General features: G+C 54.1%; 45 protein-coding genes and 1 pseudogene (1 of these 46 running past the window's edge). 16 read left to right on the top strand and 30 right to left on the bottom strand.

The features are described 5' to 3' along the window. The 3 genes and pseudogenes from ABY42_RS18620 to ABY42_RS18610 all read right to left on the bottom strand — a co-directional run. Positions 1-223: the 5' end (the start) of a tyrosine-type recombinase/integrase gene (locus ABY42_RS18620; protein ID WP_050460489.1), read on the bottom strand. 977 nt of this gene lie to the left of the window's left edge; 223 of the gene's 1200 nt are visible here — the first part of the coding sequence; the start codon lies at positions 221-223; its stop codon lies beyond the left edge, outside the window. A 490-nt stretch (positions 224-713) separates the two neighbouring features. Further along, positions 714-1820, bottom strand: a pseudogene (locus tag ABY42_RS18615) (transposase); the annotation flags it as partial. A gap of 120 nt (positions 1821-1940) precedes the next feature. Beyond that, the gene (locus tag ABY42_RS18610; protein ID WP_050460461.1) at positions 1941-3290 is read right to left on the bottom strand and encodes a lactate racemase domain-containing protein; all 1350 of its coding nucleotides are present in this window, start codon (positions 3288-3290) and stop codon (positions 1941-1943) included. 867 nt (positions 3291-4157) lie between these two features. Here ABY42_RS18610 and ABY42_RS18605 point away from each other — a divergent pair. The 4 genes from ABY42_RS18605 to ABY42_RS18590 all read left to right on the top strand — a co-directional run bounded on the left by ABY42_RS18605 (position 4158) and on the right by ABY42_RS18590 (position 9811). Continuing rightward, positions 4158-4589, top strand: coding sequence for an LUD domain-containing protein (locus ABY42_RS18605; protein WP_331458237.1), 432 nt, complete (start codon positions 4158-4160; stop codon positions 4587-4589). Positions 4590-4591: 2 nt separating this feature from the next. Further along, positions 4592-6769, top strand: a complete 2178-nt coding sequence (locus ABY42_RS18600; RefSeq protein WP_050460459.1) for an LUD domain-containing protein — start codon at positions 4592-4594, stop codon at positions 6767-6769. A 309-nt stretch (positions 6770-7078) separates the two neighbouring features. Then, a complete protein-coding gene (xacF, locus tag ABY42_RS18595) occupies positions 7079-8527 on the top strand; it encodes a 2,5-dioxovalerate dehydrogenase (RefSeq protein WP_050460458.1) in 1449 nt (482 codons plus the stop codon). Positions 8528-8617: 90 nt separating this feature from the next. Beyond that, a complete protein-coding gene (locus ABY42_RS18590) occupies positions 8618-9811 on the top strand; it encodes a mandelate racemase/muconate lactonizing enzyme family protein (protein ID WP_082220743.1) in 1194 nt (397 codons plus the stop codon). Here the strand turns inward: ABY42_RS18590 and ABY42_RS19235 are convergent. The 4 genes from ABY42_RS19235 to ABY42_RS18580 form a co-directional block, all read right to left on the bottom strand. After that, complete coding sequence (locus ABY42_RS19235) at positions 9790-10494, bottom strand: carbohydrate-binding family 9-like protein (RefSeq protein WP_082220742.1); 705 nt, start codon at positions 10492-10494, stop codon at positions 9790-9792. The genes ABY42_RS18590 and ABY42_RS19235 overlap by 22 nt on opposite strands. A 236-nt stretch (positions 10495-10730) precedes the next feature. Next, positions 10731-13964 carry a LamG-like jellyroll fold domain-containing protein gene (locus ABY42_RS18585; protein ID WP_197092954.1) on the bottom strand — a complete coding sequence of 1078 codons (3234 nt, stop codon included), beginning with the start codon at positions 13962-13964 and terminating at the stop codon, positions 10731-10733. Between the two features lie 220 nt (positions 13965-14184). After that, positions 14185-15081, bottom strand: a complete 897-nt coding sequence (locus tag ABY42_RS19230; protein ID WP_082220740.1) for an SMP-30/gluconolactonase/LRE family protein — start codon at positions 15079-15081, stop codon at positions 14185-14187. Beyond that, positions 15078-16013, bottom strand: a complete 936-nt coding sequence (locus tag ABY42_RS18580; protein ID WP_050460455.1) for a dihydrodipicolinate synthase family protein — start codon at positions 16011-16013, stop codon at positions 15078-15080. The genes ABY42_RS19230 and ABY42_RS18580 overlap by 4 nt, the downstream gene beginning before the upstream one ends. A 116-nt stretch (positions 16014-16129) precedes the next feature. Here ABY42_RS18580 and ABY42_RS18575 point away from each other — a divergent pair, with 116 nt between their 5' ends. Then, the gene (locus ABY42_RS18575; RefSeq protein ID WP_050460454.1) at positions 16130-16984 is read left to right on the top strand and encodes an NAD-dependent epimerase/dehydratase family protein; all 855 of its coding nucleotides are present in this window, start codon (positions 16130-16132) and stop codon (positions 16982-16984) included. A gap of 11 nt (positions 16985-16995) precedes the next feature. On the opposite strand, the gene ABY42_RS18570 is transcribed toward ABY42_RS18575, so the two are convergent. From ABY42_RS18570 to ABY42_RS18530, 9 genes are all read right to left on the bottom strand, one after another. After that, positions 16996-17850 carry a carbohydrate ABC transporter permease gene (locus tag ABY42_RS18570; RefSeq protein ID WP_197092953.1) on the bottom strand — a complete coding sequence of 285 codons (855 nt, stop codon included), beginning with the start codon at positions 17848-17850 and terminating at the stop codon, positions 16996-16998. A gap of 68 nt (positions 17851-17918) precedes the next feature. Continuing rightward, on the bottom strand, positions 17919-18842 hold the full coding sequence (locus ABY42_RS18565; RefSeq protein ID WP_050460452.1) for a carbohydrate ABC transporter permease: 924 nt from the start codon (positions 18840-18842) through the stop codon (positions 17919-17921). A gap of 142 nt (positions 18843-18984) precedes the next feature. Further along, the gene (locus tag ABY42_RS18560; protein WP_050460451.1) at positions 18985-20202 is read right to left on the bottom strand and encodes an extracellular solute-binding protein; all 1218 of its coding nucleotides are present in this window, start codon (positions 20200-20202) and stop codon (positions 18985-18987) included. 283 nt (positions 20203-20485) lie between these two features. After that, positions 20486-21310 carry an amidohydrolase family protein gene (locus ABY42_RS18555; protein WP_050460450.1) on the bottom strand — a complete coding sequence of 275 codons (825 nt, stop codon included), beginning with the start codon at positions 21308-21310 and terminating at the stop codon, positions 20486-20488. Between the two features lie 59 nt (positions 21311-21369). Beyond that, the gene (locus ABY42_RS18550; RefSeq protein WP_050460449.1) at positions 21370-22539 is read right to left on the bottom strand and encodes an ABC transporter ATP-binding protein; all 1170 of its coding nucleotides are present in this window, start codon (positions 22537-22539) and stop codon (positions 21370-21372) included. Positions 22540-22605: 66 nt separating this feature from the next. Continuing rightward, positions 22606-23829: an enolase C-terminal domain-like protein gene (locus ABY42_RS18545; RefSeq protein ID WP_050460448.1), complete on the bottom strand. Its 1224-nt coding sequence runs from the start codon at positions 23827-23829 to the stop codon at positions 22606-22608. Positions 23830-23900: 71 nt separating this feature from the next. Then, a complete protein-coding gene (locus ABY42_RS18540; RefSeq protein WP_050460447.1) occupies positions 23901-24974 on the bottom strand; it encodes a mandelate racemase/muconate lactonizing enzyme family protein in 1074 nt (357 codons plus the stop codon). Between the two features lie 267 nt (positions 24975-25241). Further along, on the bottom strand, positions 25242-26048 hold the full coding sequence (locus ABY42_RS18535; protein ID WP_050460446.1) for an SDR family NAD(P)-dependent oxidoreductase: 807 nt from the start codon (positions 26046-26048) through the stop codon (positions 25242-25244). 71 nt (positions 26049-26119) lie between these two features. After that, the gene (locus tag ABY42_RS18530) at positions 26120-27214 is read right to left on the bottom strand and encodes a Gfo/Idh/MocA family protein (RefSeq protein WP_050460445.1); all 1095 of its coding nucleotides are present in this window, start codon (positions 27212-27214) and stop codon (positions 26120-26122) included. A 140-nt stretch (positions 27215-27354) separates the two neighbouring features. Between ABY42_RS18530 and ABY42_RS18525 the strand changes: the two genes are divergently transcribed. The 4 genes from ABY42_RS18525 (at position 27355) to ABY42_RS18515 (ending at position 32332) form a co-directional block, all read left to right on the top strand. Then, a complete protein-coding gene (locus ABY42_RS18525) occupies positions 27355-28203 on the top strand; it encodes a fumarylacetoacetate hydrolase family protein (RefSeq protein ID WP_050460444.1) in 849 nt (282 codons plus the stop codon). A gap of 53 nt (positions 28204-28256) precedes the next feature. Then, complete coding sequence (locus ABY42_RS19225) at positions 28257-29027, top strand: IclR family transcriptional regulator (protein WP_082220739.1); 771 nt, start codon at positions 28257-28259, stop codon at positions 29025-29027. A gap of 642 nt (positions 29028-29669) precedes the next feature. Continuing rightward, the gene (gene rdfA, locus ABY42_RS19220; protein ID WP_082220738.1) at positions 29670-30296 is read left to right on the top strand and encodes a rod-determining factor RdfA; all 627 of its coding nucleotides are present in this window, start codon (positions 29670-29672) and stop codon (positions 30294-30296) included. 80 nt (positions 30297-30376) lie between these two features. Continuing rightward, positions 30377-32332, top strand: a complete 1956-nt coding sequence (locus ABY42_RS18515) for an archaea-specific SMC-related protein (RefSeq protein ID WP_050460442.1) — start codon at positions 30377-30379, stop codon at positions 32330-32332. A gap of 651 nt (positions 32333-32983) precedes the next feature. Here ABY42_RS18515 and ABY42_RS18510 read toward each other — a convergent pair. From ABY42_RS18510 to ABY42_RS18490, 8 genes are all read right to left on the bottom strand, one after another. After that, positions 32984-34366, bottom strand: coding sequence for an ATP-binding protein (locus tag ABY42_RS18510; protein WP_050460441.1), 1383 nt, complete (start codon positions 34364-34366; stop codon positions 32984-32986). Positions 34367-34890: 524 nt separating this feature from the next. After that, entirely contained in the window at positions 34891-35325 is a 435-nt protein-coding gene (locus tag ABY42_RS20015; RefSeq protein ID WP_082220737.1) for a hypothetical protein, read from the bottom strand. Positions 35326-35333: 8 nt separating this feature from the next. Further along, positions 35334-35867 (bottom strand): DUF7342 family protein, encoded by a 534-nt coding sequence (locus tag ABY42_RS18505; RefSeq protein WP_050460440.1) that lies wholly within the window; start codon positions 35865-35867, stop codon positions 35334-35336. A gap of 277 nt (positions 35868-36144) precedes the next feature. After that, entirely contained in the window at positions 36145-37128 is a 984-nt protein-coding gene (locus ABY42_RS19570) for an LAGLIDADG family homing endonuclease (RefSeq protein WP_156224465.1), read from the bottom strand. 340 nt (positions 37129-37468) lie between these two features. Next, positions 37469-40903 (bottom strand): UvrD-helicase domain-containing protein, encoded by a 3435-nt coding sequence (locus ABY42_RS19210; protein ID WP_197092952.1) that lies wholly within the window; start codon positions 40901-40903, stop codon positions 37469-37471. Then, positions 40896-42572, bottom strand: a complete 1677-nt coding sequence (locus ABY42_RS19930; RefSeq protein ID WP_197092951.1) for a PD-(D/E)XK nuclease family protein — start codon at positions 42570-42572, stop codon at positions 40896-40898. The genes ABY42_RS19210 and ABY42_RS19930 overlap by 8 nt, the downstream gene beginning before the upstream one ends. A gap of 465 nt (positions 42573-43037) precedes the next feature. Continuing rightward, positions 43038-43547, bottom strand: coding sequence for a metal-dependent hydrolase (locus ABY42_RS19205; RefSeq protein ID WP_082220735.1), 510 nt, complete (start codon positions 43545-43547; stop codon positions 43038-43040). Then, complete coding sequence (locus ABY42_RS18490; protein ID WP_050460437.1) at positions 43540-43983, bottom strand: hypothetical protein; 444 nt, start codon at positions 43981-43983, stop codon at positions 43540-43542. The genes ABY42_RS19205 and ABY42_RS18490 overlap by 8 nt, the downstream gene beginning before the upstream one ends. A gap of 374 nt (positions 43984-44357) precedes the next feature. On the opposite strand from ABY42_RS18490, the gene ABY42_RS18485 reads away from it, so the two are divergent. The 3 genes from ABY42_RS18485 to ABY42_RS18475 are packed head-to-tail and all read left to right on the top strand — an operon-like array spanning position 44358 to position 46906. Further along, on the top strand, positions 44358-45260 hold the full coding sequence (locus ABY42_RS18485) for an alpha/beta hydrolase (RefSeq protein ID WP_050460436.1): 903 nt from the start codon (positions 44358-44360) through the stop codon (positions 45258-45260). Continuing rightward, positions 45257-46072, top strand: a complete 816-nt coding sequence (locus tag ABY42_RS18480; RefSeq protein WP_231608430.1) for an SDR family NAD(P)-dependent oxidoreductase — start codon at positions 45257-45259, stop codon at positions 46070-46072. Before ABY42_RS18485 ends, ABY42_RS18480 begins: the two co-directional genes overlap by 4 nt. Positions 46073-46117: 45 nt before the next feature. Then, positions 46118-46906: an SDR family NAD(P)-dependent oxidoreductase gene (locus tag ABY42_RS18475; RefSeq protein ID WP_050460434.1), complete on the top strand. Its 789-nt coding sequence runs from the start codon at positions 46118-46120 to the stop codon at positions 46904-46906. A gap of 183 nt (positions 46907-47089) precedes the next feature. Here the strand turns inward: ABY42_RS18475 and ABY42_RS19200 are convergent, their stop codons facing one another. Then, on the bottom strand, positions 47090-47470 hold the full coding sequence (locus ABY42_RS19200; protein WP_082220733.1) for an HVO_A0114 family putative DNA-binding protein: 381 nt from the start codon (positions 47468-47470) through the stop codon (positions 47090-47092). Between the two features lie 477 nt (positions 47471-47947). Between ABY42_RS19200 and ABY42_RS19565 the strand changes: the two genes are divergently transcribed. Further along, complete coding sequence (locus tag ABY42_RS19565) at positions 47948-48370, top strand: hypothetical protein (RefSeq protein WP_156224461.1); 423 nt, start codon at positions 47948-47950, stop codon at positions 48368-48370. Positions 48371-48443: 73 nt separating this feature from the next. Here the strand turns inward: ABY42_RS19565 and ABY42_RS19560 are convergent, their stop codons facing one another. Next, positions 48444-48890 carry a hypothetical protein gene (locus ABY42_RS19560; protein ID WP_156224459.1) on the bottom strand — a complete coding sequence of 149 codons (447 nt, stop codon included), beginning with the start codon at positions 48888-48890 and terminating at the stop codon, positions 48444-48446. Positions 48891-49011: 121 nt separating this feature from the next. On the opposite strand from ABY42_RS19560, the gene ABY42_RS18465 reads away from it, so the two are divergent. The 3 genes from ABY42_RS18465 to ABY42_RS19195 all read left to right on the top strand — a co-directional run bounded on the left by ABY42_RS18465 (position 49012) and on the right by ABY42_RS19195 (position 52159). Next, complete coding sequence (locus tag ABY42_RS18465) at positions 49012-49842, top strand: hypothetical protein (RefSeq protein ID WP_050460432.1); 831 nt, start codon at positions 49012-49014, stop codon at positions 49840-49842. 48 nt (positions 49843-49890) lie between these two features. Next, positions 49891-50916 (top strand): hypothetical protein, encoded by a 1026-nt coding sequence (locus ABY42_RS18460; RefSeq protein WP_050460431.1) that lies wholly within the window; start codon positions 49891-49893, stop codon positions 50914-50916. 565 nt (positions 50917-51481) lie between these two features. After that, a complete protein-coding gene (locus ABY42_RS19195) occupies positions 51482-52159 on the top strand; it encodes an IS6 family transposase (RefSeq protein WP_082220750.1) in 678 nt (225 codons plus the stop codon). A gap of 2120 nt (positions 52160-54279) precedes the next feature. Here ABY42_RS19195 and ABY42_RS19555 read toward each other — a convergent pair. The 4 genes from ABY42_RS19555 to ABY42_RS18445 form a co-directional block, all read right to left on the bottom strand. Next, positions 54280-54417, bottom strand: a complete 138-nt coding sequence (locus ABY42_RS19555; RefSeq protein WP_156224457.1) for a hypothetical protein — start codon at positions 54415-54417, stop codon at positions 54280-54282. Then, entirely contained in the window at positions 54414-54788 is a 375-nt protein-coding gene (locus ABY42_RS18450) for a DUF7718 family protein (RefSeq protein ID WP_050460429.1), read from the bottom strand. The genes ABY42_RS19555 and ABY42_RS18450 overlap by 4 nt, the downstream gene beginning before the upstream one ends. Before the next feature lie 22 nt (positions 54789-54810). Continuing rightward, a complete protein-coding gene (locus tag ABY42_RS19550) occupies positions 54811-55014 on the bottom strand; it encodes a hypothetical protein (protein ID WP_156224456.1) in 204 nt (67 codons plus the stop codon). 702 nt (positions 55015-55716) lie between these two features. Then, positions 55717-56115 carry a hypothetical protein gene (locus tag ABY42_RS18445; protein ID WP_050460428.1) on the bottom strand — a complete coding sequence of 133 codons (399 nt, stop codon included), beginning with the start codon at positions 56113-56115 and terminating at the stop codon, positions 55717-55719. Positions 56116-57671 lie beyond the last annotated feature (1556 nt).

The following is a 57671-nucleotide window of genomic DNA, read 5'->3' as shown; positions in this document are numbered from 1 at the left end:
ACTTCCACCCGTCCGACTCCTCGTCTTCGAGTCCGACGACGTCAACGAAGAACTGCTTGGGCGTGAGGTCGTGATGCTCGCGTAGCGCATACGCAATGCCACTGTACCCGTGCTCGGTGAGCCAATCATAGGTTGGGACGTCGCGGTCCTCGTCGAACCCATCGCGATATCGTTTCGGTGCGATGTCTTGCCAGTAGACGTCGACGAGTTCGTCGAGGCTCATCTGTGACCACTTGTAGCGCTTTTCTCTCGGTCCCTCGTCTGAAGTCGTCTCTTCGACGTCCAAACCCTGGGAGTCAGCCTCCGAATTCACGCGTGCTCACCGGAGAGTAACCCGCTCGCTGCGTGTTGGGGTGATTCTGAATGTGAGATTTTCATTACTCACTGACTTTCTCATAGCGAGTTAATACTTTGGCTGATGCGGGAGTGCGTCATACACAACGCCAATTAGTAAAATTAGGGCGTGATTTCACGAGTGAGTGGTAAATTCCATATCGCTATACAAAATAAGTGGGAATTCGGAGCACACAGTTTCGGAAGATGGACTATTTTAGCGTTGGTTTGCCACTGAGATTGTCTAGATTACAGTGAAGTAAGCTAGAAAACATATCCAAACCAGTTATTCCTCTGTGATTGTCAGAAACCATCCGAAAAATTCAGCCCAGAAATAGCGTCACCACTCACGAAAGGCGAACCGGATGGTGTCCACTCAATTAGTCAGGTGGAACCAGCGCCGAAGAAACCAGCTCGACACACTCGCCTGCGGTTATCACAGGCGCGTAGTCCATCTCACCGTCAGCACCAACTTTCAACAGAAAGTCAGTGAGCCGCCAGATATTGTACAAGAGGACTGCAAACACGAAGTAGAACAGGCGGACTCTGTAGTCCTTCGACGAGGTCTTCGCCAAGAAGTCGTTCTTGATACTCTTGTACTCGTTTTCAATCTGCCAGCGACGGCTGTAGCGCCGACAGAACGCTTCAGCATCTTCCGGCTGGACACGAGCATTCGTTGCGAAGACAGTCGTTCCACCCGACTTCGTCGACGGGACGTACAGAAACTGCATCGCGTGCGAACCCTGTTCAACATGGACAGACGCTGACTCGACGGCGACATCTTGGTTGTCCTGCTCCATCTGCTCAATCGCCTCCCGCTCTGAGCTGGAGATCCGCTTGGGAATCAGGTAGCCCACGTTAAGATTCGAGAGCGTCTGAAACACTCTCATCGAGTCGAATTCGCGGTCGCACAGCACCATCTCGATAGGAACGTGTTCCTTTGCTTGACGAACTAATCGCCGGACCACACGATGAATTCGATTCGGCGGGTTATCGTCCCACGCTGAACTTTCACGAACTGTTTCGACAGCCAAAACGAGAGGAACATTCTGGCCGACAATCGAGAGAGTAGCGAATTTGAACGCACGCCCGTCACCGTCTTTCGTCCCGCTGACCATCGGCATTCCTTCAACATCACCGAAGTAGGGCACTGTGGTAATGTCGAGTGCGACAGTCACTGGCCGCCGAAACGAGACTTCAGATTCGATTACTGAGAGGAGACGGTCAGTAGCGATATTGAACCCTTCAAGGAATGATTCTCTATCGAATTGTTTGACCGCTCGAAGGTGCGTATCACCGTGCGGGCCGTATTCTTTCCCACGTCGGTACTGAAAGCGTGCTGCGCCTTGTGCGGTTCCACAGCCGACCATCCCCATGAACGTCTGTAACTCGAAAAACCGAGAGTCATCATACGACGAGTTCTCTGCCCTACCAGAGTCGAATGGTGTGAAGCAGTGTTCACGAGCAAGGCGAGTCGTACGGAAGATCTCTTTCTCGTCGAACGTGACTCCCTGTTCTTCTCTATTTTGAGACTTCTCTGAGTCACGTTCTTCGGAATCGGTGACTTCGTGCTTAGGACGTACTTTCAGAAAACTGTCCGCAATCAGTCATTCATATGGATACTCGTCGGAAAATTGACCATCATCGAAGCTGATCGGCACTGCTTCGGTCACCACTTGCAAGTCATCTCTCTTTCTAGCTTCTTCGATTAGGGCTGGCGATACATAGAGTCGATGGAGATGCATGGTGTCTGGCGCACGGAGTACCCGGACGGTTTCGGTTTCGACTACTCCGATGGTTGAAAGTGCGGCGACAACCCCCGCACGGTCCGTCTCGACCACGGGGGGAAGCTTTACTCCCCGGATCGTGCTCGCAGTAAGTGCATTGATCAGCGTCGTCTGTGTATCGAGTTCCGCAACGATGTCTACATGAATGATGTCTGCCGAGCCAATCCCCATCGCATTGCCGTGAGTTGCCTCAGACAGACTACGTGTGAAGATGCGTTTGATGTTCGGTTTCTCAGGGGCGGGTTCGTTGATTGAGAACGGACGACGGCCGATGACGTTCGTATCCATTCCCTGTCCACTGACTTCTTTTCCCTGTTTATCGAACACCACGAGGTCCAGTTCTTCGAATGGGAGTTTTGGCATTATGTCGTACGCCTGTTCTAAGAGTTCCTTTTCACGGTCTAGGAAGCCACTTGGGGGAACACCCTCAATCAGTGCAGTCTCGTCGTGCTGATCTTCGACGATAGCTATACCGCCGACGATCGGAAGCGACTCAATCAGTTGGTTAGTGATCTCCGGAATCATGTTCCGGAACGACCAGTCAACGGCCCACTTGTGAGCAATTTGTGCACCTCGCTGTTTGCCCATCCCGATAACAAGCATCTTCGAGAGGCCACTCTCAACCGTACCATCGAAATCGGTATGAGGCTTAACGCGGTTGATTGGAATAATCGCATCAGCAGCGACTGCATTCGAATCGGCGACGACGGGGACATCACGGTCTGGTGTGCGGCCGACTTCGACCACATCCATGCTGGACCGGATTTCACAGCCGATTACCTGTTCGTTCACCCCCAATTCGCTCAGCATTCCTCTTTGCCCCTCGCTTGTCGCACCACCGTGACTTCCCATTGCGGGGAACACGAATGGTTCATAGCCGGCGTCGTCAAGCGTCGTCACTACATTGGTGACGATCGCTGGTAAATTTGCGATTCCGCGGCTCCCAACACCGAGCGCAACTTCTCCCCCGGCGGGGATGTCCTCCAGCGGAAGTTGTAGCACTGCTGCCGACACCCTTTCACTGATCTCTTCAGCTGGAATCGCGTTCGTCTCCCACACCTGTTCGATGAGTCCAAACTCTGGTAGAGGTGGGTCATCACACGCTTCGATGATAGTATCTTCTCCTACCGAGAGGTGACTTGCCGCAAGAATCGAGTTTTCCGGTCTCATACCGTCATAATACCCATAATCTAGTATAAATATATTTGTCAAAATGCGAACTCCAATCGTCCATAGAAGATAGTTTAGAGACACGCTTGCTTGTAGAGATATCCCAAAGCGACCGAGGACGCGCATGTCGGTACTTCGAAGATATCCAACGAGGCCTGGACGAAATAGAAATTTGAGTACATTGTTGCCATGAAACAGTAATGCCATTTTCCTCAAGCTCTACTAAGAATATATTTGTATCTACGATAACTGCCCGCGCAGTACGACGAATATGAGTCGTGAGAAGTGTGGCACGGAAGGATGCAAGGGATAAGTGTCCTGGGGGCTGGTACCCAAGAGTAGCTGATATAATCTCCGCACTGGTTGGTGAAACCCAGTGGGAGCTTCCGTGAGCTGCCTTCTAACTAACACATTGCTGTCCCAACGTCATGCGTGGGACAAAATACCATTTAGCACACTCCATAATAAAACTACTGTCAGTGCAGCAGACAGTGTCCAGTAATCTTCAGACAGATATTCTGATTACTAATAACAGACGTACTGCTCTCGACAAATGTTGATTACGGTACCACGTTTGTAATCAATAGATAGTGTCGCGTTATTATTGATTGGCCCACCTCATGGCACGGCTCTGTTGATTCTACGGTGACTATCCTTATTATACAAACTCCTCAAAGCGGCCTATGCAGATAGTGCCAAGGAACCCTGATTTCTTTCGGTTTGCGTTGCTTCAAGCCCAAACTAGTTGATGTTCTAGTGCACAGTTTACAACTACCGATGAGCGATAGTTTGTCGTCATTTGAGACATCACTCGAATCTGTTGATGTGCAGGTGACTTATACCACCCCAGAATCGTTTCATGAGCAGTTGGCAACAGTCATCAGAAGCCCCGCGGTGGGAGTCCCCTTCGACGATGAGTTCGACAACCCGTCACTCTCGCTCGATAGGACTGTAATCGATGTCGACCCGACTCCGGTCGCACTACGAAACGCGGCAACGGGCGTAACACCTGCACGATTGGGGATTGCTGACTATGGCTCTGTGGCCTTATATATGACCGGACACGGAAGCGAGCTTGTGAGCCTGCTCGTTGAGCATCACGTCGCTGTCGTCCGGGCCGATGACATCGCGCCGAGTCTGGGCAGCGCAATGGAGACTCTTCAAACAGAACTTGACAAGACTCGTGGAAGCGCGATAGTGGCGACCGGTCCGAGTGCAACTGCAGACATGGGTGAACTGGTTCAGGGTGCCCATGGTCCTCGGAAAGTTGACGTTATCGTGGTCGAAGAGGAAGTATGACGATGGAAAAGGCAGACGAGATTCGAGAGTTGATGCGCACAGAGGGTGAGGCGGTCGCCGAGAACACACGGGCGTTCAACGACGGCCGCTACGCGTCAGTGTCCGCTCTTGACGAGTACGAAGAGCTAAAAAATTCGGCACGGTCAATAAAGGAGGACGCGATCCAGTGTCTCCCCGAGTTATTGGACCAATTGGCAGAGACCGTCGAGGAAAACGGTGGGAAGGTGTACGTCGCCGATGACGCGGCCGACGCGAACGACTACATCAGGTCAGTCGTCGCCGACAGGGACGCCAAACGCGTCGTCAAGAGCAAGTCGATGACGAGCGAAGAAATCGATGTCAACGAGGGATTGAAAATCGACGGTGTGGACGTTGTCGAAACGGACTTGGGAGAGTGGGTCTTGCAACTTGCTGACGAGGCTCCGTCACACATTGTAGCACCAGCGCTCCACAAATCCCGAGAAGCGATCGCCGAATTGTTCAACGAAACGTTCGACCCAGACGAACCGCTGGAGACGGCCGAGGAGTTGACTTACTTTGCCCGCGAGAAACTCGGTGAGCAAATCATCGAGGCTGAAGTCGGGCTCACGGGAGCTAACTTCATCACAGCCGACACGGGGACGCTCGCTTTGGTAACCAGCGAGGGGAATGCTCGAAAGAGTGTGGCAGCAACAGACACCCACATCGCCGTCGCCGGTGTCGAGAAAATCGTCCCGACTATCGCCGACCTCCGCCCCTTTATCGAGCTCATTGGCCGGTCAGGGACTGGTCAAGCGATAACTTCCTACGTCTCACTGTTGACTCCGCCGGTTGAGACGCCAGTCGTAAACTTCGACGACGAGACGCGGCCACTCTCGGAGTTCGACAGCGACCGTGAGTTCCACCTCGTGCTCATAGACAATGGCAGACTGGCGATGCGAGAAGACGACCAGCTACGTGAGACACTCTACTGTATTCGATGTTCCGCCTGCTCGAACTCGTGTGCGAACTTCCAGAGCGTCGGGGGCCACGCCTTTGGCGGAGAAACGTACTCTGGTGGCATTGCGACTGGTTGGGAGGCAGGCATCGAGGGGGTAGACGTCGCTGGAGCGTTCAACGACCTCTGTACTGGCTGTAGTCGATGTGTGAATGCCTGTCCCGTTGGCATCGACATCCCATGGATAAACACAGTCGTCCGCGACCGAGTCAATCGAAAAAATTCCACTCCAGCTGACTGGCTCGTGGACGGATTAACGCCCGATGCGGAAGACGGTGGTCCACCACTTCAAAAGCGCTTTTTCGGCAACTTCGAGACAGTCGCGAGGCTCGCTAGCGCGACTGCCCCCGTTTCTAACTGGCTGGCCAACGTGAACCTCTCCAAGCGACTCATGGAGCGAGCCCTCGCTATCGACCCCCGCCGGGAGTTACCCGAATTCAAGCGAGAGACACTCGTCAAGTGGTTCGCAGACCGCGATTCGACGGTTACGGACCCCGACCGGCGGGCTGTTCTCTATTCGGACCTCTACACGAATCACGTCCAGGTCGAACGCGGGAAAGCGGCCGTAAAAGTTCTCGAATCTCTCGGTGTCGATGTGGTCGTTCCTCACGTCTCGTCGAGTGGTCGCGCTCCGTACTCCCAGGGGATGGTTAGGACTGCGACAGATCATGCTGAACGAGTAATTGAAACACTCGAGCCCTACATCGCCGATGGTCGTGATATCGTTGTCATCGAACCGAGTGACCTTGCGATGTTCCGACGTGAGTACGAACGTCTCGTTGATGACGACTCCTCGATGCTGGCGAACAACAGTTTCGAAATTCTGGAGTACGTCTTTGGTCTGTTGGAAAACGAGGCCGAATCCAAATCTCTCAAAACAGCCAGTGGTGAAGCGGTTGCTTACCACAGCCACTGCCAACAACGCACGCTTGGATTAGAGGCGCACACCGTCGCTGTACTGGAGCGCTGTGGGTACGATGTAAATACGTCTGACGTAGAGTGCTGTGGAATGGCAGGTAGTTTCGGGTACAAATCAGATTACTACGAACTTAGCATGGACGTTGGTGAACACCTTCAATCTCAGTTTCAGACGGAGGAAACTGCACACCGTCTGGTCGCGGCCAGTGGAACGTCCTGTCTCGAACAAATAGATGCGCTTCTCCGCCGGAAGCCACGGCATCCGATAGAGTTGTTGTCCGAGTAGGTCTCTCCACCGGTCGTGGCTTCCGGTTACCTGCTCTTGGTCATCGTACGGGCTATCAGCAAGAGACGAACAGTACGTGGTCCTATTACAGTTCTAGTCTTGTAACGATAAGCACACGGTTCATTTATTAAGAACAACAGTTTTAATATAAAACAATTTCTCAGGCACAGGAGATCACCATTTCGTCTCACTAGTCAAATACGAATCTGATTAGTTTTCTCGAGAACGGATCTTTTGTTCACACTGAGTAGAAAAACTGCTTGACGACAACCAAAGATTAGTAAAATAGGGAACCGTTGACTCAGTCAGATGTCGTTAGAACATCGCAACTACATCGGTGGCGACTGGAAAGAATCGAGTTCAGGGACAACATTCGAGGTCGTAAACCCTGCTAATACCAGTGAACTCGTCGGGTGCTATCAAGCATCCACGTCGGATGATACCGAGGAAGCAATCGCTGCAGCAGTGGCGCAGAACTCTTGGGAGAGCACTTCGCCGGTCCAGCGAGGTGAATTCCTCAGTACAGTTGCGAGGAAACTCGACGAGCGCAAGCAATCCGCCACGAAAACACTCGTGCGCGAAGAAGGAAAAACCAGAGCAGAAGCGAGTGGAGAGGTTCAGCGGGCGATAGATATCTTCGAATACTATGCACAGAAAACTCGAGACCTCGGGGGGACAGTGAAGGCTCCGAGTGGGGGGCGGTCGAAACTCTACACGAAACGAGAACCATTGGGTACGGTCGGACTGATTACACCGTGGAATTACCCGATTGCGATTCCCGCATGGAAAATTGCCCCTGCGCTAGCAACAGGGAACACGTTCGTGCTGAAGCCTGCATCTGCTGCACCGGGTCCGGCGCGAATTCTTTTCGAATGTCTGGACGAGGCGGAAGTGCCTGACGGAGTCGCAAACATGGTTACGGGGGCCGGGAGTTCTGTGGGTACTCCGTTGACGACGAATAGCGATATCGACGCTGTTTCGTTCACGGGAAGCACCGCAGTTGGTACCGCCGTCGCACAATCTGCTGCGGAGGACCTCACACGGGTCCAGTGCGAGATGGGAGGGAAGAACCCGACAGTTGTGATGCCAAGTGCGGACCCGAAGGAAGCCGCTGAAATCCTCGGAGCTGGTGCATTCGGTACGACGGGCCAATCGTGCACGGCAGCATCGCGTGCAATAGTACACGAGGATGTGTATGACGAATTCGTCGATGCTATAGTCGAATATGCAGCAGGAATCGAAATCGGACCGGGATTGGAAAATCCCGACATGGGGCCACACGTAAACAGAGACGAACTCCACTCCACGCTAGAATACGTCGACATCGGAATCGAAGAAGGAGCTATCCTCGAGACTGGCGGGCAAGAACTCACCGAAGGGGTTCACGCTGACGGCCTCTATATCAAACCGGCGGTGTTCTCGGGTGTCGACAACGAGATGCGCATCGCGCAAGAAGAGATATTCGGACCGGTGCTGGCAGTAATCGAGGCTGAAGACTTCGAGCACGCTCTTGGACTCGCGAACGATGTCGAATACGGTCTCTCGGCCAGTATCGTAACCCAAGACTACACCGAAGCGAACGAATTCGTTGACAGAATCGAAGCCGGTGTTGCGAAAGTCAACGAAAAGACGACTGGCTTGGAGCTACACGTCCCGTTCGGTGGCTACAAGAACTCCTCGACGAACACGTATCGTGAGCAAGGCGACGCCGGAATCGACTTCTTCACGTCGGTGAAAACTGTTTACGAGAACTACTGACCCGGACACTCAGGGCGTCGCCTCTTCGTACTCTCTTTCGTTCTTCATTTTCACCATAACATAGAAGCAGTTCCACATGGATAATGCGCTATGGAAGTCACAGATGTAGAGACGACACTAGTGAGAGCACGCGGAACCATCGATAGCGACAATCGGTCGTCAGCAGTGGACGGCTGGCACTACTGCTTCGTAGAGATACACACTGACGAGGGAATCACCGGTGTCGGAGAAGCGACCGCTCCGGGAATGGAGCGAGCGACCGAGATGGCGGTCCACGACCTATCACGACATCTCCTCGGGCGGGACCCGAGAGGTATCGAAGCACACTGGGAGCGATTATACAACGGATACTCGTGGAATTGGGGGCCTGTCTCGATGACAGCGCTCTCGGGTATCGAAATGGCCCTCTGGGACATACTCGGAAAGTACCACGATGTTCGTGTCTGCGACCTACTCGGGGGGCCAAGTGACGAGCGCATTCCGGTGTACATCAACGGAGGATGGGACTACGAGGCCCCCCCGGAGAACTTCGTCGAGAAAGTCGAGGCGCGATTGGACCGAGGGTATACGGTGATGAAGTTCGATCCCTTCTACGATGACGGCGAACGAGCGTGGCCGACGCGTAATCAGCGCGAAAAGGCAGTGGCCCGCGTCGAAGCGGTTAGAGACGCGGTTGGGAAGAAGGTCGAATTAGGTATCGAGAGCCACGGCATACTGGCACCACAGGCCGCAGTCGACTGTGCCGAGCTCATCGAACCTTTCGACCCACTGTTCATCGAGGAGCCCGTTCCACCGGAGAATCACGACGCGATGCGCCGCATACGGAACCGAGTGAACATCCCTGTTGCGACCGGTGAACGGCTACTGACGACCCGTGACTACCGAGACTTCTTCCAACACCCGACGCCGGCAGACATCGTCCAGCCAGACGTCAATAACTGCGGGGGTATCCTTCAATTGAAAAAGATCGCTGCGATGGCTCACGCCGAGTACATCCCAGTCGCACCACACAACTCCCGCGGTCCAGTTGCGACGGCGGCGGCGGCTCATGCGGCGACGACGATTCCGAACTTCTTCATTCTCGAATATATTCCCGACCAACCAGCTTGGCGACAGGAGTTGTTGGTAGACGAGGAGACAGTCGAAGACGGGTTCTATCACCTCCCCGAGGGGCCCGGACTTGGCATCGAGTTGGACCACGACGTTTTCGAATCGTATCCATATCAGAAGTCAAGCCGGGCGAAGACGAGTTACAACAACGGCTACCGTGACGTTTGGAACTGAAAGTGACCGAAGTGCTCGGGTGAGTGGTACTCAGGCTCAGGAAGCTGAATCCGGCTCCACGTCCCCTTCAGCTCATCCGGAACCCCGCTTCGATACAGGTTCCCACGCCATGATGTAGACGGACCGCTGAATACCTCTCGTTCGGTAAACGCAGAGAGAGTCTCGAAGGGTAATCTCGCGGCCACCCACCACTCCTGGTCGCTGGGGGAAGGCTCCTTCGTTGGCCCGTCGACAGAGGTCACTACCTCTATCTCTGCGGCGAGTTCGTCTCCAATCAGCTTGCGACCGAGGCTCTGTTCTCGCCACCCCGGTCGCTGCCATCCGAGTTTGAACACCCCACAGCAGTTGACTTCGAAATTAAGATATCGCATGTCGCGGGTGGGTGTCGGAGCAGCGAATAACTCGATAGAGCTATCCCGAAAGGTCGGACCATTTCGCTCGGTTACACTCGCGCTGATGGTGTCGTCTTCGACCTGAGCTTGGAGCCACAGTGCACTCCTATCGTGACAGAGTCGGCACGTCGTCTCAGGACCGTCTTCGTCATCGCCCCACTGGAACCGGTCGAGTCGGATGACGTTCGCATCGGCCCATGCGGTTCCCTCCACCTGCCCTATCAGTGGGGGTTCTTTCTCCGTGTGGTTGACCACATAGGTTCGCTTACTCATCGTGCTGCCCACTGCCATCTCCGAGCAACGACCCCCTGTCGAAGTCGACGGTGTTCGAGTCGGTAGGCCATCGACATTGGGAGACAACCTGAATAGTTCGGTTCTCGGAACTACTTCGTCTTTGATGAACCATCGGTTCAAGTGTTTCAGGAGATGGTAAAATAGTTACCGTCGAAATCCCGTAATTGGACCATCCGAATCTGTTGAAACCCCAACTTTCTTCGACAATATCGCGGCTTTGAGGCGGGGAGAAGTCAGCCGAAATATACCACCTCGATATCTTCGGACGAGAGTTCGCGGTCGAAGAACCTCACATCGTCGACCTCGCCGTCGTTGTCGAGAACGTTGAAGCCGTCCCAAGTGACCGACCCGCTACTCATCGAAGACGCTGAAGCGAGCTCGGTCCCGTTCTTGTAGAACGTTGCCGAGCCATCGTTCCACGTGAATGCGAAGTGTTGCCATGTGTCCGTCTCGACCGTACCCGACCCGATATCGCTCGGTTCGAACCGGTTGTCCACGTCTATGCCACAGTACACAGCGCCGTTGCTGTCCGTACTGAAGTTGAATACGTCCCAGCCGTCCTTCGCGGAAACGTTCTGATTGTAATTTTTCGTGGTGTTCGGCTTTTGCCACCACGCGACCGTGAACTCAGATGTTGTCAAGTCGAGGCTGTCCGTTGAGACTTCGTCGCTCGGCGCACTGAACGACAGTGCATCTCCGTACTTGCCGCTCGTAGTCCACGACGCACCGGAGATGGTTCCATTGTTTCCACCACCAGAGACATCTGTCGCGGTGCTTCCGGACCCGTCATCGAGTCGCCAATAGAGTCTTTGACCCGCGTGGGGGTTGTTCTGGACCGTCTGAATGTCGGACTGCGAGAGTTCGCGGTCGAAGAACCTCACATCGTCGACCTCGCCGTCGTTGTCGGTTACTTTCAGTCCATCCCACGTGACCGACCCGCTGCTCATTGACGATGACGACGCAAGTTCAATCCCGTTCTTGTAGAACGTTGCCGAGCCGTCGTTCCACGTGAACGCGAAGTGTTGCCACGTGTCCGTCTCGACCGTACCCGACCCGATGTCGGACGGTTCGAACCGGTTGTTCGTATCGATGCCGCAGTAGATTGCACCGTTCGCGGTAGTGTGGAAGTTGAAGACCCCCCAGCTGTCCTTTGCGGCGACGTTCTGGTTGTAATCTTCCGTGGTGTTCGGATTTTGCCACCACGCGACCGTGAACTCCGACGTTGTCAGATCTAAACTGTCCGTCGAAACCTCGTCACTCGGCGCGCTGAACGACAGTGCATCTCCGTACTTGCCGCTTGTAGTCCACGATGCACCTGATATAGACCCATCGTTGACGCTGCCGCGATTCGATGCGTCGAGAGCAGCCGATCCCGACCCGGAGTTTAGCGGCCAGTAGAGCCGCTGGTATTCGAACGGCGAGCCGAATTCGATGCTTGTGGTGAGTGAATTGCCTGCGAGGTTGGTAACACCGTCGATTGAGAGAGTGATCGAGCCACTCGTACCGGACGTCGAGAGGGTGACTGTATGTTTCGTCGTCGACAGGGATGCAGAATCGACTGAACCAGATGAGAGCGAATAGTTCGACGTATCCGTAGCAGTGGACGAGTCGAGTGATTCATTGAAGAGCAACTCGATCGAGCCACCGGAGTCGGACGATCGAACGACTCTCGGTCCCTTCTCGATACTCGTCGCACTTTCCATATCCGCGTAGGACGACGTCACGCCCGCGTTATCTCTGATGGTGGTGTCCGTCGTATCGTTGTTCGTGAAGGTGTTGTTCTCCGCGTCATGGAGGTTGATCTCCTTTGTGACGTTCTCAACGTAATTGCTATCGACGGTGAACCCTTCGCTCTGCTCGTCAAGGTAGATAGCAGCAACTGGATAGCTTTCGCCTCTCGGCTGTGAAACGCGCGTGATGTCGTGCAGGTAATTCTCGTGAATACTCGAATTCTCCTGATATGAGAGAGTATAGATCCCACCGCCGTCATCGTGTTGCAACATCACGTCATGGATTTCATTTCGCTGGACCGTGTTATCGCCCAAGAGCGTGTCGACGTCCTTGTATCCGTACCCAAGACCGATTCCGGTGTACGGTCCGTTCCACACGGTGTTGTGTTCAATCAGGACATTCTGGACCCAATTGGCGATAATCGCGTCGCCGTTGTTGTACGTCTGCCCGAATCTGGTGAAATAATTGTTGTCGATGGTCGAATCCAGAACGCCCGACGACGGTTCGCTCATGTAGGGGTGGGTGAACATCACTCCGTTCGCAGCCATGTCCCGGAACGCATTGCCAGTGACAGTCGTATTGGTGGCCGGTTGTTTGACAAGCAACCCGCTTCCACCGACGAGTTTGAACACGTTCCGTTCGAACGTCACGTTGGTCGTATCGTCCGTCTCTACCGCTGCTCGCATCGCATCGATGTCGTTTTGGGGTCTCGAAGACTGCGTGGCGATGAGACCGTTGTTTAGGGGATACGTCCAATCGGTGTGGGCGAATTCGAGGCCCTCGAAGCGAACGTTGTCCGTACCGCTAAGGCTGACCAGCGTTTCGAGGCCTGAACGGTGAACGGTCGTCGAACTATTCGTCGGTGGGGATTCGCCGTCCCGCGGCTTGTAGTAGAGTGTGTCCGCCGACTGATCGTGGAACCACTCGCCGTCGTCAGTAAGCATCGACTTGGCGTTCTCGAAGTAGAATGGTTGCCCGTCATCGAACACGTAAGTTCGGTTCGAGATCTCCGATGCTTCGGGCTCTTCGGGGATGATTTCAACCTCACTCCCCGAGATGTTGTAGTCGCTGACGCGGATATTGAACTGATACCAGTGGGGCTCGATAACGAGCCGGATGGTACCCAGATCCCACGATTCGTTGAATGAGTCGGCCGGCACCACCGGATTATCGCTGCTATTCCACGTGACGTGTGAATCGACTTCACCCGTGTTTTTGCGATCGACTCCGGTATTTTCCGTAGTTCGCGCTCGCGTCGCTCGCTCGTCGTTGACATACAACGAACGAATCTCGACGCTTGCGACACTAGCGGCATAGGTCCCGTCGCCTTGATCTGACCAACCGGTGACCTCGGTCCCACCGCTGATCGTGACGTCTTCGTCCTGGTAGGCCTTCCAGATGACATCGTAGCCGTTGGTTCCCGAGTCCTGGCTCGTGAAATTGACTGTTGAGGAGAGTTGGTACGTCCCGCCGCGCAGGCGCACCTCAATGTTGCCGGACATGTTGCCGTTGACCGATCGAACCTCGTCGCGAGCTTTCGTGATTGTCTGCCAGGGGTTGCTCTTTGATCCGTCACCGTTCGTGTCGTCACCCGAAGGGGAGACGTAGTAAACCTGCTGTGCTGCCGCGACTCTCCCAGTCATCGCGGTCCCAAGAGATATTCCAGCACCAATTCCGCCCACCGTTTGCAGGACTGTTCTCCGGTTTATCCGCTGGTACGAACTGTTATCTTTCATCGTAGAGTCTCCAATTGGCATATATCCACGACGCTCGTTTGGCATGTGGGAGTATACCAATTGTCATGACATTCATTGTAGATACTAATAAATATTTTTATAACTTTTATTATAGTTAATCAGATTACACTACGTCAGAGCCAATATCATCACAAAATGTTCTACCGTATCGGCCAAATCCCACAGTCCGACGATATCGAGTGGCCGGGTTGACGCTCGCCTATTCGTCTCCAGCCGGTACGACATCGGATTCTGCTCGCATCCAGGCCGGTGGATATCCCACACGGTCAGTTTTGGTTCGGAGCAAGCGCCCACGCGCGTCGGTTACGTATAGTGTAGACAAATCGGTGCCAGCGAAGGTGCAGTTGGTCGGGCGGGCTCCCGGGTACGGATGTGTTTCGAGGACTCTCCCGGAGGGGTTGAAAACGTAGAGCATCGGCCCAGGTCCACTCTTTTCCCAGCCTGCCGTGGCGATAATGTTTCCATATTCGTCGAGACACATCCCGTCGATACCTCGGTGGGGATAGAAGTTATGGAGCACTTCGTAGTCCCCGAGTGTCCCGTCTGAGTGGATTGGATAGGCCCGAAGTTCGCGGCGATTTCCGCGTCCGTACTTACTCTCTGCTACGTAAAGGGTCGATTCGTCAGGTGACAGCAGAACTCCGTTCGGCCGAGTTGTGTCGGTAGTTAACCGAACGAGAGAATGGTTTCCAGGGCTCTCCTGCCGGTAGACAGAGTCGTGTCCGAGTTCGTCACCTTGTCCGGTGTAGTCTGGGTCGGTGAAAATCACCCGGTTTTGCGAGTCGAAATCCAGGTCGTTGGGACGGTTCAGTCGCTCGGATTGGTACGAATCCGCGACAACGACTTTCTCACCGTACCTGTACCTTGCAATCTGTCTCCCGTCTCCTTCGCATCCATGGAGGTGTCCCTCACGGCCGTATTTGAGGCCGATTGCCCCGCTTACGTCGGACCGAACGATGCTTGTTTCACCTTCGGACGGGTCGAATGCGAGAATCTGGCTGGCCTTGGTATCGGTGAACAGTATCCGTTCACCACTCCACACCGGACCTTCCGTGAACTCGCACCCCTGCACGACTGTCTCGAATTCCCACGTCATTGCGCCGGTGACGAGACTTTCCCGTCGATTTCTTTGTAGTACGATTCTGCTCGTGACGCATCCTCAGACGATAGCTCGACGAGTGGTTCTCGAACTGGGCCCCCGTACAGCCCTGCCAGTTCCATACCGTGCTTTACGACGGGTACGTTGTTAGCCGCCTCGAGCTCGTTGTTCGGCCCAGTTTCTTCCCGAAGGTCTTCGTATGGTCGAAGGTTTTCTCTGAGTTGTCTCGCTGGTTCCCACTCTTCTCGTTCGATAGCGTCGAACAGTTCGAGGGTCGCAGCAGGGACGAAATTTCCGATGCCTGTAGTGAACCCGCCTGCACCCTCCATCGCAAACGAGGGGGCGTACCGTTCGGCGATACCGTTAATCCACGTGACTTGAGCATCCGTCTCGGAGACAACCGCCGAGAACGCTTTGATATCGTTGACGGCGTACTTCACGCCGACGACGTTTTCGTAGGACGCGAGCTCACTGACCAGACTGTCCGGCATCTCGTGGCTTCGTTTGTATATTACGACACCAACGCTCGCCTCAGAAATGATCCGCTCGTAGTAGTCCTGAAGGCCGGATTGGTGGACGTAGGTGTGAACAGGGTCCATTATCATTACCGCATCAACACCCGCGGCTTCATATGCGTCGAGTAACTCCAATGCCGTTTTCGTCGAGCCCCCGAGGCCGCCAACGACGGTTGCTTCTTCCCCTACGGCGTCGACAGTTTCTTCGACGACCTGAATTCGTTCCTCGTGTGAGAGCGAGTAATATTCACCAGTGTTTCCGCAGGGAATGAACACGTTCGCACCTGCTTCGAGACAGAACGTGAGGTTCTCCTCGATTACGTCCAACCGGACATTCTCACTCTCCGAATCGAACGGCGTGGTGGTTGTGAAGGCGACGTCTTTCAGACTCTGCCGTAAACTATCGAATCCCATGAATAGGTAAACCAAATCCACTCATAAATACCTTTGTGCAACGTTGAGTTTTGCGACCGACGGTAGCCGAGGTGACCTGCAGTAGCTATTTGATACCCCACAACTGTATCTTAGGCATGGACGTCCTAGTTACAGGTGCGTACGGTCGGTGCGGAACCGCGATTATCGACGAACTCTCGGAGGACAGCCACTACGATTTCACGTGCCTGAACCGGTCAGACCGACCAGCAGACCATCAGTACGGCGAGTACGACACTGTCGTCGCAGACGTCTCAGATTACGAGGCGATCAGGCCAGCGTTTACTGGCAAGGATGCGGTCGTACATCTCGCCGGTTTCCCATCCGTCGCCAGCACCTACGAAGACGTAGATGAGCCGAACCTACGCGGAGTCAATAACGTTCTCACTGCCGCCCGAGAGGCGGAAGTCGAGTCCGTGGTGTTCGCTTCGTCGAACCATGTCGTCGGCATGGTTGAACGAGAGAACGCTCCTGAGATATACTATCCGGGCCACGGGGTCTGGATTACCCCAAACGACTCACCGCGTCCTGACTCGTACTACGGCGCGTCGAAAGCGTTCGGAGAGACTCTCGGTCGCTTCTTCGTCGAGAACTTCGGGTTCCCGAGACAGTTTTACTCGCTCAGGATCTGTAGCGTCCGCTGGGAGGAGTACGACCATCCGTTCGGAGATGCAGAACGCGGTGTTGAGAACGGTGACTTCGAGCGCGGGACCGAAGCATACGACGAGAAAGTCGCTCGAATGAAAGCAATGTGGCACTCTCGACGCGATTTCGCTCATCAAGTGGACTGTTGTCTCTCCGATGAAGACGTCACGTTCGGTATCTACAACGGCGTCAGCAACAACTCGCGTCGGTGGTTTTCGCTGGAGCGTAGTAAGAAAGAACTTGGGTACGATCCGAACGACGACGGTGATGAGTGGCCCGAGACGTTCGAAGAAACGTCGCTCGAATAGCTGAAAACGAATTACTGTTTCACGGACCCTGAGAGAAGGCCTTGGACGAAGTGCTTGTGCATGAAGATGAACACGAGCGCGACGGGGATGGTAGTGATGACTGCACCGGGCAGGAGCACGTCCCATGGCGTCGCCGCTTGGGTCCCACCAGTCACGTTGGCGAGCCAGACTGTCGCCACCTGCTTATCGGGAGAGCGGAGTACCACGAGTGGCCAGAAGAGGTCGTTCATCCGGTCCACGAAGAGCAACACCGCAAGGGCGGCCATTCCTGGACGGAGCAGCGGGAGGACGATTCGGACGAAGATTTGTGACTCCGATGCTCCGTCCATGCGGGCGCTGTTCAGCATGTCGTCGAGAATCGTCTGCTCGATATTCTGCTTCATGAAGAAGACGGCAACCGGGTGCGCCATCGCTGGCAGAATCACACCCGGATAGGTGTCGACCAGGTTGTACTGAACGAGGAGATTGAACAGCGGGATGGCGAGTAGGGTGAAAGGGATCGCAAGCGTCGAGAGGGTGAGATAGAACAACGGTTTGTGGCCCGGGAAGCTGAACTTCGCAAAGGCGTACCCCGCAGTCGTCCCCAGAATCACGACACCGATCATGTTCAACACAGCGTAGATTAGACTGCTGCCCAACGAGGAGAGGAAGTTGGTCTCTGTCAAGAGGTAGGAGTAATTCTGAATTAGTCGGTCGCCGGGAAGCAACCGAATCGGCCAGCTGAACACTTCGCCGGGAGCTACCGTCGAGCCCACAATCATGAAGTAAAACGGGAACGCGAAGACGACAGCGCCAAGTAATGCCACGACGTTGATACCGAGCCCGCGCGCGGTCGAGGGGAAGATGCTGTCGTCGATTCTCTCCACGATACGCTCACTCCACTGTCGTTCTGCTCGATTACTTTCCTCCGAATCCGATAGGTTCGTCGTCATTGTTAGTGCCCCGCGTCTGGTTCCGAGTCGTTCAGAAGGTTGTACTGGATTATCATGATGGCCGAAAGCATGATTGCGAGCACCGTTCCGACCGCTGCAGCGTATCCGAGTTGGAAGTTTCGGAATGCGGCAGTGTACATCTCGAAGACGATAGTGTACGTCGCCGAGTCCGGGCCACCGTCGGTGAGGACGTAGGGAGTCTCGAAGAGCTTCAGCGCCTTCGATGTGGTCAGAATCAGCACCAGAATGGTTATCGGTTTCAACTGCGGCACGGTGATGTACCGGAATTGTGCCCACTTGGATGCGCCGTCGATTTTAGCTGCTTGATACAGCTGTTTTGGGATTCCCTGGAGCCCAGCCAGATATATCAGCACGGCTAGACCCATCCCCCGCCATGCGTGCGCAATCGCAACCGAAATTCGGGCCCACACTGGTTCTTGGAGCCACGGAATCGTAACTCCAAACAGGTTGTTCAGCCCGATATTGACGATTCCACTCTCGCTGAGGAACGCAGTAAAGACGATAGCGAGGACCGTCGTCGAAGTTACCAGCGGCATCAGGTAGCCCCCCCGAAGCGCGGTCTTGAGTTTAATGTACTGAGAGTTCAGCACCACCGCAATCACCATTCCCGCCCCAACTTGGAGCGGAATTGCAATGGCTGCGATGAACACCGTGTTATATGTGATAGTGACAATTCGCCCCGTCTCGAACAGCGTCCTGAAGTTTTGAAGCCCGACAAACTGCGTGCCCGCTAAACTGAAACTCTGAAAGCTCATCCAAGGAGCCCACACCAGCGGATAGATGTAGAACGCTCCGAAGATGGCAAAGAACGGGAGTAAGAACAGATACGGCACGACTCGCTCGAACGTCACCCCTTTCCAGAACGAACTCGTTCCAGTGTCGGTGTTTTCTGTATTGATTGCCATATTCTACCAGACTAGTCTGTAACAGAGTATCTATACTCATAAAACTATCTACCTCTATAGAAAACAAGGTCCGAGAAATGGGAGACAGAACGCTCGAACCTTTCAATTGCTTTAGCCATCAGCGGGTACGCAGTTCTCGAGACTACTTATCAACCGTCTTGTCCGCCTCCTGGATGTTGTTCATCATCTTCTCGTGGGTGGCATCAATCGCCGTTTTGACGTCCTTGTCGTTTCGCAGAATGTCCGTGACGAAGCTTTGGTAGGTGTTGACGATGTCGGCACCGCGGAGAACCGGGTCCGGGTACTGTGGCGGGCACTCCTCCGCCGATTGGACGAACTTCTTAGTCCGCTTTTGCCCACCAAAGAATGGGTCTTCCTTCTCCATCATCTCAGCACCTTCCACCTTGTTCGCGGGGAACGCTCCCGCTTTCAGCTTCTGGTTGAAACCGGTTTCAGAGACGTGCCAGAACGTACCGAAGTCCTTTGCTTGTTCGGTCTCTTTCTGTCCGAGGGGCGTGGGGATACCAGCTACCCCGCCACCGTAGTTGGCGCCTCGAGCACTGTCGAGTTCGCCTATTCTGGGGATTCGAGCGATTCTGACTTTGCCCTCCAACCCGGTCATGTTCTGCTTCATGATTCCAACCAACCACGCAGCACCGGGCGCGACGGCGACTTCTCCGTTGCTGTGTTGGCTGTAGTATTTGTTCGACCACTGCTGGGTGGGGGTGTTGATCTCCCGGTGGAGCTCTTGCAGTTTCTTGAATGCCGTTACGTTACTCGGCATGTTGAACTGGAACTCCCCATCCTCATTATAGAAGATACCACCGGCTTGCAGCGGCATCGCGCGAGCAAGCCCGTTCGAGTAGTCGGTATCCTCGAACGAAATCATCTTGGCACCGGTCGCTTGTTCTAGCTGCTTGCCAGCCTCAATGAACTGGTCCCAAGTCTGAATCTCTTGTTCGACCGCTTCGGGCTCGGTTGGTAGCCCAGCTTCCTCGAACAGTTCCGTGTTGTAGAAGTACGCGTACGGACCGAGGTCGTTAGGAAAGCCGAAATATTTCCCGTTGACTTTGAATTTCGTCTTTGCGACTGTGAACAGTTGGTCCTCGTTCTTTTTCACCAGATCGTCGATTCGTTGGAACCCTCCCTTTCGTGCGACGCTCTTGAATGAGCCGGGGAGTACCAGCGAAATACTCGGCAAGCTTGATTGAGCCTGCAGCGATGAAATCAACTTTTGCGTGGTCTTGTCGTCGCTCGCTTCGGACGTCTGTACTGTATTCGCACTTTGCTCCTCGTAAAGCGGTGCGATCCTCTCGAGAGCGTCGTAGTGGACGGACCATGCCCACGCTTCAAGATCCATGCCTTCTGGTGCTGACGTCGTCTGATCTTCTGACTCAGTCTCGTCGTCAGACCCGCCCGAAGTCTGTGTTGTATTCGGTTGGTTCGTACTTTCGTTCGAACTTTGACCCGTACACCCTGCAATCGATGCTACCCCAGCACTCGCGGCTGCAATGACTTTGCGCCGCGTTAGTTTTGACTTCATGATGCTTCGACTGTGGTTTATTGTCTTTCCTTATAATATTTGTGTTTGTTAATATCTAGCCCATGTTAGATAGCCGGTGCTGAGGCCTGACAGAACTATTTCACTCTCGAAGTAACTTTTTGAGCGTCTTCCCGGTGAGATAGCTCCGTTCGTGACTCGAAATCGTCTCAACTTCGTCCAAAAACCGTCTCGTTTCGGTAACGGTAGCGTCTTTGAAGTGGTAGCTGTAATCGGACCCCCAGAAGACCCGGTCAGCGCCGAACCAATCGATTGTCGTTGGAATGAACTCGTGGATATCCCGGAACGGATACGGCCGGGCAGATGCGGAGTGTGTTACTTTCAGATGAACGTTGTCGTAGGTGGCTAGCTGTCTGAGCGTAGAATAGGGTTCTGTCGTTGGACTGTGCACCTCCGGAGTAGGCAAGCCGAGATGGTCGATGACGAACTCTATCGAGGGGCATCGATCAACGACGGCAGTGAGCGTTTCAAACGACTCGGGACGAGTAAGAATCTGAACCTGCCTACCGTCGACCTTCTCCATAGCATCCCAGAACGAATCCATCGAGTCATCCAGCAGCCAGTTTGCTCCTTCGAGGGCGTACAGTCGGACCCCAAGGATTCGGTCACGGGTTACGTACTCATCGATCTGTTCTTCAATTGTCGGTGACGTGTACTCGAGGGTGATGACGCCGTAAAACGTGTCAGGGTATCGTTCGACACACTGTAAGACGTAGGGGTTGGGCGGGCCGTGAATGGGCGTCCCGACGATGACTGCCTGGTCGCTTCCCCGTCTTTCGATATCTTCTAACAGATCTTCAACTGTATAGACGAGCTTGGTTACGCAGGACGGGCCATCATTGAGCCACTCAAAACGAGACGCCGGAGCCCAAGCGTGAGTGTGTCCGTCAATTTCACCTGAAGACATACCCAGGTTTTGCACAGCAGGGTACTAAATCCTAACTGACCAACGAGAGGCGAGGCTCGTCAGTGAGTGGTCGAGTGAGGCTCGGCGCCGGTCGCTGCTTGAGCCCCATTCTCAATTGGAAGGTCTTCCGTGGAGATGGTCGGATTGACCAGACTGTTCCCGACTTCTCGGTCGAAAACGTGAATATCCGATTCGGCGAGCGCAAGCGTAACGTCCTCTCCCTCGGGGACGTACACTGTTCCGGGTAACGTGACCGTCAATTCGACATCTCCGACCTGCACGTACGCGTGGTTGACATCACCCATCGGTTCGATGACGTTCACGGTCGCGTCAATCGTGTTCCGCTCAGTCCCGTCGGCAATCTCCAGCTTTTCAGGTCGAACTCCAAGAACGAGAGAGTCGTTGCTCGACTCTAACTCGGCTGGAGTGTCCGCGAACTGGAACGTGAATTGGTCGTGTCGTAGTTCGACTCCGTTGGCCGTCATGGCTTTGGTAACATCAAGAAAGTTCATTGACGGGTTTCCGATGAAGCTTGCGACGAACTGGTTCGCGGGTCGGTAGTAGAGCTCGAGAGGTGAGTCGAGTTGCTGCAGTTTCCCGCCATTGAGAACCGCTATTTTGTCACCCATCGTCATCGCCTCCGTCTGGTCGTGCGTGACGTAAATCGTGGTCGTGTCGAGGTCGTTCTGTAGTTTTTGCAGTTCGGTCCGCATCTCGGTTCGGAGTTTCGCGTCCAGATTGCTGAGCGGTTCGTCCATCAGGAACGCCTCGGGTTCTCGGATGATTGCCCGCCCCAGCGCAACCCGCTGTTGTTGCCCACCGGACAGCTGTTTCGGCTTGTCGTCGAGTAGGTCGGTGATACTGAGCAACTCGGCAATCTCCTCGGCTTTCTCTCGAATCGCCGATTTCGGAAGGTCCGAAGACATTTTCAACCCAAACGAGAGGTTCTCACGCACGGTCATGTGCGGATACAGTGCATAGTTTTGGAAGACCATCGCGATATCCCGCTCCTGCGGACTGAAGGTAGTGATATCTTCCCCGTCCAGCAGAATCTTCCCGTCGGTGGGGTGCTGGAGTCCCGCAACGCAGTTCAGCGTGGTGCTCTTTCCGCATCCACTCGGTCCCACGATGACCAGAAACTCACCGTCCGCGATGTCTATAGAGACATCGTCGACTGCGAGAATGCCATCGAACTGTTTCTCCAAATTTTTGATTGTGAGGTCAGCCATGGTAATGTGTCTATAGTTCGTGTACTTAAAAACTACTCTCTTTTTGTAGGTATAGCCATCTCGTACTCAGAATCGTGGTGCGTTCGGCACCCACTCGCCTCGGCGTTCGTTGAGTTTGGCCGAATCGTCACGCTCTGGTGGGTCGTCAGTGTATGCCTCGTGCAACCGGTCTACGGCATTCTCGTCGATCTTCACACCGAGTCCAGGGTCATCCGAGACTGGTATCACACCATCCTCGAATTCGATGGGTCCACCGACAATCACATCGTCGGCTTCCCATGGATAATGTGTATCACACGCATACCGGACAGTTGGCATCGCGGCGGCAGTGTGAGCCATCGCAGCCATGCTTACTCCAAGATGAGAGTTCGAATGCATTCCAACCCCAAGATCGAAGGTTCGGCAAAGGCGGTCGAGCTCGATTGTCTTCTGTGGTCCGCCCCAGTAGTGATGATCGCTCAGAACCACATCGACTGCGTCTTCCGAGACCGCTGGTGAGACCTCATTGAATGACGTGACGTACATGTTCGTCGCAACGGGGAACTTCGTGTTCCGTTTGAGTCGCGCGTGCGCGTTCATCGTCGGCACCGGGTCTTCGAGGAACTCGACATTGAGCTCCAACCGGTCGAGCTCCTTCGCTATCTTCGTCGCTGTCTCCACACTCCAATTGCCATTTGGATCGATCCGAAGCGGAACGTCTCTGCCGAACTTTTCAGCAAGAAGTTCTAACGTACGTACTTCCTCCTCTGGGGACAGCACTCCAGCTTTCAGCTTGAGCGTCTCGAAGCCATGCGTCTCGACGAACTCTCGTGCTTCTTCAACCATCGCTTCCGGAGAGAGAACCTCTTGTGGGGCAATCGCCGCAGACGATGGGTCTCTGTCCGCGTGTTTAAAGAAGAGATACGCTGAGAACTCCACTTCGTCACGGACCTTGCCACCCAGTAAGTCGTACATCGGAGTTCCCGTCGCCCGGCCGATAAGATCCAACATCGCCGTCTCGTATGCGGCGAACGCTTTCGCGCCTACCCCGCCACGGTTCTGTCCCCGTTGCATCCGAAGCTCCAATTTTTTCCTATCGTGTGGGCTCGATTTCTCAACTGTCGGGGCGACACGACGCAACTCGTTGATCACTGCATCGCTTCCATACGTCTCACTTATTCCAACCGTCCCGTCCGCAGTCGTCAGTCGAAGGATGGTCCTCGCTTCCTGCTCACTGTGGATTCCCCATGCGTTCAGGAGGGGTGGTTCTCTATGCGCAACCGGAATTACCTCTACTTCTGTTATCCGCATGACTGAGAACCCCTCGTCTGACAATAAAAAAGTTTGGGCGAGTCGAAGCTAACTCAGCATCGAACGTTTGCTCACTCCGATCGTCGATATCGCTCGATTGCGTCGTCCGTTATCTTCAGACCGTGCCCTGGTCGGTCTGGTGCGATCATCTTTCCATCATCAATCCTAACCGACTGCTCGAGGACTCTGCCCCAGTCATGATGTGCATACTCGATGTAGACGACTTCGGGAAGTGCGGCAGCCGCGTGAATACCAACGTCCATCGGAGTATTACCGTAGGAAACCGGGACTCCGTACGCGCTCGCCACAGTCGCACTCCGTCTTCCGGCGTTGATACCCTGAAGATTCATGATGTCGACTGCGCCGTTTTCGAGCAGCCTGCATTTTTGCTCGAAATTCACGTACTCTCCGACGTTGATGTGTGCGAAGTCGATCGCCTGAGCGACCCTTTGGATTCCCTCAACGTCCTCCCGAAAGACTGGATCCTCGACCCAGAAAATGTCGAAGCCCGCTTCACGGTATGCGTTGATTCGACGGATGGCTTCTTTCGGCGAGAAGGCCTCGTTCGCATCGGCCATCAATCTCGGATTTCGTCCGAAGACATCAGCGACGAGTCCCAGCCTCTCAATGTCTTCTTCGAGCGTCGGATAGCCAACTTTCACTTTCGCTGCATCGAATCCCCAGTTCTTGAATTTTCGATAGATATCTCGCGTGCGGTCGTCGTCGTGGTGGAATGCGAGGCCACTTGCATACGCGGGAACTGCTGGGTCTTTCCCCCCCAACACTTGGTACAGTGGTTTTTCCAGATATTTCCCAATAAGATCCCAGCAGGCATAATCGACCATCCTCTGGAATTGACCACCGTACTTTTCTTGCGTGTAGTTGCCACCCCGTGGCCGTTCGATTCGATTACACAGGACGAACGGCGACTCTCCGTCGAGTCGTTCCCACTCCGATTTGAATTGGCGTTTTATCTCCGATTCGGGCAACGAAGAGGCCCCGAAACCATATCCGGTGATCCCAGTTTCGGTGTGTAGCTCCAGGAGTACACTATGTCGGTCGGTTTTCGGCTGGATTTGTGAGTCGCTGATAGTCCGGTCGTCTGGGAAGACTAGTTTTCGAAGTCGGAAGTCAACTATTTCCATGAGTCAAACTCTCATAGTCGGTTAGATTAAGTGTTATGCATACCCCCTGGACCGTCAGGAAAGTCGATTTAGCGTCGCAAAATGGAGTTACCAAGCCTATTGAAACTGCGCGTAGTCACGCTGTACGGGTTCTACGTTCACACATCACGGTTGGTATTCCCGTTTTTATACTGTTTCTACTGACGAGTCGAGCAAGCAGCGCTGCGATTCGACACTCCGCCTAGCAGTTCAGAGCTGTGATGTGGCCGCGCTCAGTGCAAAAGAACGTCAGCGAAGGTTGTCCCCACCACTGACTCGAAGGACGTCACCAGTAATGTAGGTCGCACCATCGCTGGCAAGGAACAACACAGCAGCAGCGATGTCAGACACATCACCAAGCCGACCTAGAGGGATTTGCTCTGCTCGCTGAGCGAGGAGGTCATCGATATCTGCGTCCGAGCCACGACCCGCCGCTTCTCGAACGCCCTTTCGAAACTGGTACGTGTCGGTTCGACACGTCGAGACGCCATTCACTCTGATACCGTGTTCTGCGAAATCCATCGCCAGCCGCCAAGTGACTCCGTTGAGCGCCGACTTTGACGTCCCGTACAGTCCTGTGTCGCCCGACCGACGGTCGCCGGTGTGACTCGAGACATTGATTATCGTTCCCGGTTCCCCATTTTCCACCATCTGACGAGCGGCGAGCTGTGATGCGTAGAACGGTGCTCGCACATTGACACCCATCATGAACTCCCAATCCTCGATTGAGGCGGTTAACATCGACTCCTCTTTCGGCCAAACTGCCGCATTATTAACGAGAACGTCGATTTGTCCGAACTCGTGGTTTGCTTGCGCAATCAACTCCTCTATCGAATTGAGATTCGCCATATCAGCAGCGATGCCGACAACCTCGCCCTGAGTGCCCGAATCTAACGCAGAAGCCGTCTCGCTGACTTCTCTTGGAGTCCGTGAGTTGACGACGACGTTCGCACCTGCCTCGGCGAACGCCCGAGCGATTCCACGCCCGATTCCCTTCGTCGAGCCCGTTACAACCGCCGTGGTCCCGCTGAAGTCATAGGAAATGGTTCCAGTCATGACGTATTAATACGGGATCGAGGACATAAGTGTGCTGAGTGATGGCATGCTTTTGTCGGCTTTTCGGATCCTCACCACGAGGTGACCTCGAGCGCCTCGAGTGGCTCATCAAGAGGGATACGCACGTGAGATTCCATGTAGTGAGAGATGTAGAAACCGACGATGATTTCGAGCGACCGCGTCGCTTCTATGGCGCTCGAATAGTTCTCTTCTTCGTTTTCAAGTACCTCAATAATGTGGTCCACAGCGTTCGGGAACGCATTCCGATAGTCTTCGTCCCACGTCCAAGCCCCATCGATACCGCTGAGTCCTTCTTCTATGTGCGTTCCTGCATCGTTCGTCCAGTACCTCCATTCGCCGTCGTCATTGTTCAGATAGAGTTTGCCTTCCTCCCCGATGATCTGGATCGTCATCGAAGACGGCTCTCGAGGCACGGTGCAGTCGATAGACGCGAATGTATCGTCATCGAAGATGACAAAGCCTCCCCCCCCGGAGTCTGTAACCGGTCGCCCCGACTCAAGCGCATCTACGGCCTCGTTCTCTTCAGTGAGGAACCCGCTTACTTTCTTTGGCCGGGCATCCAGCAGGAACACCAGTGTATCGAGGAGATGCGTCGAATTCCGTAGAAGTTCCATCCTGAACTGTGTACTCACGGCATGGATTTCTCCGAGGATGCCTTCGTCTCTGATGAGAGAGCGCAGGTGTCGGAGTTTGTCAGTAAATCTGAACGAGTGGTTGATGAGGAGTTCAATCCCGTTCTCCTCACACAGTTCAGTCATCGCACGAGCATCGCTCACTGACGACGCGATTGGTTTTTCACACCAAATCAGAGATGGGTTCCCAATCTCGACTGCATCAGTCACGTGCTCGGACCGGAGAAACGTCGGGGTACAAACCGAAATTACGTCTAAATCCTCAGCTCTGAGCATTTCTTCGTGGCTGCTGTAACATCTGTCCTCGGACAGGTCCCACGCTTCGGAGAACCTTTCGAGTTTACTTTCGTCAACGTCAGCTACGGCAACAAGCTCGATATCCTCGTTCTCATAGTAGCCGCCCGCATGACTCGCTCGAACTTTTTCCTTCCCGATTTTCTCACGGTCATGCATTCCTAGTATTCCCATACCCGCAATGCCACCTGCGCCGATAATACCTGCAGTATATGTCATTGATTGCTAACCTCGTCCGCACTAAGGTGCTCCCCGATACTATATAAAATCGAGGGTAGTGAGCTATTCGGTTGGCTCCGATGAGTGATCTGAGCTGTCGGTGGAATAGAATTATTACAGTGCAGGCCAGCACTCACACCATGCGCTTGAGTCGTTTCAAGACGGCAGAGACTGTCGCATGGGGAGTAGTCGAGAACGGTACGATTCACTCACTCACTGGCACTCGGTACGAACCGACGCTCGAACGAATCAGTTCAGCGGGCTATCGGCGCAGTCTCGAAAAGAAAGTCAGAGAATCTAACCTCCAGACCTATGATACCGAAGATGTGTCACTTCTTGCACCAGTACCGCAGCCCCCGAAAATCGTCTGCGTCGGTATGAACTACCACGACCATGCCGAAGAGCAAGACGAGGAGGTTCCCGAGAAACCGCTCTTGTTCGGGAAGGCTCCGACCACGGTAACGAATCCGGGAGACCCAATCGTCCATCCGGCCGCCCTCGAAGAGGTTGATTACGAAGTGGAGCTTGGTGTAGTGATTGGCTCCACAACGCGAAGCGCCACTCGGAAAGAGGCAAAGCAGGCAGTCGCAGGATACACAGTCATCAACGATGTGAGCGGCCGTGACGCCCAATTTGACGATGGACAGTTCTTCCGCGGAAAGAGCTACGACACGTTCTCTCCGATGGGTCCTGTGCTCGCGACACCCGAAGAAATCGACCCGAACGACGTCTCGCTTTCGTGTAAAGTAAATGGTGTTGAAAAGCAGTCATCTTCAACATCCAATTTCATATTCGACGTCTTCGAGCTGATATCGTACATCAGTGACGCAATGACGCTTGTGCCTGGAGACGTCATTTCCACAGGAACCCCTGGCGGGGTAGGGATTTTCCGAGAGCCACGTGAACTGCTCGAACCCGGTGACGAAGTCAGCGTAGCCGTCGAGGGAATTGGTGAACTCTGCAATCCAGTGACCGAAGAGCAGCACTAGCTTGCATATTTACTGAACTACTTTTTTATATTACGAACGTGTACTCGAGAGACATGGATAAACCAAATAAAGCAAAAAACCCCGTCAAAGGGGTCCAAAAGATGATCGAGGTCGTAGAGGCTTTGAAACAGAACAACGGAGCCAGAGTATCCAACCTCGCTGAAGAAGTAGACCTACCAAAGAGTAGTATCCACAACTACCTGAGTACGCTTCGTGAAGCAGGTTTTGTGGTGAAGAGAGACCAGAAATACCACGTTGGTCTCCGGTTTTTGGATTTTGGCTCGTTCGCTCGCAGTCGATACGATCTGTTCGAAATTGCTAAGCCAGAAGTAGAAAAAATAGCAGCCCAGACGGGTGAGTTGTCCAATCTCATGGTCGAAGAGCAAGGGATTGGCGTGTACTTGCATCGAGCAGCCGGTAACCAAGCAGTCAATGTAGATGCACGCATGGGACACCGCGTCAAGATGCATAACACGGCACTAGGGAAAGCGATTCTCGCCTACAAATCGAAGGAAGAAGTAAATCAGATACTGGATTCCCACGGAATGAACCAAACCACAGCGAACACAATCGTTGACAAAGAGCAACTCTTCGAACAGTTGCGCGAAGTCCGTGAAAACAAGATCGCATACGACATGGAAGAGCGCCTTCCCGGTCTACGATGTGTCGCAGCACCAATCACCTCTGAAGAGAATACGGTAATCGGAGCAATCAGCGTGTCTGGCCCAACAAGTAGATTCAGTGAGGAGCGGTTGAACGAGGAAATACCGGAGGTCTTACGAAATGCGACGAATATTATCGAACTCAATGTCACGTACCCGTAGTATTCGTCTGTGAGAAATTGAAGAATCTATCTTACGAACAAATTCGTCTGTTTTCGTGATATAGGAACGATGAGGCTTGTAGACAAAGGTTCGAGCCTACAGGACGAAAGTTGTTATTTATATATGAATAAGAAGCTTGTAGTCATACGATACATTACAATTGAGCATATAAACTCTCAAGCGCGACTTCTAATACTATCCCCACATTCAAGTGGTTTTAGGTACACAGTATCAAAAAATATTGAGATCGAGTTAGCATTCGGACGGTCCTGTTGCGCATGCAAAAAATTCGCAATTGACAAACGGCGTTCTTCAAATGCAAACAATCGGGGCTGCTGTAATCCATTACATACCTACGTTTGTAAACCCAAACCCAGATTCATAAGAGCCAGATAGAGTGGATCCACATCAGGTAGGCGTAGAACGCTCGTTTCATGAACCGGCTGACTCAACAAAATACAGTTTTACACCCATGAGAGTGTTATAGAGGTCTCTCAGCGGCTTAACGGTATCATGTCACAGCCGAAATGACATTAGACAGTACCGTCCACCACAATTCATCGGAACATTAGTACTTTCTACCCAGTAGGATAAGACCATGAATCGAATACTTATTTGGCCCCAGTTCGTGACTATTGACTAATGAGTACGAATCAAGGTAACAGTCGGCGAAAATCGAAGATAGAACGGGTAATTGAGAATTACGGTTTAGACGGGTTTGGAGATACTTTGGCTCGTCGCTGGACTGATCCGAAAGACGGTGATAGCCTCAGAGACCTTGCAGACTTGATGAATCAAGAAGTTCTTAACGCCGTGTTGCGTGATGCGGACGCAGATGTCCTCAATGGGGAGGTAGAGAATATGTATGGCTTGCTAACTGATGACGATACGACCGAAGGGATGCGAGTTCAAGCCAAGAATACGCTCCAATCGAAAGGCATAGATGTTGATCAATTACTCACAGATTTTGTCTCTCATCAGGCAGTGTATACGTATCTTACAGACATTCGTGGTGTGTCAAAGGAATCCAAATCAACCAACCGTGTCGACAGTGTGGTCCAATCCATCCAAAAACTCCGCGGTCGGTTGGTAGCAGTGATCGAGAGAAGCCTTGATTCTCTTCGCAACACTAACAAACTTCAACTCGGTGACTTCGACGTTCTCGTCGACACTCAAGTATACTGTCGAGACTGTGGAACTCAGTACGAAGTCATTCAGTTACTCAAACAAGGTAGGTGTGACTGTGATACTAAGACAAATTCTGAATGACACCATTACAAAACTAGATTTGTAATTTTGGACTTGTGAACTCCTGTGGATTTATACCGCTGTAATTGCTAAGTGGGAGTATGAGTTCAAAACAGATGCCCAAATCACAAGTCCACCTTTTGGTAGAAAACATCGGTGGCATTGACGGACTCTCGACATCGTTTGAGCCAGGTGTAACGGTCCTTGCCGGGCGCAATGCAACGAATAGAACCTCTCTCTTGCGGTCGATAATGGCCGCTCACGGAAGCGACGGTGTGGCGTTGAAAGGCGATGCAGATGAAGGGTTTGTTGAGCTCACTATCGGTGACAAATCGTATACGAGAACCTTTGAGCGACAGGGGAATTCGGTGGTTACTGATGGAAACCCCGTACTCGACGACACAGAACTTGCTGACCTCTTTGCGTTCTTGCTCGAAACGAACGATGCTCGTCGAGCGGTCGCAAATGAAAATGACCTCCGTGACCTCATTATGCGACCGGTCGACGTCGAGTCAATCAACGAAGAAATCAACGTACTCCAACAGCAGAAGCGTGAAATCTCCAACGAACTTTCCACCCTGAGTAACCTCTCAGAGAAACTTCCGAGTCTCGAACAGCGCCGGACGAAGCTCCAAGATGAAATCGCCGAGAAAGAGACAGGGCTTGCCGAGAAAGAACGCGAGGTAGAAGAGTACGACGCAACTGTAAGTGAACAACGAGAAGCAGAAAGTGAGCTCGAGTCGAAACTCGGTGAACTTCGAGACAAGCGCCGCGAGATCGACGACGTCGACCGGCGTATCCAGACCGAAAAACAGAGTCTCAATGCACTGGATTCTGAACGAGACGTCCTACAGGACGACGCTGAAGAGCTTCCGGACCTCGCTGGCGGACAGGTGAACGAGATCGATTCTCAGATTAGCCGACTTCGCACGCGCCGACAAGAGATCCAGTCGACCATCAACGAACTCCAGTCAGTGATCCAGTTCAATGAGGAGATGCTCTCTGGGACGTCTTCTGACGTTGTTGAGGCACTCCGTGGGTCAGAATCGAGCGAGAGTGGAGGAAGCGTCACCGACCAACTCCTTGCCGACGAACAGGTCGTCTGTTGGACGTGTGGGTCAGAAGTTGATCAAGAAGAGATCGAATCGACCATTGAGCGACTTCGGAGTCTCCGTGAGGAGAAACTCGACGAGAGCAGGTCGTTCAAGCAGGAGCTTTCGGAACTTCAAGACGAGAAATCGACGTACGAACAGCGGCAGCGTGAACGCGACCGAATCGAGGGGCGACTCTCCGAAATTGAAAGCGAGCAGCACACTCGTGAGGAGCGCATCGAGGAACTGAAAGAACGCCGGGAGGACCTCGAAGACGATATCGACTCGCTCGAAGAGACTGTCGACGAGTTAGAAATTGAAGAACATGGTGAGCTGCTCGACCTTCACCGTGAAGCCAACCAGATTGAGTACGATCTCAGGCGACTTCGCTCCGATCTCGAAGATGCCGAAGATGAGATTGCATCCATCGAAGAAAAGCTCAACGAACGGGATGAGTTAGAGGCTGACCGTGACGACATCGATGAGGAACTCAACGAACTTCGCACGCGTATCGAGCGTCTGGAATCAGAGGCTGTTAAAGAATTCAACACTCACATGGACGAGGTCCTTGACGTCCTCGAGTACAAGAACCTCGAGCGAATCTGGATTGAGCGCACAGAGCAACGCGTTCGTGAGGGTCGCAAGAAAGTCACCAAGTCGGTCTTCGAACTGCACGTTATTCGTACGAACGAAGAGGGTGTAAGCTATGAAGACTCTATTGCCCACCTCTCTGAATCAGAGCGTGAAGTGACGGGTCTTGTGTTTGCACTCGCGGGATACCTTATCCACGAAGTATACGAAACGGTGCCGTTCATGGTCCTTGACTCACTTGAAGCGATTGACGCTGCCCGTATCTCACGGCTTGTAGATTACTTCGCGGATTATGCCGACTACCTCGTCGTCGCACTGCTCGAAGGAGACGCCCAAGCAGTCGACAGTTCGTACCCGCGGTACTCGCCGGCGTAAGTTCCTAACCTCTACGATTTTTGAACGGTTATATTTCAAATTTTGATCATAGTACAATATCCGACAGTTTGAGAATTATTCAATAACCCATAGACAAAAGTAAGAGTTGGTAAATCAATTTAAAATTCATCTAAAATGAGTATTTTGTTAGCTTTCTCTGTGGTGTAGCCCCTATACCTTCTAATAAAAGTACATTTTTTAAATATTATTGAAATAATAGAGTAACCAGAATATATACGAAGGCTTAAATACATCAAAAGTCGATTATCTCTTGATACACAGGAGTTTACTGTAATTTACTGTGGTCGGAGCTAGTTGTCGGAGTGAGCCTCCCTTATATAATATCTTATGTGTTTATTATCAACTATATATAATCATACATTTTGATTCTGTTTGATATTTAGACCACTGTCTGTGTGTTGACTAAAAGGTAGTTCCTGATTTCAGCATTCAACTGAACCAGCAGAATTTCGAATAACCGCTGCTATTCGGACTTGAGACCCCACTGTTTCCGGAGAAATCACACCTGAGGAGGTGTCGGGTCCACCCGCGCGCTAAAGCACGATGGCGTTGTCCTTGATTTTGCGTGACCAAGGTTGCACCATATGTTGTACACCCGTTCTATCAAACCCCGATGATTTCAACGGATACTTACGCGCCATTTTCGAATAGTGCCATGACATCCGATGGAGTGAATAGATGTAAGTCGTCACGTTCTGCTGCACTATCCTCGAGTCCGTCAGTAAAGCCGGACCGTGAGAAAAGTGCATATTCGACGTCTCGGTCGGAGCCCTGCCAGCGGACCTCCGGTTCAGTCACTTCAACCGCGTCTAAGAGCGAGCGACCAACGGGGCTGTTCGTCCACTTACATTCTCCGAGGAGAAGCGTGTTAGTTTGTGGGTTCAACCCAACGACGTCGATCTCTTCCTCACCGTACCACCAACGACCTACCCGAGAACAAGAGACGGGGAATGAGGACGTGCTGACAGCCTGTCGACAGACTTCCTCAAAGGCGAAACTCGTGTGTGTCGGGAGTGATTCAGTGATCGAGTCGCGCACTGGTTCGGTTCGGCCTTGTTCAAGAGTACCTCGATTCGGGGAGACGTATCGGAACCAAAATCTGACAAATTGGTCAGTCAGCTTGTAGACACCGCGCCCGTCGGGGTCAGTGACTGGTGTTTCGCGCTCAACCAGGGCCAACTGAGTGAGGTTCTGGAGATATCGAGAAATCCCGCTGGCTTTCTTATCGATACTGTTCGCGATATCCGTCACGCGGGTTGCTCCATTGGCAATCGCCTCGAGGATCGCCATGTATGTCGTGGGCTCTCGGAGTTCCTGCCGGAGGAGGAACTCGGGTTCTTCGTAGAGAAACTCCCCTTTTGAGAGAATATGTCGTTCAATGTTCGTGAACAGACCATCGTGATCATCGAATTTCTCTAAGTACGCAGGCACACCACCCAGAACGCTATACGCCTGAATGATCGTCTCCGCATCGTACTGGGGGAAAAACTTCGCCACATTGCCGGCGGAAAGTGGTTCAAGTCGCCACTGACCGGTTCGGCGACCATACAGAGGGCTCTCGTAGCTCAAAACGCCCTCCTCCATCATCGAAATCGACGAGCCCAAAAGTACGATCGAGATATCTGTATCGGCCAACAGTTCATCAACGACGGTCTGAAAGACTGACGGGATCGCCTCATCAGATTCTACGAGGTAAGAAAATTCGTCTAGTGCAACGATAAATGAACCATCAACCCGTCCCTTGAGATACCTAAACGCATCCAGAAAGCTGTCTACATCAGGGGGGACATCATCGAAGTGGTCCGCACACTGCCGTGCAAATTGCGTTGCGTTGTGTGCTGGTCCCCGTTGGTCACAAAGGTAATAGAGAGTATCTTGGTTAATCGATTCAAGTGCAGTCGTCACGAGCGTTGTTTTCCCCACTCGACGACGACCATATACGACCAGAAGTTGGCGATCATCCCGTGTGAGATGCGAAGTCAGCCACTCCAATTCGCTTTCTCTGTTAATCATTATGCAGTAGATTATATTATCTTGTGCATAAGATTTGTGGTGAGGCAATCGGTCAATGCATCACTAAGTGGAAGTCGATCAGAATACACGTTAAAAGGGATACATCAGGATTTGGAGATTCTAAGAGAACCACACATATATTTCTATCACCAGTCAATCGAATCAAACTCTCGTGAAAAGTGGAGGGTGGGAGTCAATTTGTATTCTACAGATAAGCAAGGCGAGTGCCTCGGGGTCAAGCCCCGAGGCAGTTCACTATTGGTTGGGTAATTTTCCTGAGAAGAGACTGATGAAGTGACATAGATTACTTCTCGACGTCTTTGGATAGGTATCTAACCCCCCGTTCCGAACGCCATTTTATTATAAAGATATTGCAACCCCCCGTTCCGAGCGCTCGTTAGTATATAAAGGACGGCAAATTAGAGAGGGGGGTCTCGTTCCGAACGCTCGACTTCAAATCGGGGACCCATTTATGAACTCAAAGTGATAGTTACAGTTTTCGTCGATGTAAGCTTGGTAAGTGCCTAATCTCTCCAGAGTTCTCTGATTCGCTCTTCGATCTCGTCAAGGACAAGTTGTAGAACGTCGCGATGGTCGGTCGCCCACGAAGCGTCATTGCCGGGTGTCGGAGCAGTTGGCGGTGGATGAAAATGATCTCGCGTATTGTGGGGATTCGGATGACGGTCCCACCGGCACTCCCAAGCATCCTTCGGATGCACCTCCCGGTAGTGGATTTTGAAGTCATCGTTCGTGTACCAGCGAACAGCCAGTGTCGCCTCCTCGACGGAGCCTGGATAGTACGATGTCGCGAGTGTCACACGAAGTTCAAGATGTCCACTCGCATCAGTGATGAGTGCTGTTGCGACCTGACCCGTTGCTTGAAGACGTGCCTGCAGGAACTCGAGTATCGGGCGGTCGATAGGGGCAGGGCTTCCGCCGTCACCTGTGGGCGGCACCATCGAGGTAACTACCCGGAAACCTGTTCGGTCTCAGCGCTCGCACGTTGCTGACGGGCACGTTCGTAGCGGGTTCGCTCGTCCCGAGCGGTCGCCCAGTCGCCGAGGTCACCGTATACGTCATCGATAGTCCGATTGTCGCTCGATTCGGCAGTGGCGACGGCGTCGACGGCCGCTGGTGTCGGAGCACCATACGTGTCCTCGTATTTCTGGATCCGTGAGCTCAGTTTCCGAACGCGCTGCTGGAGGTCTTCGACGGAGTGGTCGGCCGCGAGCTGGTTGATTCGCCGCCACTCGAAGTAGGCGTCGTTGCGCTCGTACGTGGTTGGATGACCGTCGTGGCGCGTGACGATACCGAGTTCACTGAACCAGCCCAGATATTTCCGAGCCGTTTTCGGGTCACAGTCGGCAACGTCGGCGATGGCGCTTGCTGTCGTCGGCTCGCGAGTCTGGAGAATGGTCCCGTAGATCCGTTGCTCAACGTCGTCGCCACGAAACGCATCCTCGAAGGAAGGCGGGCCATCGGGTGACTCGCTGTTGGACATACTTGTTCTTGCGTGGCACAAGATATAGTTCTTGCTTTGAGGAATAGTTTCCTGACTGGTGCGGGACAGAATCCACCAGCGGACCACAGTCTTAACCAACAAACGTTATTCTCTTATGCTGCTCGTTGGTTAATCACTTACACCTACACCACCACGATTGCAGGTGGCAACTTCACACGAGGCTTTTGGGGGAAGGCCTGCATCTACACCGATCCACAGAAAGCATTCTTGGATGCCAAAGCAAAGTCCGAAAATCAAATTCCTCATTCAACGCTCACTAACACAACGTCAACTGTCGAACGTCATGAGCACAGAAGCCATCGACAATGTATGTTTGCCCAGGGTCGGTTGCAAGCGACGTAATCTCACGCTCGCCAAGCGACTCCACTCTGTGCACCTTTGCAGTCCCCTTCCAACTTCGGTCTACGTAGTTTCGAACCTTTCGGTGGACCTGTGGACGGATCTCGGTTAGAACTTGCAGTCGAGATCCAGTGCCTCGAACCCGTATTCCCTCTGGCTCAGCAGCAAAGTCGTACCCCAGTACACTGAGAGTCTCTTTGAGAATTTCGCGTTGCTCGGGTTTCTTTTGGCAAAACCGAACGGTCTTGCCATCGAATGACCCATCGGTATCGAACATCCCGGCCAGCCAGCCACGACAGTAGTCAGGGTTGTCAATCGATGACTCATCAATGGGATACGAAAGTCGGATTTCGTCGACTTCAGCGCCTTTTGTTGTCCGAACCTCAAACAAGTCATCAGAGGTCTTCTTTTTCAACTTCAACCCATACTCTGGCGGCGCGTACGAGTGGACTGTTGTGACGATGACTTCATCCTGACACCGAATGGTCCCGTGATTAGTGGTTTTGTTCGTAAACAGGCATCCATCACCAGCAAATGCACCGTGGACATAGCCAAATCGATATGCTTGGTTCTCCATATACACTCCCGGTTGAGCGACAAATCGAATCCCGTGACCAGCTTTGAACCGACTAGCTTCACGGTGAGCGTGATGTTCCGGCGAAAGCTGCTGGTTCGCATTAACCACAACCGACCCACGGTCAGTGTGGATCCGAACAGCCTCGACTGTCTGCGTCAAGACCGACGAGACAGTACTTGTTCGCAGTTTTGAATGCTGATACGGTTCCGTGTCTTCCGTTCGTTCAAACGAAGCAACTTCATCACCAACTTCGAGTTCCGAAATCGGTGCCCAAGTAAGATCTGCGGTGAGGACGAGGTTCTCAGGGGACTGTGGGCCACTCATCGCGTACCTCCGTCACGAACCGAACAGCGAGACAATTCGAGGTTGAGTCCGCATAGCCCGATTTCTTCAAATCCAAGTTCTCGCCACAGACCCTCTTCAAGTATGTACTCAGTTCGTTGTGTTGTCGATGACTCGTCGGTTGTATACGTCACTCGGTGCTGATCACCAGTGGACCCGGTGTATTCGATACTGAGCGTTTGAATCGAAGATAGAACGTCCGGCTTCGATAGTTGGTCTTTGTCCATAGTTGTGTGAGAAGCCTAACTCAGAGCCAGCGAAGACTGAGAAGTAGGCCTACCTCACCAATCAGCGAAAACAAATGCTCCGCAGAGAATGGTTCTCACCGAAGCGGTCGGAGGTGCTCAAGAACCATCTGAAGACTGACTTCGCTACACCATCCAGCAGGCTCGACGCCAATTCTCGTGACACCAGATTCGACGACACCGGAAACCTGCTGTGAAAGAATCCATCCGTATGTTTCTGCTTGGACACTGTATCGAGCGCTTGTCTCTTCGGTTGGGGACTGCAAACTGACTTTGAGGTCGTCAACGTGCCACGTCCCGTCCGCTGCCTTCGAGACAAAGTCTGCGTGGCTCTGAATCTCGATGTCGACACCATCGACACGCGAGACCGTATCCAATGACTCTTCGACGTAGACCTCCGATGCCTCCTGAAGACGCTGCCACAATCCAGAATCAGCGAACTGAGGACATAGTACTTCAGCGACGTAGGAACGTAGTTGTTGCCGCTCACCGCTGTTCACGCCCATTGCTTCCTTCCGAATTGTCGTCCCAAGTATCTCAACAAGCGGCCCACTACACATCCGCAGGGTACTGGTGGGCACATCGCGGCGGACAGCCTCGGTGAGAACACCATGAGCGACGTCCCCGACGACTTCTGGCCCCAACGACTCAAAGGTGAGTGGGACCTGTGCGGCAACACCGTCGCGAGCCGTCTGAAGTGCACGGTTGAGCAGGAAATCAACGATATGTTCGGACGCATCAGTCGCGAGCGGGTACAGTGTACTGGGATTCACAAAGCGTGGGTTCCACCTAGACGGTGACCGCTCTTGTGACGTCGCCACGAACAATTCACTCGGCACAGACGTGTTTGGTTCAGTATCAGCATTGATTCGAGGTTCGTTTCGGTGAACAGCAACAGTCACTGTCTCGCCCCCAGGCGACGAAACCTCGTAGGTCCCACGACGACTGTCGTCGAACGAAAGCGTTTCACGCAATGTATCGACCCATCGATCACGTGGCTGTGGGGACTTCCGGTGGGTGGGAAGTGGAATAACCAAATGGTCGCGAGCACGGGTGAGCGCTACGTACAGGAGGCGCCATTGTTCGGCACGATAGTCGGCGGCGGCACGCGCCAACGACGGTGGGCCGCAAAGCGCGCCATCCGCCCAGCGCTCAGTCGCCCAGCGGAGTCCAGCGTCGCGCTCGTCGCTCCCGCTCGATGCGTCGTATAGCGCGAAATCAAGCCCACAGAAGGCCTCGATATCTTTCGTATCTGTGTTCGAAGGTGGAGCAAGCCCGAGGTGGTCTCCACGAGCGACGAACACGTCACTGTATGGTCCAAATCGGCTCATATCCCCACTAATGTCCGCCAGTACGACAACATCTGATTCTCGCCCCTTCATCTGGTGAATCGTTTTGAACTGTACATCGTGCGACTCGACTTGCCCACCTGGTAGGCTCGGTCCACTTTTCGGATGCTCGCAGTAGTGGTCGAGCGCCGCTGCGAGTCGCGAGAGTGGGTACTCGGTAGCGGACTCCCACTGGGCGACTGTCTCGCAGAGTGCATCGAGCGCCGCCACACGGCGCGCTCCATCGTCGCTAAACCCGTATGGGTCAGCCCACAACGAAAGCGCAGACAGGACGGTTTCGACAACAGTAGTTCCAGACATCGTCTGGAGTCGTTGCCATTGCTGTTCGAGTTCACATAATCCTCGGAGGAGCGACGTCGTCGGCTCGCTGTGTCGCCCATTCTCGAACGCAGCTTTCATCGACCACGTTCCCTCAAGACGCATAAACGCCTCAACAAGACCATGTTCACCGAGGGGCGGCTTCAACACGAGCTTCCGTATCCGCTCGGGGTCTGTTGGATCGACAAGCCACTGGCAAACGGTCTTGACGACTTCGAGGAGTGGATGGTCGAATAACCATTCACTGGTGTTCAGCACGGAGAGCCCAACAGACCCAAACGCTCGCTCGTACAGTTCCATGTAGGTTCGACGTGGGAACAACACAGTCACAGAGCCCGAATCAAAAGTCTCGTCAGCAAATCGCGCTGCAACGCACTGTGCAAGCGCATCTGCTTCACCAACGCCAGTCGGTGGGGAAACCCACTGTCTTGTCCCCGGTGGAGATTGTGGCTCGAACGCGGCTACATGCACACCGGTTTTGGGGCCAGACTCACGAGCCGCAACAAGGCGCGGATACTCGTCGGCGTTAGTTCTACTACCACCACGAGTTGAGTCCTGGAATACTGGTTCGAATACCGTGTTGATGGCCCCAGCAATAGCGGTCGATGAACGATAAGTTCGGACCGCAGTCTCGACGACGTGTGTTTCCCACTCGATTCCGAAGTAGTCACCGTCGCGAGCAGCTTGCTCGAACAGTTGAGGGTGTGCATTACGCCACGTGTAGATGCACTGTTTGGTGTCACCGACGACGAGTACACGTGTGTCTTCATCGATTAGGTGACTGAGAGCGTCGTGCTGGACGACCGAAACGTCCTGTGCCTCATCAACGATGACAGTCGATAGCGATTCAGTGTATCGGGCACGCAACCGCTCAGAAAAGACACTCTTCTCGTCACGGTCGAAGAAGTTGGCAACCCAGTGAGCTGCATCAAGATGTGAAACAACGCCGAGTTCACGCGCGGTCTTGTCGTACGCATCGCGATACACACCAAGGAGCGAGCAGAGTTTCTCTACTACATCACGCCACGATTCAAACAGTGTGTTGTCGGCCTTAACCACCGACACCCGGTCGTCAGGGGAGTATCTCTTCGCTGTTTCGAGTGCGGAATCTGTATCGACGAATCGGCGGATGTCAGTGATGATATCCGCGAATTTAGAAGGTGGGCCATCAGGGTACGCATCGTCTATCATCTCGACGAGGGATTGCTGAAACTCCTCAATAGAGAGTCGTCGCTCGCGGCAAGCACGAAATGCGGCCGTCAACAACCCATCCAAATCGAGTTTGTACCTGCCACCAGGGTACGCCTCCGATAGCGATGCATACGTTTCGGCGACTGAGTCGTCGCTTCGGACACGTTCGAGGCACCTCGAATGAACATCGGTCAGTAAAGAATCGTCCCCTACGGCAGGCGGCTCACTGAAGCCAACTTCGGAAGCGATTGTCCCGAAGACAGTCCGGAGAATGCTATCGATTGTTCCGAGCGTATCCGTTTCTCGGAGCCGGCGCGTGAGCGCCTCTGCATCGTCTTCAGAAAGCTCAACACGACATTCGGGGTCCGCTGCTAAGGACTTCAACGCCTTGGAGATCCCGGGGATGATTGCAGCGGCGTCGTCACGAGCAAACGACGCAATACAGAGGGTCTGTTCAGGGGCTCGAACGCCGTCGTCCCACGACCGAGCAAGTGCTTCGGCAGCAACTTGCTCTGTAACCGTCGACTTCCCTGCACCCGGGTTGCAATCGAGGATAAACAGTCCTGACTCGTGTGCGAAAAACGAATCGCGAAGACGTGCTTGTGCACCCTTCAACGACGGGACATCACGATCCTTCAGCTGCTGTTTAGACATCTGTTGAACCCTCCACAATGTGGCGAATCGACGGCGGGAGCAGACATTCCTGGCTGAGGAGGTTTTGGGTTTCTTCGTGACCAATCTGAATCGGGGCAAGCGTCGTAAGGTACGGCGAGCGCTCGTACCTCGCACCCTCAAGATCGGTCTCGAACCGAGTACATACGAGGAGTTCTGTTGCTGTTGTGACCGCATCGTCGAAGTGGTCGCGTTCACGCTCGCTCGTCCACGATTCTTGAATACCCAACGTCCGTGCGTCGGATGTGTCGCCTGCGACGACGGCATCGCGCAGCGCTGCCGGGAAGACACCATCAGTCGGTTGTGGCCATTCGCCGTCGACAAGCCCCATCGCGATCACGTATGGAGCCTTCCGAAGCCACGTATCAGTCGCATCGAGGACGTCGATGGCGGTCGCATTTGCGTGTTCGCGGCGGCCCGGTCGGACAGTCGCAATCGCATCGGCGAGTTCGACGAGCGATCCCCACGACGCCGATGCGTGCTCACGAGCGACCCATTCGCGATACTTGGTTGCGAGTTCGCCGACGAGCGTTTCAGTGCGTGTGAGCGCTCGTGCCGTCCGCGCGATTTCCGAGAATGAATCCGAATCATGTACAGAGACATCAGTGAGAACTGTTTCACGGTACGAATCGAGGAGTGGAAGCAACACGTCTCGAATTTCATTTGCAGACGGTGACTTAGGACACTGACACGCCCATTCGACCAATTGTGTGAGTTGAGGGAGAGATGTATCGCCAAGCGTTTCGGTCCATGCAGTAAGCGACTGTGGTGGTTCGTCTGCAAACTCTCGCCGTGCTGCAGTCACAGCATCGTACGAGATGGACGAAGCATCAGCATCTTTGGGCGACGCCCACCCGAACAAGAGAGGTTCACACAACGTCTGTGCATCAACACGCTCGGCATCAAGGAGTCGAACAGTCGAGATGAGAAGTTTGTACGGGAGCGTTTGTGTCAGCGGCAACTGTGTCCACACGGATAACTCGTGGCCGTAGATGTCTGCTGCGTGAGACAGTGGCTGTTCATACTTGTCTGCGTCACGGGCGGCGACAATGATGTCGCTCGGGGAAATGCCCTCATCAAGTAGCCCTGCGACAAGCGCCATTGCAATGCGGGCTTCTTCACGTCGCGTTGAGGCCGTGAGTTCGGCAACAGGTACTGTTGGGGGAGAAATGGCGGTTTGTCCGTGCTGTTCGATGCCAACGGGGAGGTCCAACGGACCAAGCCGCGATTCGAGTCGGCGAGCGAGTAGCGGCCCAGTCCCCGAACGAAGATACAGATGGATGTCTACGGGGGCAGTCGTCGCAATGGTGGCGACGAAGTCCAAAAGCGACGACTCAATCATGCTCATTCCCGCAAGATGAACTCGTTCAATTGTCGGGAATACGTCGCTCCAGAGACTTGCACCAATGTCGGAGATTGCACGCGTGGCCTCTCTCACGAGAGCGCTTTCGGAGAGTGCGCGGTCGGTGTGTGTTTCGAGGTGGTGAGTGAGTGCTCGAAGCCCCGAAACGAGATCGTATACGTCTTCGTTTGCCGGGAACAGGAGTTGGGTGCCAAGACGTGAGAGTGCATCAGTGCGTGACTCGGCGCCGCCAGCCATCGTCTGCAACTCTTTGCGCGCCGCCTCGATTGTCTCGATGTGATTCGTCAAGTCGGACCCGAAGACGACCCGCAGTGACCCAATGCCGCTCAAGTTTGTTCGCAATAGGTCCTCAGCTAATCGGAGACGGTCAACCCTGTCGAGTGCTTCAGTCTCGTACCCAGCGGCAGCCGACAGTTGCCGCGCTACATCGACCGGTTGTGTGAGAAACAAACTGCTACGGGGCTGGTTGCGTTTCGCCAGACGGTGTTTCAGGTTTCGACGATGGAGTTGCCCAGTCGTCAGCACGAGGTCTGAAGAGGATGAAGAACGATGTGCGTAGGATAACAAGCGATCTTCATCGCCGATGTGGACGTGAATAGCCGCTTCTGAAACAGGCGGGTGGTCGGAACGTGAGAGTTGGTCGACCATCGGTAGATAGCCCTCACTTCGGTGAGTGCTAGGTTAAATAGTAGCCACATTCTGAAAGTGAAGACAGTCTCATCATTGACCCAAAAATGAAGTCATGGAAGGATGTCAATCTGTTGCGTCTCGTCTCTCGCCGACAATCCATCGGTTTGCTATCCCAACACCAAATGCAAGCACACCGAGTGTCACTGCAGGCCACACGTCAGTACTTAGGTACAACCCCGGTGTCGGCGGGTAGACACGCATCATGGGCCACAAAATCGGATAGGACAAACCGCTGGGCTTCAATAATAATGCATCGGCAACAAGATGTGAACTCGCACCAAGCGCAAGCAACCCAAACACACGGCGCCGTTCGGCTTCGCTCACCAGAAGCACCCCGATCAGTACTGAACACAACACCCCGCCTGTAGTGTGCAATCCGAACCAATCGAATGGAACACCGAACAGGCTTTCAACTTGCTGACTGGGTATCAGGAGTTCCACCTTCGCGAGATCAGGGATGAACGCTCCAGCCATAACGACAGTCACGTGCGATCGTGAGAGCCACCCAATACGCCACGACAACACGGTGGCAATCGTGTATGCGAGTAAAGTATGTGCGAGTAAATCAGGCATCTTCGCTCCTCGTGCGTCCGACGATTGCATTGGCCCGACCGAGTAACTCCGACCACGACAGCATATGTTGGCGCGGTTCGAGTGACCACGCGCGAGTGTCGACGCGCCAACCTCGGACGGTTCGGGCGAACACCCACAGCCCGGAGAGGAACGAGACCGTATACATGTATAGGAAGTTCGTCGCAGGGATGGTGAACGCATTCAGCACACTAAGAGTGTGGTTTGGTTTGACGATGCCGTAAACGACGACGCGCTCGCCAAGGGTAGGCTGGAGCGACGTATCGGTGATAGAGAGTCGGATGGATTTGCCAGAGCCGTATGTATCCTCGACGACCAGTGGGTCCGTCTCAACGACGGTTGCCCAGACGGTAGCTTTCTCCCCCACCCACGTGTCGTAATTTTTGTTGAGATGTTCGCCTTCAGGGTACGCGCCCACACTTGGGTCCGGTCCCAACGCCCCAAAACAAATCGCCAAGGCGACTAAGCACCCTCCAAGTAGGAGGACTCCTGCAAGCCGCGCCGGTGTGAGATTCACTGCTCAAAGGTACACGAACGGAAGAGCATCACTCCACGTACTAGGGAACTGGCTACTTTGGTGGCTTTCTTTTCGCCATCGTAGGGCGACTGCAACGTCTTGAGTCGTTCCGCGGGTGAGACACCGCCGAGAAGGATTTGAGTGAGCTAACATTCGCTGCAAGGAGCAGTGTATGACATTCTCTCATGCCCGATACTATCATAATATGATGTTTGAGAAACATAATTATAAATGGTGATGTATTCAATGTGTACGAGGAAGGAGATCAGTCAATAATGAGAGAAGACATTGAATTCGAAGCAGAAGGCGATACGCTCCGAGGTTGGTTGTACACGCCGGACGAGTACGATGGACCCGTTCCAACGGTCGTGATGGCACACGGGTTCTCGGCAGTCAAGGAGATGTATCTTGACAAATACGGAGAAGCATTTAGCGAAGCTGGATTGGGCGCCCTCGTATTCGACAATCGGAACTTCGGTGAAAGTGATGGAGAACCACGGTACGAGATCGACCCTTGGCAACAGGTTCGCGACTATCGACACGCGATTACTTACGCGATAACCCGTGACGAAGTCGACGGAGACCGTATCGGTGTCTGGGGTTCGAGTTATAGCGGCGGACACGCACTCACCGTTGGCGCACTCGAAAACCGAGTTAGCGCCGTCGTCTCACAGGTTCCTGTTACCGACGGCTATCACAACGTCCGTCGACTGGTCCGTGCTGACATCATGGGACAGTTCCAAGATCAGTTCGACCAGGATCGACTCGCCCGGTTTCAGGGCGAAGATCCGGCGATGGTTCCCGTCGTCTCAGAAGATCTCATGGGTGACGCCGCCCTGCCCACTCAGGATTCCTATGAATGGTTCACCGAGACCAAGGAGGAACGAGCCCCAAACTGGGAGAACCAAGTTACGCTCAAGACTGTTGAAATGCTGAGCGAGTACTCGCCCATCGATTACATCCATCGGATTAGCCCGACACCGATGCTGATGATCATTGCAGAGGGCGACCACCTCGCAGTCGCCGACAAAGCGTTCGAGGCCTACGAGGAGGCACTCGAACCGAAAAAGCTCGTCACGCTCGACGGCGGACACTTCGGTGCCTACGTCGAAGAGTTCGAAACGTCCAGCGGAGCGGCTCGTGATTGGTTTGTCGAGCATCTGGTGGAGGGTCAATGATGACCGACCAACTGGCTGGACAGGCTGCTATCGTCACTGGTGCGAGTTCAGGATTCGGTCGCCAGATCGCCATCTCGTTCGCCGAAGAGGGTGCCAACGTCGTCTGTGCAGATATCCGTGAGACCCCTCGAGAGGGAGGATACGAAGACAACCCCGACCTTTCAACGCCGGAAGTGATCGAGAACAGCGGTGGCGACGCAACGTTCGTCGAGTGCGACGTCACGGATGCCGGTGCCGTTGCGAACGCTGTCGATGCATGCGTGGAGACGTACTCGAGGCTGGACATCATGATGAACAACGCGGGAATATATCCGCCGAATGGGCGGATGCACGAACGTCCCGACGAGGATTTGGAGAAAGCGCATGCTGTGAACGTCAAGGGGGTCTGGAACGGATCGAAACAGGCCGTCTTGCAGTTCCTGGAACAAGGTGATGGCGGAAACATCATCAATCTCGTCTCTACTGCCGGACTGCACGGCTGGCAGAATCAGCTGGCGTATAACGCTTCGAAAGGTGCTGCGAAGCAGATAACCGAGACTCTGGCGACCGACTACGGACCCGATGGTATCAGAGCAAACGCTATCTGTCCTGGATTTGCACCAACCGCGCTCACCTCAGAGCTCTACGAAATTGAGGACTTCAAACGACACGTCATCGAGACGACTCCATACGGAGAGCGGTGGGTCAGTCCGAACGACGTCGCCAACCTGGCCGTCTTCTTGGCCTCCGACAATTCCGGATTCATTACTGGACAGTGCCACGTCGTCGACGGTGGACATTCGCTCGTTTACGCCCACACAAAGGACCTGTAGTCCACTCAAGAACAACACGACAAAAATTAGATCGACAACAGACCCATGACAGACCAACTATCAGGCCAAACGGCCATCGTCACCGGTGCGAGTTCAGGTAACGGACGAGCGATTGCTAAGACATTCGCCGAAGAGGGCGCCGCAGTCGTCTGTGCGGATATCATTGAAGACCCCAGAGAAGGTGGCTATGAAGACAAGAGCGAACTCACAACACACGACCTCATCCAGGAAAATGGTGGTGATGCGGTGTTCGTCGAGTGTGACGTGACTGATCGCGAGCAGATCCGGTCGGCCATCGATACGGCTGTTGATGAATTTGGCCAACTGGACATTATGGTGAACAACGCGGGCATCTTCACCCGACTCGTCGACATCACAGAGACGACCCAAGAGGAGTGGCACAAGACGATTGAAGTCAATCTGACCGGCGTCTGGAACGGAACGAAAGAAGCCGTTGAACAATTCGTAGAGCAGGGGAACGGTGGCAAAGTCGTCAACATTGCGTCGATCGGTGGGCTCGTCGGACTACAGGCCGAGCCAGCGTATTCTGCCTCAAAGGGTGGTGTCGTGAACTTCACTCGTGCAACCGCATTGGACTGTGCACCACACGAAATCAATGTAAATGCGGTCTGTCCTGGGTGGATCTCGACTGCGATGACGCGGGAATACTTCGATGACGACGAGTTCTGGGAGCAGCTGAGCGAGTCGACACCATGGCCACGGCTCGGTGTCCCTCAGGACGTGGCGGATGCTTGTCTCATACTCGCAGGCCCCTACGCCGAATGGATCACGGGGCACGCCTTAACCGTCGACGGTGGATACACTACTAGGTGAGCGGCACAGAACAACTGGGGCGACGGGTTTCGACATTTTTCAACCGCCTACAACGGTCAGAATCACATTCAAGTTGCTCTCAGCAAATTACGAGTGACTCATGGGTCGACTACTGAATTAACCCTGTGTGTCATATGAAATCTATCAAACACTGATGATTTCACCAAATCCGCAACCTGAGATTCAGTAAATCGGCTCAACAACGACATGTCGATGCTTCAATCGGGGGGCTTTGCTTTGACCATCTTCGTCGAATTCGACGATATCTAACGCAACCAGTTTCTGCAGATCACGACTGACGACGCCTTTGTCCAAGGTCAATTCACTAGCAAGAGCTCGAACAGAACGTGGCTCGTGTGTCTGAAGATACTCCACGATCTCAATTCGACGGTCGTGAAAGACATCATCTGCACGACCACGACTGAGAACAAGCGTGTCTGCGAACCCATGCTGCGAAAGGATTTCACTGAACGTATTGCGAAGTTCAAGATCTGAATCGAAGATCGATTCTTTGGTGAACTCAGTGGGCAACGGAATCTTCGAAGCAGGTGGTTTGTCATCCATGATTGAATCGTTCCTGCTACCGTTGTTATTTTTGCAACGCTATAAATACACCACACTGGTTAGCCTCTGTGTGTATACTTAAGCTCACAATCAGATATTTAGATTCGCTTGAACAATCTGAGTTGCTCACATACTGGACATTCGGCGAGAGAGGTTGCATAATGTCATCGCATATGCCAAGTGATGCTAGAATGTATTTCTCGACTTCCTATGATTCAGTACGAGCGAGGTGCATTCGGAACTGTGCAAATGAACGGTGTCTTTGGCGTGCATGGCCTGCGGAGGTGAGGAATATAGCAGTCCCTGGGTGTCCGAGCTGAGAGAAACTCTCAGAAGGTAAAATTCAATGAGGTATTTTCGCAATGGCCACGAACCGTTGATAGACTCACACGGATTTGCTGTCATATTTTTAGAATTGATAAACTCACCGACCATAACGCCAATAGGTTAAATAGTATGAATTTCCCATATGATAATATGACCAACCCCAACTCTCGTTACGACGACCGTGCGACTGGACCAGCAGACGACGGCATGGCAGATGTCTCAGAGGAACTCGACAAGGCGGACAACCACTCTGGAGACCGAGTGGTAGCACCTGGAGGGACCACCGACTGGAGTCAGACCATCGACGCCAACCCCTCGCGCCTCGGCGGGCCACAAATGGCACCCGGCCTCAATTCTGGACCAGACGGTCGGATGACGCTCGCAGAGTGGAAAGAAGAACAGAAAGCCGAACGTGTACGAACTGGTGTTCACCCGTCGGTGCGCGACGAAATCATGCAAGCACGTCGAGAAGCAAAGAGCACAAACTCACTCGACGACGTCGAACCCGTTGATGGAACTGGCGAACCAGAATACGAGTTGGCAGACCTCGAGCCCGAGGACATCTTCGGATAGTCTAAATTGCTATTTTCGGTAGCTTGTACGTGAGAATTCAAAGAAGTTTGAGAACCAAGAGGAGAGTCACAATTTAACGGTCAAAGTCGGACAGGCTGAAATCTCGGCGTTTCTTGGAGGGTTCCGTTTGTCGCTCGGGGGCCGTGTTTTCTGCTTCGAGTTCTTCCGAAGTGACTGGTGTCCCGTCAGGGTTGATGACGATTTCTCCTACTGTTTCGTCTCCTCCTGGATCGCGTTCTGTTTCGACAAGCTCGTATTTGTACCCCTCTTCAGTCAGTGTTTCTTCGAGTGCTTTCACGAGGGGGTCGCCTCGGATGTGCCGAATTGCAGACCCAAGCCTGTTGTCGAGTTCGGAGTCGCCGTTCCCTGATGGTACTGCGATATGGTCTTCTAGTCCGGGTGCGAAGTGGGGGAGAATTAATTTCAGGAACTCGTCTTCCCCTTCGTACGAGTATTCTCCACTGATGCAGTCTACGTAGCCTGTCTGGGACCCGTCCTCGTATATTTGGGCTCCGACCATACTTATTTGTTGACTTGTCTCCGGTGTCGGTAGTAAAAAATATCTGTTTCACTAATTCTAACATTTTCAGATAATCTTCACAGATCATTCATATAGGATAACTGAAAACATTGTGGTAACGATGAAGCTCACATTCAGCAAAGCGATGTTGGGTTCGCCCCAGGTGTGGTACGAGGGCGACACGCCGAGAGACTTCGAGTACGAGGCGGCGATGCGACATCAGTTCAAGTGCGACGAGTGTGGGCTGTCGATCCTTCAGACCGACTTGTTTCTGAACGCTCCTGCCCGCGACCCGCCGAAGTCGGCTCCCAAGCCAGCGGTCCTTGGGTTCTACATCGGCACGACCACAGTGAAGTGCGACTACTGTCGAAAAGGCGCGAACGGAAAGCGGGTTGAGGACCCTGCTGAGTATAAGGACTTCCGCTCTCAGAGTGCGATCAATGAGGCACACAAAGGCTGGACGCTCAATTCGCCAGTTGACGGCGAACCGCTGAAACACAATTCGGTTTACAAGCAGTTGACTGAAAGGGCAATCAAATCAATACACGATGAGGTCCCCCCCGTCCTCTACGAGGGAACTAACGTCGGCCCGGATGCTGGTTTCAGAGGTACGTTCCGTACGAAGGTTCGCCAATTGAAGCGGCGTCTCGACGACCGGAAGATTCCGGACTCGTTGACTGTGGACCCGATGGGCGGCCCCGCACCGAACCCTGGCGACCCCCGAGTGCCTACCAATGAGGCCGAGGACACCGACAATTCGTACGCAAGTGACGAGGTCAAGGAAGATGCTCGTCGGTTCGATGAGCGAGTCGAGAAGGAGTCGAAACAAAATACGATCCCCGACGTGCCAAGTACACCACCTGCTCAGGAATTCGAAGAAGAGCCAATCCGTCTTGACGATGATGAAGACCCGTTCGAGGACACCACGCCGACGGACATTCAAATTGAATGAATAGTCATCTACAGTGAACTTTTAACGAGGGCAGAGATACACATGGTAATGGAACATCATATTTACGAAATGGAACCTCAAACCTTCCCGGCAATCGTTGCCCTGCAAAACCCGTCTAACGGGGAGAGAGAACAGACGTTCACGGTGTTTTTTGATACCGTAGCAGGCTACAGAGCCAATGCGCTTGGGCCCTTGAAACAGCAGGTGAAAAAAGACGAGTCTCATTTGTACCCCGAAGAAATGGTTCACGACTACGTCACTCACATTACCTCGGAGGCGACCTTTGACGACCTCGGGGATTTTATTGAGTTCGCAAGGACTGAAGCAGTCTACGTTGTTACACCAGACGAGGTTCATCTCTATGCTGCCCTCAGCATGGACGCACAAGTTCTTACACCGATAGCATACGGTGCCGAAATAGATGTCCACGAGCCCCAGACGTTCGAACACCCGTATGATGGAACAACTGAGGCCGAACCTATCGACACTATCGACTACAACAGACTACAACGCCCTTCTGACGAACTCTCTGAGCTGACGAAAGATATCCTCATCGAGCAGGCAAACCACATCGTCGGTATGGGGAAGGTCTATCTGCAAAATGCGGAAGAAAGCCGGGCTTTTGAGGAGGGGCAACTGAAGAACGAAAGATACCACATTACAATGCCTAGGGGGCAGGAGCTTGTTGTTCGCTACAACGACCTCCTACAGTTCAACGACCACCGCGAATCTGCAGGCGTTCTCGTCCGGGTCCCCTACTCGGACTCCGAGAGCCACGAAGAAGTCTGCCAGAGGTTTGCCAAAATCCACTGGCAAATCAATGAACTCCGCTACCGTCAAAGCCGAAAGCTCTGGAATCTCCGGAACGAGGAATCCGACCTCTCCGAAGAAGAATTCCAAGAGATGCTTTTCGAGAAGCGGAACGAACTTTCGAAGGAGATGGTCTGGGCAACGACCGCCGAGTTCGGGACCGAGATTGCACCGTGGTCACCACAACCGTACAGCAACTACTTCCGCCGCGTCACGAACACACCGATGGAAGCGTTCAAACTGAACGACGTCGTCAAATACTAACAACGGGTGAGGCCTCAACAGCCGTCCTGAGATAACCTGCAAGTCTGCACGGAGGTATTAGGACAATCCAAGATCGCATTCAGGACTGGGTCCAGTTGCGATTGATTCAGGTATTGAGGTGTTCATTATTACGCATCACCGAACGTGACCCGTTTCACAGCTATAGAGTAGTACACGCTCAGCGAGTCCAGCTTTCCCACAATCTTCGCACTCGATCAACGATATTTGATTGAAACAGCCACACAAGGCGAGTGCAGCACGAATATGAACTCGAGCGTCTTGTGACTCTGCTCGAGTGAGTGCTTGTACAAGGTGCATTTGAAGTTGCTCAGACGGGATGTGGGTGTTGTTGGAGTGCATGGTTTGGAGAGATGGGTCTAAAGCAGTCGCTGGGAGTCTGTGCTGAGAAAGATTCTCAGAAAGAGACCGTACTGCTTACCGAACTACAAACGACAGGATTGTCTTTTGTTCCTATCATTGGAGATAGTCGATGGATAAAAATAAAGGGCACTGTCTAGTTAAGCCAGTTTGAGGAACGAGCAGGTCGTTGAGTTAGTTGGTCAAGATGCTCGCAGACCTGCTCAGCGAGTGCTTTGCGACGGATTTAGAAGAAACTTGGGAGCGTGAGCGGACGGCAACGCCCGTCAGGGCGTTCGCCGTCCAGCTCCACGCGACCGGTTGTTCACTTAGAGAGACAAAAGAAATTCTTCGATTACTCGGCGTTGAACGCTCCCACCAAGCGGTTTGGCAATGGGTACATCGGCTGGCCGACAGCGGTCACAACCCGCCTGAGGCGAAGCCGAAGCGGGTTGCGGTCGACGAGACCGCTGTCAAAATCAATGGTGAGTGGTCTTGGCTGTACGCTGCAATAGACACCGAGACAAAGCTGATTCTTGACGTCGAATTGTTTGGACGACATGGTACCGACCCGGCTGCTGCGTTTCTCCATCGACTTTCCGAGAAACACGATCTCTCAGACACTGTGTTTCTCGTTGATGGCTACGGCTATCAGACTGCCATCTCTCGATTAGGATTGAGCGGTCGGCTGGACTACGTCGAGCGAAACCTCATCGAAAAATGGTTTCACACCCTCAAAATGCGAGTCGACCGCTTCCATAATTCGTGGGTGGGCAGTCACGGAAGCGTCCGCGAGTGGTTCATACAATTTGTGCAATACTACAACTTTCAAAGACCGCATCAAGCGCTCGACGGACGAACACCGGTCGAGGAGGCGACTAACTAGACAGTGCCAAATAAAGGATTGTGTTTGTGAATTGTTAATAATTTCCGGCACGTAGTCGTCTTCGTCCTCGAACTGCGGAGCGCCGACAACCGCTTCATCCACCGAACGGAAGCGGTGCATCTCCGTCGATGCTTCCTCGACGAACCACTCGGGCGTCGATTCGCTCACGAGGTGGACGACGCTGCAGCCGGGCACCCGCGAGCCGAAGTCACGACCCGAGATGTAGCCACGACCCCACTCGTCAACCGAGTTCGGGTCTTTCGGACCCATCATGTCGGCGAGACGCCGGTACCGGGGAACCGGCACAATCGTGCCCGTGTTTGGCCCCGACGACCGCTGACCAACGTTCTGGGACTCGACAGCGTCATGCGTGTCGTACGACGTGCTGAACTTGGCATCGCGCCACGTAATCTCACGACCAGTCCCACGACGCTCGACGTACATCGAGGTCTTCGAGGTAACAGCGAGCGTCAGTTGCTTGCCGTACTGGCCGGGCGACGGGTTCGCCAGGGTGACGATGTCGCCTTCACGCAGGACTTCCTCGGGCGACGAACGGTGCCAGATGGTCACCTTCGCAAACTCGGAGCCAGCCGAGGTCTGTTCGACGAACGGCGACACGTCGCGAACCTTCGCAACCTGGAACTGCGAGTCAGGCGCGTTTGGCTCGTACAGTTCGACGACTTTCACGCGGGCCGTACATCCGGGCCACGTTCCTTCGATGGTCGCCAGCGATTGCGAGTTCGGGTGGAACACGTCTTCGACGGCCTTGATGACCGCTTCGAGTTCGTTCCGGGTGTTCTCGACGGCTTCGGTGACCGTCGCTTCGACTGCTGCGAGGTCCACGCCGGGGACTTCGAGGCCGCCCTTCTGACGGATACGCTCGTAGACGTCCGCCGTCAACTTCTCGATGGTCGCACGCTGTGGGTGTGCGAGGTCGTGCGCCGGCAGGGGCGCATTCGCGTCTTCCTCGTGGACGAGACGGACTGGGCCCCACTGCGACTGGTCGGCCCACTCGTCAACGACCATCTGACTGTTTGGCTCGGCGTACGCACTGCGACCGAACGGCTGGTGCGGTTGCCGCGACGGAGCCGTTTCGACGAACTCCGTGTGGTCGCCTGCGGAGTGGTCTTTGAACGACCGGGCGAACGAACGAGCCATCTCGTGTTCGTCGCTGAACAGGTTGAACGCGAGGTTCACCGGACGGGGAGCCAGCGAGGCGACGTAGGCACGGTTCTCCTCGGAGCGCTCGGTTTCGGAAGCGATGAGTTGTGCTTCCGAGATGATGCCGTCACGCACTGGGTCAGCACGAGCGCTGATGGTCAGCAGTTCTTCTTCGAGGGCGAGCGACCGCTCGGCGTCTGCGAGCGTCATGTGCGACGGGATGTCGATGGTCAGCTCACCGGACTCGTCGTAGACGGTCATGCCCGAATCACGGTTCTGCAGCAGCCGCCACGTCTGAGTCGTGTTGCCGATTTCGGCCCACACACCGAACTCTGCGCCGATGCCGACTGCCGTCTTCGCGTCGTTGGCCGCGCCGGCGTTCATCGACGCACTGGATGCAACGACTGGCTGGCCGTCTTTCGTCTCGCCGATGACATCGCCGGCGACGCTGGTCTGGCCGCCTTCGGGCGACTCGAAGTTCGCCGACGAACCGTGTGCGTCGTCGAGGTCCACGTCGTACTCTGCGTGCGGCGAGTCGCGGAACATCCGCTCGTCGTCGTCAGGACTGCGTGCTGCAAGGCCGCCTTCGTTCCACTGTTCTGCTTCGATGCTGTCGTAGACGTTGTTGTTGTCACTCATAATAGAGTCTCCAAGGATAGCTGCCGAAGAACCGCCGTTGCGGGACGTACCCGACCCAACCGGGTTCGTCGTTTCATCTTCGCCAACCATCTCACTTCTCTAGCCGGGTGCCAATACCACCGAAAATCTACTCACCTTCCGTACCCCCACTACGACTTTAGCCCGTCCGAATTAGCATACGCAACAAAGGAGGGTCGACGGCGTTCGAGGGCCGGCGGTGTCGGCCCGAGACGGCGGCGGGCCGCAAGTGAGTGGGGCGATGGCAGGGCTCGGTCGGTGGCGTGGCTGTCGCTCAGCGGTCGGCCAGCGTCAAAAGGCGTCTACTCGGCCTCGGCGTTGTCGTCTTCGCGTTCCATCGCTTCGAGATCGGCTTGGACGGCGGCGTCGAATGCCGCTCGGGCTTCGTTGAAGAATTCGGCGAGCTTGTCGTCCATCTGTTCGAACTCTTCGTCGGTCACTGGTCGGAAGGTGGGGTCAGGTTGTGCCATCGTTCGTATCTCTTGGTGTATGCTTCGTTGTGAGTCCGCAAATGTTCTTCGGCGAAATTCAGTGCCTCGTTGGCGTCGATAGGCCCGGTGAGGTCTTCGACGAACGCTTTCTCGCCGTCGCGGTAGACATCCAGGTGGAGTCCTTCGTCGGCGACGTCGTGGCCACCGGGGGCGTCCTCGTCGTGGTCGTAGCGGACGACCTCGTGCCACTCGCCGTCGTGCCAGTATTCGAGTTGGACGATGAATCGCGTCACCCGGCCTCGGTGGGTGCTGAAGGCCAACCGCACTTGGATGTGCTTGGCCAACGGCTTCGGCGGGGGCGTTCGTTCGTACTCGGTCATTCAGGTGTCAGAGCGGGACAAATCATCGGCGGAGTCGGCTGTACTCCGACTTACCCGGCGGGTCCTCGCCACCACCGTCGACGATTTCCTCGGTGTAGTAGCAGTCGCCGCAGACCCACCGGGGTTCGGTCTTCGAGAGGGTCTTGATGTTGAACTGTCGCATCTTACGCATCAAGTAGCCGCATCGAGGACAGGTCTTGTTCTGGTCGGGAACAGTGTTGAACATGAGCAAGCGTCGAACAGGGACAAAAAATGCTCAGGGGCGGGAAAAATTGACACGACTTTCTGCTGTGCTGGGGTGGGCGGAACAGTAGCTGTCGCGGTCGGGGTTCGGTCGCGGTTCGGTCACTGTTCGTGCGCGTGTGGAGGCCGACAGGCCGACCGCGTGTACGGTGGTGGTTCGGCGGACTACCAGGCCCCATCCGGAGGCGTTGCCGTTCCGAAAGGTCGCTGGTGAATGTGCATTTGCCTCACAATCCTGCGTGGGGCCACGAGGACGCTGAGCGAACCGCGTTCGGCGCTGGTTTTCGGCGCGTCACTTGACCGCCGCACCGTTCGCATTGAGGGTGTGGGTCGACAACGTTCGACGGCCCGCGACGGCGGCGGGCCCGACCCATCTGTGTGAGCGTCGATGGCCCGGTGGCCACTGAGCCGGTCGCACCCGTTGCGTACTCGTCGCGACGACTGCTCGAACATCAACTGGCGGTTCGTTTCCTCACTGTCCCACTCGTCGATTGCCACTCCGTCTTCCCCACCTCATCTCACCTCTCATCTGGCTGGTCGACGATGACTGACTTCCCTACTGTCTCGTCTTCACCTGACTTTCTTACTCTCGACTTTCTGATATACTAATTTCTTCTTCCTCCAAATATGCACTACAACCTGTGTTCACTGGCTTTTGCTCTGCAACGAATGGGGTGGGTTTGGCTCAGAGAGCGCGGGCCGGGGCGGTCTCGATGGCCTCCCCGATGCCGCTGTGCGCTCGCCGCTTGTTGAGGTAGTCGCGGACTTTGTTGGGGTTGCGTGCCTTCGTGTCGATGTAGTCGGCGATCTTCTTGCACTCGTTCCGGAAGACGTCGGCATCTTCGTGGCCGGCGCGGTCGAGCAGGACGGCGACCCGCATCAGCTCCGTTCGGTAAGCGGTGAACAGCCACGGCGTGAACGCCTCGAACGGCGTCTCGTCGTAGTTGCTGTTGAGGTCGTTGAGCATCCGCTGGGCCTTGAGGAGCCGGCGTTCGTCGAGATTGAACCCGAACTCGTCGGGGTCGTCTAGCAGGTCGTTCATGAGAACTTCGAAAAACTCGGTGACTTCGTCGGTTTCGGTCATTGGAATTTCGCCTGTCTTTGGAGGACAAATGCCCCACAGTGGGCGTGTCTGGCCGCTCTAGGGCGGGACGATGGCCACGAGATGCTGGTGGGTGGGCGCCGGGCGTCGAGTCGTCGGCGAGGCCCCGACGACGTAAGCACCGCAGCGAAGCGAGGAGCACAACGAGTCGCGGCCCGCCGCGACGAAGATGGGCGGCACGGGAGTCACTGAGTCACCCTCGAACACCACCCGAACAGCGGCGACAACTCATCATAACGAATCTGATACTTCGTGTAGCACACTCTCGACTCCAACGAAGGATTCCCCTATGGGGACAGTAAGGGGGACACTCCCACTACGACCACCACTGACCACTCACTCGAGACGACGACAGAGGACTTCCCCACTGGGGATGGACACACCACTATTGCCAGTAAAGCATCGACCCAATCTGACCACGTTGCGACCGGCCCGCCAGGGCTGTCGACGTCCTCCTTCGTTCGCCGGGCGACGACGACTGACTTCCCACTCCTGCGGTGGCTGTCCGACCCCGACTGGCGACGTCGTCGCTGCCGCCGACTCCGTCGGAACTATCACTTTTCTGAGAGTGCGATTGCAGGCTGAGTTCCCACTCTGTCGATGGTCTCCCGACCGGGGTTCCACGGCGATACTCACCTCGGCTTTCTACTCGACTTCCCGCCTCGACGATCACCCAGCACCAGGCTTCGACGACCACTGACTTCCCCCTCCTATCGACCACGCATCCAAGGGGCCGGCTGACCCGTGTGGCCTGACCATCCCTCTCTCGACGACCGCCGACTTCCCCTCCCTTCGACCATCCATCCAGAGTCCACGCTGCGACGACTGGCCGAACCCTCACCCTCCCGAAGGAGTGTTCAAATCTTCTGATACATCGTGGGGCCGAAGGCCACCTCTCGGTGCTTCCAATTGGTCGGCCTTCGTGGCCCGAACGAAATGCGATTTAGTCTCCGCGCAGGCTTGATAGGGTTCTTACTAAGACGCGAGGGGGGTAAATCGGGGGTGCAAGGGGGGTTGCACACACACCGGAATAAAGTATATCATCAACAATCAACAAAGTTGAGCGAATGGTGCTCCGCTAAAACTGGTTTAATAACACTGAGACCCATTGAAAACCATATTTGGGTGTCTGTCTGAATACGAGGGGCCGCACACCATATTTCGTTTGATTTTCACTCTCCAAACACCCCCTGCACAGCATTGCTGTCTGTCGATTACTGTTAGTTCTGAGGCGGTCAAATAGTACGGTGGCGTTTTTTGGCCAAAAAAGGGTGTGCAAGGGGGGTGTGCAACCCCCTTATTGTACTACCGTCTACTTATTTTCACATATTATCTTAATTTCGACCCCTTGCACACCCCCCCTACACACCCCCCTTGCACACCCAATTAGCCCTGTTCATGAATATTGATATATGGCTCTTCATCACGACGGCCATATGTTGAAATCTACTGGGAGGAAACCCGCCAGTAGAAGACACCGATCTGGACTTTCGAGAACGGACAACCTTCGGGAGTTATCGCTATCGGCACTAATTTAC

Source organism: Haloferax gibbonsii, from assembly GCF_001190965.1.
Lineage (GTDB): Archaea > Halobacteriota > Halobacteria > Halobacteriales > Haloferacaceae > Haloferax > Haloferax gibbonsii.
Note: the sequence above shows the minus strand (reverse complement) of the source record. Positions and strands in the feature narration are given on the sequence as shown.

Excerpts from the sequence above, each read along its gene's own strand:
- ABY42_RS19225 (WP_082220739.1), top strand. The coding sequence starts at position 28,257 with ATGGATAAACCAAATAAAGCAAAAAACCCCGTCAAAGGGGTCCAAAAG.
- ABY42_RS18560 (WP_050460451.1), bottom strand. The coding sequence starts at position 20,202 with ATGGATCTTGAAGCGTGGGCATGGTCCGTCCACTACGACGCTCTCGAG.
- ABY42_RS18580 (WP_050460455.1), bottom strand. The coding sequence starts at position 16,013 with ATGGGATTCGATAGTTTACGGCAGAGTCTGAAAGACGTCGCCTTCACA.
- ABY42_RS19560 (WP_156224459.1), bottom strand. The coding sequence starts at position 48,890 with ATGGTCGGAGCCCAAATATACGAGGACGGGTCCCAGACAGGCTACGTA.
- ABY42_RS19550 (WP_156224456.1), bottom strand. The coding sequence starts at position 55,014 with ATGTTCAACACTGTTCCCGACCAGAACAAGACCTGTCCTCGATGCGGC.
- ABY42_RS18505 (WP_050460440.1), bottom strand. The coding sequence starts at position 35,867 with ATGTCCAACAGCGAGTCACCCGATGGCCCGCCTTCCTTCGAGGATGCG.
- ABY42_RS18530 (WP_050460445.1), bottom strand. The coding sequence starts at position 27,214 with ATGACATATACTGCAGGTATTATCGGCGCAGGTGGCATTGCGGGTATG.
- ABY42_RS19235 (WP_082220742.1), bottom strand. The coding sequence starts at position 10,494 with ATGGCAGTGGGCAGCACGATGAGTAAGCGAACCTATGTGGTCAACCAC.
- ABY42_RS18565 (WP_050460452.1), bottom strand. The coding sequence starts at position 18,842 with ATGGCAATCAATACAGAAAACACCGACACTGGAACGAGTTCGTTCTGG.
- ABY42_RS19570 (WP_156224465.1), bottom strand. The coding sequence starts at position 37,128 with ATGAGTGGCCCACAGTCCCCTGAGAACCTCGTCCTCACCGCAGATCTT.
- rdfA (WP_082220738.1), top strand. The coding sequence starts at position 29,670 with ATGAGTACGAATCAAGGTAACAGTCGGCGAAAATCGAAGATAGAACGG.
- ABY42_RS18460 (WP_050460431.1), top strand. The coding sequence starts at position 49,891 with ATGGAACATCATATTTACGAAATGGAACCTCAAACCTTCCCGGCAATC.
- ABY42_RS18555 (WP_050460450.1), bottom strand. The coding sequence starts at position 21,310 with ATGTCTTCAGGTGAAATTGACGGACACACTCACGCTTGGGCTCCGGCG.
- ABY42_RS19565 (WP_156224461.1), top strand. The coding sequence starts at position 47,948 with ATGACCAACCCCAACTCTCGTTACGACGACCGTGCGACTGGACCAGCA.
- ABY42_RS18585 (WP_197092954.1), bottom strand. The coding sequence starts at position 13,964 with ATGAAAGATAACAGTTCGTACCAGCGGATAAACCGGAGAACAGTCCTG.
- ABY42_RS18450 (WP_050460429.1), bottom strand. The coding sequence starts at position 54,788 with ATGACCGAGTACGAACGAACGCCCCCGCCGAAGCCGTTGGCCAAGCAC.
- ABY42_RS18485 (WP_050460436.1), top strand. The coding sequence starts at position 44,358 with ATGAGAGAAGACATTGAATTCGAAGCAGAAGGCGATACGCTCCGAGGT.
- ABY42_RS18480 (WP_231608430.1), top strand. The coding sequence starts at position 45,257 with ATGATGACCGACCAACTGGCTGGACAGGCTGCTATCGTCACTGGTGCG.
- ABY42_RS18600 (WP_050460459.1), top strand. The coding sequence starts at position 4,592 with ATGGAAAAGGCAGACGAGATTCGAGAGTTGATGCGCACAGAGGGTGAG.
- ABY42_RS18515 (WP_050460442.1), top strand. The coding sequence starts at position 30,377 with ATGAGTTCAAAACAGATGCCCAAATCACAAGTCCACCTTTTGGTAGAA.
- ABY42_RS19205 (WP_082220735.1), bottom strand. The coding sequence starts at position 43,547 with ATGCCTGATTTACTCGCACATACTTTACTCGCATACACGATTGCCACC.
- ABY42_RS18445 (WP_050460428.1), bottom strand. The coding sequence starts at position 56,115 with ATGACCGAAACCGACGAAGTCACCGAGTTTTTCGAAGTTCTCATGAAC.
- ABY42_RS19210 (WP_197092952.1), bottom strand. The coding sequence starts at position 40,903 with ATGTCTAAACAGCAGCTGAAGGATCGTGATGTCCCGTCGTTGAAGGGT.
- xacF (WP_050460458.1), top strand. The coding sequence starts at position 7,079 with ATGTCGTTAGAACATCGCAACTACATCGGTGGCGACTGGAAAGAATCG.
- ABY42_RS18465 (WP_050460432.1), top strand. The coding sequence starts at position 49,012 with ATGAAGCTCACATTCAGCAAAGCGATGTTGGGTTCGCCCCAGGTGTGG.
- ABY42_RS19230 (WP_082220740.1), bottom strand. The coding sequence starts at position 15,081 with ATGACGTGGGAATTCGAGACAGTCGTGCAGGGGTGCGAGTTCACGGAA.
- ABY42_RS18590 (WP_082220743.1), top strand. The coding sequence starts at position 8,618 with ATGGAAGTCACAGATGTAGAGACGACACTAGTGAGAGCACGCGGAACC.
- ABY42_RS18535 (WP_050460446.1), bottom strand. The coding sequence starts at position 26,048 with ATGACTGGAACCATTTCCTATGACTTCAGCGGGACCACGGCGGTTGTA.
- ABY42_RS18575 (WP_050460454.1), top strand. The coding sequence starts at position 16,130 with ATGGACGTCCTAGTTACAGGTGCGTACGGTCGGTGCGGAACCGCGATT.
- ABY42_RS18550 (WP_050460449.1), bottom strand. The coding sequence starts at position 22,539 with ATGGCTGACCTCACAATCAAAAATTTGGAGAAACAGTTCGATGGCATT.
- ABY42_RS19200 (WP_082220733.1), bottom strand. The coding sequence starts at position 47,470 with ATGGATGACAAACCACCTGCTTCGAAGATTCCGTTGCCCACTGAGTTC.
- ABY42_RS18525 (WP_050460444.1), top strand. The coding sequence starts at position 27,355 with ATGCGCTTGAGTCGTTTCAAGACGGCAGAGACTGTCGCATGGGGAGTA.
- ABY42_RS18545 (WP_050460448.1), bottom strand. The coding sequence starts at position 23,829 with ATGCGGATAACAGAAGTAGAGGTAATTCCGGTTGCGCATAGAGAACCA.
- ABY42_RS20015 (WP_082220737.1), bottom strand. The coding sequence starts at position 35,325 with ATGGTGCCGCCCACAGGTGACGGCGGAAGCCCTGCCCCTATCGACCGC.
- ABY42_RS18510 (WP_050460441.1), bottom strand. The coding sequence starts at position 34,366 with ATGATTAACAGAGAAAGCGAATTGGAGTGGCTGACTTCGCATCTCACA.
- ABY42_RS19195 (WP_082220750.1), top strand. The coding sequence starts at position 51,482 with ATGCTCGCAGACCTGCTCAGCGAGTGCTTTGCGACGGATTTAGAAGAA.
- ABY42_RS18475 (WP_050460434.1), top strand. The coding sequence starts at position 46,118 with ATGACAGACCAACTATCAGGCCAAACGGCCATCGTCACCGGTGCGAGT.
- ABY42_RS18610 (WP_050460461.1), bottom strand. The coding sequence starts at position 3,290 with ATGAGACCGGAAAACTCGATTCTTGCGGCAAGTCACCTCTCGGTAGGA.
- ABY42_RS18540 (WP_050460447.1), bottom strand. The coding sequence starts at position 24,974 with ATGGAAATAGTTGACTTCCGACTTCGAAAACTAGTCTTCCCAGACGAC.